Here is a 50,551-nt window from a genome sequence, read left to right on the forward strand (position 1 = left end):
GAGTAGTGTTCAATCTTTAGAATAGCAATTTGAGACCGTTCTGAATAAGATAAGTGTTTTCCCTTACGTGCTGATGTGTTATCGTTAGAGTGCGTCATGTGAATTCATCCTGTCTATTGAGAGTTAGCGGTAACTTCAATATAACATGAAATTCACATGGCGTTTTTTATATGTTAGCCTAAGCGGCTAACTTCATTATAAAATCCAGCGTTTTGATTAAATAGTGGAAAGGTATCTCTAAAATATAATTGAACTGAATTAAATGAGTTTTAAGGAACAGACGTTAGCAGGAATAAGGAGATTAATCTTTCGGTTGATGGTATTCGGTAGATTAAATGATTTGATTTTTATTGACTGATGCGTCATAAATAGATTCAATTGCTTTTTTTAATGCGCTATTAAATTCTTTTTCTGACTGGCCAACCCGTAAATCTTGAGATAATGCTCTTGAAAAACTGGCAATCATACCTTCATTATTTTTCAGTTTTTCGTTGGCTTCCTCACGAGAATATCCACCTGATAATGCAACAACACGAACCACTCGAGGGTGTTCTATTGCTTCTTTATAAAGATTTGCAACATCAGGAAGGGTAAGTTTTAATATAACATTATAATCGTCAGATAACTTGTTTAAATGATTCATGATTTCTTCTTTCAGTAGGGTTTCTGCTTCTTCTTTTTCTTTGCTATGGATATCAATTTCTGGTTCAATAATAGGAACTAAGCCGGCATCCATGATTTTTTTAGCAATCTCAAACTGTTGGTCAAGGATCTCTCTGATTCCTTCTGGATTAGCTTTATGAATGACAGAACGCATTTTAGTACCAAAAATATTGCGCTGATTCGCACGTTCCAGCATGTTTTCCAGATTAGAAATCGGATTCATCATCTGGACACCCTTAGCGATATCTGCTAAACCTTTATCCACTTTCAAGAAAGGTATGATTCCTTTTTCTTTTACTAGATAGTCTGCAGTATATTTGCCTTCAATTTTACTATCCATCGTTTGCTCGAATAAAATGGCTCCCAGTATAAAGTTGGAATCAAATGCTGGGGCTGTAATGACGCGTGTACGCATTTCATGAATAAGATCAAACATATCATCTTCAGTTTCAAAGGCATTATCTGTCACTCCGTAGGCAGCTAGGGCTTTAGGTGTGCTGCCACCGCTTTGATCTAGGGCAGCTATGAAACCTTTACCTTTTGACATTTTCTCAAAATGATTTGCTTTCATTTATGTTCTCTCCTTTATATTTTTTAAAGTCAAATGCTGAAAAGAAAAATCTCCTAATGTTATTTTATCACTAGTAAGCAAAATCATGTAGCAATGCACATTCTAGTGAATAGGATAAGAAAGACGTTGTTGGTTGAAATAAGTCCGACAAATTTAAAATGAGAGGTTGAAATTTGTGCTTAAACTGTGCAACTTTTCATGAGAGAAAGGATATAGATACAAGTATCTATATCAAAACAGACACTTGTATGTAACACAGTACATAATTGTAACTTTTTTTTAATGTTAACCTTTATGTTTTAGGAAAATATGTTATACTAACAAGTGTTTTATTAAATAAATTGAGGAGAGGTATGAATGAATAGCGATAATATAAATTATGCTGAAATTACAATTAGTGCAGTTTCTCCTTCTCAATATCCAGAAGATGGCTTACCAGAAATCGTAATAGCAGGACGTTCTAATGTAGGGAAATCGTCATTTATAAATACAATGGTTAATCGAAAAAACTTGGCACGCACATCCGGTAAACCCGGAAAAACACGGACCTTGAATTTTTTTGATATTGAAAAAGAACTCTTTTTCGTTGATGTTCCCGGTTATGGTTATGCAAAAGCTTCTAATGCAGAACAGGAAAAATGGGGACACATGATGGAGGATTACTTCGCGACAAGAGAAGAACTTGTTTTGGGTATATTGCTCATCGATTTTAGGCACCAACCATCAGAACATGATATGTTGATGTATGATTTTTATAAACACTACAATGTACCGGTGTTTATCGTGGCTACAAAATCAGATAAGATTAAAAAGTCAAAACATAATAAATACGAAAGTATTATTAGGACAACTCTCAATATAGACCCTGCTGATAAGTTTTTCACCTTTTCTTCATTTACGAAGGAAGGACGTCAAGAAGTTTGGGATGCTATATTAGCTCACTTACCAAAGGATGATAGTGCATGAAACTAATTATGTATGGTGTGAATCGAAATACTGTGTCTTGTGATGACGTTCATAAGTATAGTCTAAACAAAGCGATGCGTCTTAGTCATTTAAATGATATAAGCACATTTGACGGAGTAGTTGAGCTGTTATTGGTTGCGACCAATAACAGAAATGAATATTATCTATATGTTGATGAAAAAACCTTTAAACATGGTGATTTATTAAGATATTTATCTCGGCATACTGGAAAACCGTTAGAAGAGATTATTTTGGAGACGTATAGCATGTTTAACGATGATGTCACCAAGCACTTATTTGATTTGACGAGTATTTTAGATGAAACACCAGAATCCATTAATTTTTTGGAACAAGCACTTTACGAGAGTATGGCATATGGAACCATTGGAAATGTTTTGTTCGAATTGTTTAATGCGGCCATAGATTTTTCATTATCACTTTATGATAAAGAGTCTTTATATCCTTTGATAAACGGAGAAGCGCCGAAAGCTATTCAAAAGCTAAGAAGTCACTATCCTGAAAAAAAAGATATCAATTATCTTATCATTGGTAATAATGAAATAATCACTCAATTGATGAAGTATCTAATTAGAGAATCTGGATCTTATTTAACCTTTCTTGAGAGAAATGAAAAATCCAGAGAGCTGATTAAAAATATTGACAACTGGTTAGCCTTAACGAATAATTTTGCATGGAAAAACCATATCCAATCTGTCGATTTAGGTCAACTTGTTTATCGACTGTCGAAAGCAGATGTTGTGATTATTGGTTCAAGCATAAAAAACGCCTGGTTATCAAATGAATTATTAGAAGACATGTATGAAATGAGACCAACTGCAAAAAGACAACTTATATTAGATTTAAGTGGCGCTCAGGATGAAACAGTTTTTTCTAACTATCCAACGCTGAGCTATACTCAAATTAATGATACTGTTGGGAGCGGTTATTCAAATGAAAAAATGGAAGTCGCTAAATCTTTTTATGATGAGTATTTAACAAATCAGACGAATGATTTCATGATAAAATTCTATGAAATCGCCGAAGAGAAAATTACTCATATGCATGTAAATAAAGATGCCAATCATAATATAAGTTACGAAAAAAAAATAAGTTATAAGGTTTGATAAGCATCATAAACCTTATGACTTATTTTTATAATGAGTGTCAGAGAGAGAACCCTCAGTTTTAACTGAGAGATGAATCTTGTTTAAGACACCTGATTTGGGTATGATATTTATAGTAGCTAAAGACGCTACCCAAGTCTGGACCGACTAAAACAAGCTGAATATTGGCTCTGGATGAGCCTTGGAAAACTAGTCTAAACTGCTGTCTACAAGTTGAAATGCTACGCGGACAAGTCATGGCTGTTCCCAGAAGCTCGGTACTTCGGTGCCGATGCAGTTCACAGTAAATCCAATTAGATATCAACTGTCATTTAGTGTAAAATGAATAGATGACAGTTGAGTGTTTTATAGAAAGAAGGAATATAAGTGTCAATGTTTTTAGATCAAGTTAAAGTAAGTGTAAAGGCCGGCAGTGGTGGAGATGGCATGGTGACTTTCAGACGAGAAAAATATATTCCTGACGGTGGACCGGCAGGCGGAGATGGTGGAGCAGGCGGAGACGTCATTTTCATCGTAGATGAAGGATTAAGAACGCTGATGGACTTCCGTTATAATCGTCATTTTAAAGCGAAACATGGCGAAAACGGCATGTCGAAAGGTATGCATGGTAGAGGAGCAAAAGATTTATACGTGAAAGTTCCCCCAGGCACAATTGTTAAAGATGCTGTCACAGGGACTATGTATGCAGACTTAACAGATAACGGGCAAAAAGCAGTAATCGTTAAAGGTGGACGCGGAGGTAGAGGCAACATCCGGTTTGCATCACCTAGTAATCCTGCACCTGAAATAGCAGAAAACGGTGAACCCGGAGAAGACAGAGAAATTGAACTGGAATTAAAAGTGTTGGCAGACGTAGGCTTAATAGGCTTTCCTTCTGTTGGGAAATCAACGTTATTATCTGTTGTTTCTGCAGCACGTCCTAAGATCGGAGCATATCATTTCACAACGCTTGTACCGAATCTAGGAATGGTTAATACAGAAGATGGTAGAAGTTTCGTTTTGGCAGATATGCCTGGGTTAATTGAGGGTGCATCGCAAGGTGTCGGTTTAGGGATCGAATTCTTAAGACATATTGAAAGAACGCGCGTATTGTTACATGTGATAGATATGAGTGGGGTTGAAGGCAGAAGTCCTATTGACGATTACTTTACAATTAATGAAGAATTGGAACAGTATGACTTGAAATTACGTGAACGTCCTCAGTTAGTCATCGCCAACAAAATGGATATGCCTAAATCTGAAGAAAATCTTGCGAAATTTAAAAAAGAACTAGAAAAAGCAAACGAAGATGTAGAAGTTTTTGAAGTATCTGCACTTACTCAAAAAGGCTTGAATACTGTCATGTCTCGCACCGTAGATTTACTGGAAACAACACCAGAATTTCCAATGTATGAAGACGAAACAGACAAAGAAGAAAGAGTTTTATATAAATTCATACCAGAAAATAAAAATTATTCAATCACGAGAGAACCTGATGGTACATGGGTTATAGCTGGAGAGAAAATTGAAAAATTATATAAAATGACTAACTTCCAATTTGATGAATCTGTTATGCGCTTTGCACGCCAACTTAGAGGGATGGGTATTGATCAAGCTCTTAGAGACCGTGGTGCAGAAAATGGCGATATAGTAAGAATAGATGATTATGAGTTCAATTTTGTAGAATAAAAGAAGTAAAGGATTGGCATATGGAATTATTATTTTTAGGAACAGGATCAGGGGTCCCCGCTAAGCATCGAAATGTCTCAAGCATGATGTTGAAGTTATTGGATGAAAGAAATGCTACGTGGTTATTCGATTGTGGAGAAGCAACCCAGCAGCAAATATTGAATACGACTATAAAGCCAAGAAAAATCGAAAAAATATTTATTACACATATGCATGGTGATCATATTTTTGGTCTTCCGGGTCTTTTAAGTAGTCGGGCATTTCAAGGTGGAGAGTCACCCATAACAATTTATGGTCCTAAAGGAATTAAACAGTATGTAACCATGTCTTTAAAACTTTCACAATCTCATATTAGATATGGCATTCGGTTTGTTGAAATTGAAAATGAAGGGATAATCTTTGAGGACAGTCAGTTTGTGGTTACAACTAAACGATTGCAACATGGTATTCCTTCATTTGGATATAGAATTGTTGAGAAAGATCGAGAAGGAGAACTCATGGCTGATAAACTTCAAGCCATTGGGGTTCCTTTTGGACCTATGTTCGGTAAATTAAAAAAAGGTGAAACGATCGTATTAGAAGATGGCCAAGAAATCAACGGTGAAAACTTCGTTGGTCCTAAACAAAAAGGTCGGATCGTTACAATTCTTGGCGATACTAAATTCAGCTTGAAGAGTGTCGAGCTAGCAGAAAATGCTGATGTACTGGTTCATGAAAGTACTTTTATTCATTCCGATATGGAATTAGCGCATAGTTACAATCATTCTACAAACCTTGAAGCTGTTGCAGTTGCACAAAAAGCCAAGGCTTCAAAACTTTTATTGACACATATTAGTGCAAGATACCTCTATGCTGATAGTAAATTAATGCAGAAAGAAGCACAAAACCTCTTTCCAAATGCATTCGTGATGAGTGATTTTACTGAAGTTTCTATTCCATTAAAAGAGACGAGGAATTAGATGAAATCATTAAAAGATAAAGTTGTCTGGGTCACTGGTGCTTCATCGGGCATAGGTGAAGCGCTTGCCTATGGTCTAGCCCGTAAAGGAGCTACCCTGATACTCAGTGCAAGACGAAAAGATCAGTTAGAGCGGGTCAAAAAAGAATGTGTAGATCGATATGGTGTAAATGTCATCGTCTGTCCCTTAGATGTTTCTAATTTGAGTGAAATAGATCGCGTCGTTGATGTCCTTTATTCAAAACTTAATAAAATAGATGTATTGATAAATAATGCGGGTTATGGTCTTTCAGAGAAATTCATTGATTGTGATTTTTCTGAAGTTGAAAACATGTTCAAAGTTAATGTTTTAGGCTTGATGTACTTATCCCAATGTGTGGCTAGAAATATGGCAAAGCATGAATCCGGTCATATTATCAATGTTGCTTCAATTGCCGGTAAAGTTGCGACACCAAAGTCAGCAGTTTATTCATCAACTAAGTTTGCAGTATTAGGATTTAGTAACGCGCTAAGATTAGAACTCAAGGAGCACAATATTCAGGTTACAACTATAAATCCTGGCCCCGTTGATACCGCATTTTTTGATAAATTCGATCCAGAAGGCAGCTATCTCGAAAAAGTAGAATCTTTAGTTTTAACGCCTGAAGTAGTAGCTGAAAAAACAATTAAAGTAATTGGCACCAATAAAAGGGAAGTCAACTTGCCAGTAATGTTGGAATTCTCATCAAGATTTTATTCATTGTTTCCTTCAATTGGCGATTTTTTTATTGAGCATTTATTTGATAAGAAATGATATATATTAATGTAATAAATACGAACTATATGTTATTCTTAATTATAACAAATGATGTATAGGAGGAATATTCAATGAAAAAACAATGGAGTATGGTTGGGGCAATTGTATTATTCTTAGGTGTCGCTATTTTATCTGTATTAAATGTTGATCCTGTTCCAGTCAATTTTGGATTTGCTGTAGTTGAGTGGCCATTAATCGTTATTATTTTTGTGTCAGTCTTACTTGGGGCGTTAATTGCGACGCTTCTATCAACGTATAAGATGTTTGCAGATCAACGTAAGAGTAACCATCAAAAATCCGATAGTTCTTCAAGGACATCTGAAACACCGTCTAAAAGAAAAACACGTTCAGGTAAAAAAGAACTTGATAAAGTTCAGAATGACAAAGTTGATACAGAGTCGCAATCAAAAAACGATGATATATTGTAATATAATAGCCTGTCAATTTAAGTAGGGGGTAAAAGTATGAATGATAATAAAATTGCTATTCTAACTGATTCGGGTTCGGATGTACCTCAAGAGATAAAAGAAAAATACAATGTAAAAGTAATCCCATTAAAAATAATTTTTAACGATGGTGAATATATTGATAAGGTAACCATTACGGCTGAAGAAGTTTATCAGCGTATGGATAAAGAAATTCCAAAAACTTCTTTGCCTGACGGTGAAACGATCAAAGAGATGTTTGATGGAATCAAAGCTGAAGGTTACGAAAAAGTTTTAGCTATTACTATATCAAGTGGTCTAAGTGGGACCAATAATATGGTTCGTGTGGTTGCTGAGCAATATGACGGATTAGATATATTCGTTCTAGATACAAAAAATATTGGTATTGCTTCTGGATTTACAGTTGCCGAAGCAGCATTGCAAGTGGACCGTGGTGTAGATTGGGAAACCTTGAAAGTGAATTTGACAGAAGGTATCGAAAAAGCGAAAGTCTTTTTCTATGTGCCTACATTGGAATATTTGCAAAAAGGTGGAAGAATCGGTTTAGTTCAATCTGTTGTTGGAAGCATGATGAATTTGAAACCAATTATTACCTGTAACGAGGAAGGTATTTATCATACTGTTGCTAAAGTTAGAGGTAAAACTAAATCAATCAAAAAAACAATTGATTTAGTTGAAGATTTTGCCAAAGGTTCCGAGAAATATAATCTAGCTATTGCCTATGGTGGTGAAACAGCCCGTGAAGAGGCTGAAGATATTCGTGAAGAAATGAAAATTAAATTACCAAATTACGAACATTTCTTTTATGATCAAATAAGTCCTGCCTTAGGTGTTCATACCGGACCCGGATTAATCGGTATTGGCGTTCAAATACTTGATTAATATTGGCTAACTTAAAATTTAAACAAGATACAATAAAGTCTTCCTTTATTGTATCTTGTTTTTTGTTATAATTAAGCTCTGTGAGTAATACGAGGAGTGACAGGATGCAAAATAGTAAAACGTTATGGAAATATGATGAACAAACAGACGAATCATTAATTGAAAAATTAGCACTCGAACTAGATAAATCGAAAACATTTATACGTTTATGCGCTAAAAGAGGTTTATATACTAAAGAGGCTATTCTAGATTTCGTTGAGCCTAACATAGACTGGCTCGATGATCCTTTCTTATTTTTTGACATGGAAAAAGCTGTGGATCGAATAAAAAGAGCTGTGTCCAACGATGAAAAAATAACTATCTATGGTGATTACGACGCTGACGGTGTAACAAGTACGGCTATTTTATACGAGGCGGTTGAACTGCTAGGAGGTCAAGTCGATTATTTTATTCCAAACCGATTTAAAGAGGGGTATGGTCCAAATGTGGACGCATTTGATCAGCTCATAAACAATGGAACGCAGTTAATTGTAACTGTTGATAACGGCATTTCGGGACACGAGGCTATTTTGCATGCTCAAGCTAGAGATGTAGATGTTATTGTGACTGACCACCATGAATGTCCACAAGAGCTACCAAATGCATATGCCATCGTTCACCCGAGGCATCCGAAGCAGCACTATTCTACACCGGACTTATCGGGTGCTGGAGTAAGCATGAAAGTCGCGCATGCACTACTTGGTGAATGTCCAGCTGATTTTTTAGAGTTAGCAGCTATCGGCACAATCGCTGACCTTGTTTCGTTAAAAAAAGAAAACAGAGCGATAGCCTATTTTGGATTAAAAGCTTTGAAACAGACACAGCGTTTAGGCTTACTTGCATTAATGCAAGTTTCTGACATAAAACCTGAAACGATTGATGAGGAAACGATCGGCTTTAAACTTGCGCCACCGATCAATGCTGTCGGTCGTTTAGGAGATGCTTCTTTAGTCGTCGATTTATTGACAACTTTTGATGAAGAAAAAGCATTCAAGTTGAGTAAAGAAATATTATTGAAGAATGAAGAGAGAAAAGAAATCGTTGGAAAAATCACCGAAGAAGCACTAGAAATGGCAAAAACAAAACAGTCACAATCTTTCTTAGTTTTAGCCAAAAAGAATTGGCATGAGGGTGTATTAGGAATTGTTGCTAGTAAAATTACAGAACAATTCCATAAACCTGTACTGGTCTTAACTATAAACGAGTCGGAAGATAAGATAAAAGGATCCGGGCGAAGTATTGATGGGTTCAATCTTTATGAGTGTGTCAATGAATTCAGAGACAACCTTCAAAGCTTTGGTGGTCACGAAAAGGCTTGTGGCGTGAGCTTAGATTTTGGTTATTTAGGGGAATTTACTGATGAGGTCAATAGGAAAGCAGAGAAAAGCTTGAACAAACTGCCTAGTGAAAAAGTATTTAGAGTCGATGCTAAAATAGAGTGGGATGAAATTGACACACAACTGGTGGAAGAAATTGATTTGCTGAGACCGTTTGGTCAAGAGAATACAAAACCGTTATTTGAAATCGAGTCTGTTTTGCCGGAGAATTCTAAAAAAATCGGTGCCAATCAAACACACTTTAAGGCGACCTTAACTAGGGATAATAAGCAAATGGACATGATTGCATTTAATAGTGCAGATTGGTCTGACATACTCAAATCATCTCCTGAAATAGATATCATCGGTTATATCTCGATCAATGAGTGGAATGGTTTCAGAAAAGTGCAACTGCAAGCCCTAGATTACAACTCGAATGAACCATTGATTATTGATCAGCGGAAAAGTACGATTCAAGAAGAAATGTTTAGGACATCAAATGTTCATTTTGTATTTTTCCAATCGATTGTTGCCAAACGTTGGATACCGAGAGTGGATAAGCAATCTACTTATCAAATTTTCGAAGCGAAAGCTGAGTTACTGGATATTCCTTCGGGTATGCCCGTCATAGTAGTAGATACCCCTGAGGATATTAGAGATTTCAAACAAATTTATCAGACGTATCAATCACAACCGATGTATTTATATTTTCATTCACCCAATGACTACTATATGAAGGGGATGCCTAAAAAGCATCAATTTCAAAAGTTGTACAAATGGTTGATAACAAAACAGGAAATAGTATTGGCGCAAGACACTAAACAAATGGTCAAGAGTATGCATTTAGATAAAGATACGATAAAATTTATGTTGATGGTGTTTTTAGAGAACGAATTTGTTATAATAGAAGATGGGAAGTTGAGCATCGTGTCTCATCCAGCTAAGAAAAATTTGGAAGATACGATAACTTATAAGAAAAGATTAGAGCAAATAGAGGCTGAAGAAATTCTCGTCTATAGTTCTTTCAAAGAGTTGCTTGCTTACCTGAAAAATAAATGATGAACGATTCAAATGATGGAGGAAGACAAATGGATTTTAAGAAGTATATCGCTGACGTTCCTGATTTTCCAGAAGAAGGCATTATATTTAGAGATATTTCACCTTTAATGGCTGACGGAAAAGTATACAAAGCTGCTACTGATAGAATTGTTGAATATGCTAAAGGTAAAGGTGTTGACATGATTGTTGGTCCTGAAGCCAGAGGCTTTATCGTTGGATGCCCTGTCGCTTATGAATTAGAAATAGGTTTTTCTCCCTGCAGAAAAAAAGGGAAATTACCAAGAGACACCATTGAAGTAGGTTATGGACTAGAATACGGTAATGACGTTTTACAACTGCACAAAGATTCCATTGAACCTGGACAAAGAGTTTTAATAACTGACGACTTACTTGCTACAGGTGGAACGATAGCTGCGACGATCAAACTCGTGGAAAAACTTGGTGGAATAGTTGTCGGTGCTGCATTCTTTATTGAATTGGAAGATTTAAAAGGTCGAGATAAAATTAAAGGCTATGACATTTTCACATTAATGACATATTGATACTAAAAAAGCCGTCTTCCATATGGAGGTCGGCTTTTTCGGATTGTCATTCAAATAAAATGATTTAAAAAATGTGACTTCTATAAAGCGAAATGACTTTACCTAAAATTTTGACATGATTAAGTAAGATTGGATCCATTGTTTCGTTTTCCGGTTGTAACCGGATATGATTATCTTCCTTGAAGAACCGTTTGCAGGTAGCTTCATCTTCATCGGTCATAGCGATGACAATGTCCCCATTATTTGCAGATGCTTGTTTGCGGATAATAACCTGATCACCATCTAAAATACCGGCATCCATCATACTGTCACCACGTATGGTCAACATGAAGAGGTTACCTTTCTCTATTTCCAAATCGGTAGGAATAGGAAAGTAATCTGTGGCTTCTTCGATAGCTAAAATCGGTTCGCCGGCCGTCACGATTCCCAGAAGTGGAATCTTATCCTCGTCCAAATTAATACCCAGTTTATCTAAACCCTCAGCAGTGAATTCAATTGCTCGAGGTTTTGAAGGGTCCCGTATGATATATCCGTTCTTTTCTAATCGTGCTAAGTGACCGTGAACTGTAGAGGTAGACGACAGTGCCGTGGCTTCTCCGATTTCTCGAACAGTAGGCGGGTAACCCTTCTTTTTTACTTGTTTATGGATGAAATTCAAAATTTCTAGTTGTTTCTCACCTTTACGCCCTCGTGTACTCATACTAAAACCCTCTCTATAATATGTTCAGTAAATGGAACAGCTGTTCTGTATTTTATTAAAGTATAGCACAGTGTAGGCATCAAATCAAACGAATGTTCGAAGAACAAAATGAAGAGAAACGAATGAGAATTTTATCTAAAACTACCACTTTTTAATGACTAATGGTATGATGAGTAATGTGAGACATAACTTACCTGAAATGAAATAAGGGGGATAATATGTTAGAAAAACAAAAGCTTGACCGTATTAATGAATTAGTAAGAAAAGAAAGAAATGACGGATTATCAGCAGAAGAGAAACAAGAACAAAAAGGCTTGAGAGAAGAATATATTAAAGCTTTTCGTTCTGGGATGCGAAACCATATAGAAGGCTTGAAAATAGTCGATCCAGATGGCACTGATGTGACACCTGATAAAGTTAAAGAGATTCAAAAAGAAAAAGGGATTCATAACCGCGACTAAGTACTCGTGGATTCTTAAAATGATAGAGTTTACATTGTAATGAAAGGTCAATAATAGTACAATAGTATAGAAAGTTTAAAATTTAAACAAACGAAAGGATTGAAGTTCATTGTTCAATAAAACTGATCAAATGGCAGTAGATACAATTCGTACATTGAGTATGGATGGCGTACAGAAAGCAAATTCAGGTCACCCAGGATTACCTATGGGGGCGGCACCTATGGCGTATACACTATGGACACGTCACTTAAATGTTAATCCAAAAAACCCTAAATGGTTTGATCGTGACCGTTTCGTCTTAAGTGCAGGTCATGGTTCTATGTTACTTTACAGTTTATTGCATTTATCTGGTTACGATGTAAGCATTGATGATCTTAAAAATTTCCGTCAGTTAGATGGAAATACACCGGGACATCCAGAAGTACATGTTACAGATGGAGTAGAAGCAACAACGGGACCTTTAGGCCAAGGCTTTGCAAATGCTGTTGGAATGGCAATGGCTGAAGCGCATTTGTCTGCAACGTACAACAAAGATAACTACAATCTTGTAGATCATTATACTTATGGTTTGTGTGGCGATGGCGACTTGATGGAAGGTGTTTCTCAAGAAGCAGCTTCATTAGCAGGACATCTTAAACTTGGTAAATTGGTCATGTTATATGATTCCAACGATATCTCTTTAGACGGACCTACATCCAAAGCGTTCACTGAAAATGTTGGGCAGCGTTTTGAAGCATATGGCTGGGAACATATCTTGGTTCAAGATGGCAATGACTTAGAAGCTATCGACAATGCAATCAAACAAGCAAAAGAAACAACGGACAGACCAACTTTGATCGAAGTTAAAACAATTATAGGTTTTGGTGCTCCTAACGAAGGAACACATAATGTTCACGGCGCACCGCTTGGTCCAGAAGGTGTCGAAGCAGCTAAAAAGGCTTACGGATGGGAAGGTGAAGACTTCTACGTTCCAAAAGAAGTAAGTGATCATTTCAACGAATACATGGTTGAAAAAGGACAAAACCTTGAAAAAGCATGGAATACTTTAGTTGAAAACTATAAAAATGATTATTCTGATTTAGGTAAGAAGTTTGAATTGGCATTATCTGGAGATTTACCAGAAAATTGGGATGACTCATTACTTTCTTATTCTGAAGAAGATGGTGCATCTGCAACGCGTGCGTCAAGTGGTCAAATGATCAATGCAATAGCTAAAGCTGTACCTAATTTATGGGGTGGAGCTGCCGACTTATCAAGTTCAAACAAAACAATGATCGACGGCGAAAAAGATTTCCAACCTGGACAATATGAAGGCCGTAACATTTGGTATGGTGTCAGAGAATTCGCAATGGCAGCTGCTATGAACGGAATTATACTACACGGCGGAACAAAAACTTATGCGGCAACATTCTTCGTGTTTACTGACTATCTCAGACCAGCCGTCCGTTTAGCTGCACTTTCAAAAATCCCAGCTATATATGTGATGACACATGATTCTGTAGCTGTTGGTGAAGATGGTCCTACTCATGAACCTGTTGAACAACTTTCAAGTTTCCGTGGCATGCACAACTTAACTGTTTTACGTCCTGCAGACGGTAACGAAGTGGCAGCTGCGTGGGAAATTGCTTTAACATCTAAAGATAGACCGACAATGCTAGTATTTTCTCGTCAAAATCTTCCAGTGTTAGCTGGATCTAAAGAATTGGCTAGAGAAAATGTCAAAAAAGGTGCGTATGTCCTTTCACCTGCAGATAAAGAAACGCCGGATGGCATCTTGATCGCTACTGGATCTGAAGTGTCCTTGGCAGTCAAAGCTCAAAAAGAATTGAAAGCTCAGGGACATGATGTTTCTGTCGTTTCAATGCCAAGCTTCGACTTGTTCGAAAATCAATCAGAAGAATATAAAGAATCAGTTCTTCCAAGTACTGTTTCAAATCGTATAGCCATTGAAATGGGCTCATCATTCGGATGGCATAGATATGTTAAAAATGATGGCAAAGTTATGGCAATTGATAAATTCGGAGCAAGTGGTAACGGGGATGCAGTTGTGGAAGCATATGGCTTTACAACAAAAAATGTTGTGAACACATATTTATCACTAAACAACTAAACAACTAAATGAATTGAACGATTAATTATTAAACATGAAACTTCCTTTCAATTATTATGTTGAAAGGAAGTTTTTTAAGATAGACGTATTGATTTGTAAGAATAAATTGACTAAATTGTATTTATAGGTTTATTTTTACTCGTTGATTGTGTAAAATAGTTCAGTGAGCAGTTTTATTCGTATATATAAAACGAGCGACAAGGTTTTTACTAGTAACGGTTGAGAGGAGTGAATATATATGAATACAGGATTAGCTATATTATTAATCGTTTTAGCTTTAATTGGTGGACTTGTTGGAGGCTTTTTCGTTGCAAGAAAATATATGATGGATTATTTCGAAAAAAATCCTCCTATTGATGAAAACATGCTACGCATGATGATGATGCAAATGGGACAGAAGCCTTCTGAAAGAAAAATCAATCAGATGCTAAGTCAAATGAAGACACAACAAACGAATGCTAAAAAGAAAAAGAAAAAGAAATAGCACTTGAAAATAGATAAACAGCGGACAGTAATCCTGTCCGCTAATTCTTAACACAACATGACATATTGTCACATTGTGTTAAAGGTTGTCAAAAAGAGAATGTAAATTGTGGGAGATTAGAATAATGGACATATTTAAACGATTAGGATGGTTTTTTAAAAAAGAAAAGAAATCTTATTTAATAGGTGTTGCAGGGTTATTAATTGTAGCGATTTTGCAACTTATACCACCACGTATTATTGGTATTGTTGTCGATGAGATAGAAACAGAAACGCTGACGCAACAATCTTTGCTTCAGTGGTTAATCATTTTAACTTCAACAGCAATCATACAATACCTTTTGAGATACATGTGGCGCGTTAGGATTTGGGGAAATGCAGCCAAGTTAGAACAGATCGTCAGAAGGCAACTTTATAATCATTTCACAAATATGGATAATGTTTTTTTTCAAAAATATAGAGCAGGAGATCTGATGGCTCATGCAACGAATGACTTGAGAGGTCTGCGTATGGTTGCGGGCGGCGGAATTCTCACTATGGCTGATGCAATAAGTGTCGGATTAACGACACTTATTGCAATGATGTTCATAGTCGATTTAAGATTAACTTTAATCGCCGTCATTCCTTTACCGTTTTTAGCACTCACATCTCGCTTATTGGGTAGACGACTGCATCTGCGTTTTAAAGATGCTCAAGCTGCTTTTTCTCAGTTAAATGATAAAGTACAGGAAAGTATTCAGGGAATCAAAGTAATCAAGACTTTTGGTCAAGAAAAAGAAGATGTCGATGAGTTTATCCATCAAACAGATAATGTTGTTCAAAAAAATAAATCAGTGTACAAAATCGACTCTCTTTTTGATCCAGCTATTACCTTTATAATGGGAATTTCTTATTTCTTGACAATTCTTGTAGGTGGGTTGCTTATCACGGATAATGAAATCTCGATCGGAGATTTTATAACATTCATAAGCTATATTGGTATGCTGGTATGGCCAATGTTTGCAATCGGCAGACTATTTAATATTATTGAACGTGGTTCAGCGAGTTATGACCGAATTGAAAATTTATTAAGAGAAGATACCGCGATCAACGAACGACAAGGTGCGTTCGAAGAACCTGTTTCTGGAACTTTGAGATTTGATATCGAATCGTTTAGCTATCCAGATGACGAAATGGTCGCATTACATCATGTTAAATTTAATATTGATCAAGGACAAACATTAGGTATCGTAGGTAAGACGGGTGCGGGTAAGACAACTATCATGAAATTGTTGCTTCGCGAGTATGATACCTATAAAGGTTCAATTCATTACGGTGGTTATGATATCAAAGATTATACCTTAGATGCACTGCTCAAGCGAGTTGGTTACGTACCGCAGGACAATTATCTTTTCTCTAATACGATTCGTGAGAACATTCGTTTTGCAGATCCAACTGTTCCTCAAGAAGTAGTAGAAGCAGCAGCAAAATTGGCAGATATTCATCAAGATATTCTGGACCTCCCTGAAGGCTACGATACTAAAGTTGGCGAACGTGGTGTTTCACTATCGGGAGGCCAAAAACAACGGATTTCCATTGCACGCGCAATACTTATTAATCCTGAATTGATGATTCTGGATGACTCGCTGTCAGCTGTTGATGCTAAAACGGAAGAGATCATTTTGTCAGGCTTAAAAGCAATTCGTCAGAATCAGACAACAATTATTGCCGCCCACCGAATCAGTTCTGTTATGCATGCTGAAGAGATCGTTGTCATTAAAGAAGGTACGATTGTCGAACGAGGAAGGCATCATGATTTACTGGAACAGGGTGGCTGGTATAAAGAGATGTATGAACAGCAGCAACTTGAACGTAAATTGGAAGGAGAGGATTACTAATTATGGAACAGAAAGAATTATCAGTTAGACGATCCATACCTTTCAAAGAACAGATGGTTGTCTTGAAACGAATTATGAAATTTGGAAAACCTTATAGAAAACAATTTGCCTTAGCTATACTTTTTAGTTTGGCATTGGCGATTTCAACTGCCGCTTTACCCCGTATCATTCAATTATTCATTGATAATCATTTAACAACCGGAGATGTAACTCTTCAAATCATTCTGATGTTTGCAGGACTACACTTCGGTGTCACGCTGATTCGTTTAACGGTCTGGTATTTCGAGCTATACATTTTCAATATGGCCTCAGAAAGAACGGTCCGGAATATACGTAATCAATTATTCGAGAAATTGCACAAACTAGGGATGCGCTTTTTCGATCAGACATCAACAGGGTGGATAATTACCCGTGTAACCAACGACACAGAAGCTATGAAAGATTTCTGGCATGTGTTTTTGGCCATCATGCAAGGAGTCTTTGGTGTTGTTATTTCATTAGGGGCTATGTTTTTACTTGATGTGACGGTAACACTATGGATTTTGATGTTTGCACCTTTATTGCTGGTTATTGTTCGTATCTATCAAGTTTATAGCTCAAAAACGTATAATGATATGAAATCAAAAATGAGCCTGTTGAATACCAAGTTAGCGGAAACCATTAATGGTATTTCAATCATTCAACAATTTCGTCAAGAAAAGCGTCTACAAAAAGAGTTCGAAGAGACCAATCAGTCTTACTTTGATTCGCGTTTTTCAATGATAAAAATTAATGCATTGTTGTTAAGTCCAGTAATCAATCTACTTTATACTTTATCAATTGTTGTCATCTTGGCTATCTTTGGTACAGAGTCGTTAGCCGGACCTGTGGAAATCGGGATTATTTATGCCTTTACATCATATGCAAATAACTTTTTCAAGCCGTTAACACAATTGATGGATAGTATGAGCTTATTCCAAGAGGGTATTGTCTCAAGTAGCCGTATTTTAATAGTTATGGACAATGAAGAATATGCACCCGCTCAGCTAGATAATAAAGATGCACACATAGTGGACGGGAAAATCGAATTCAAAAATGTATCATTCTCCTATGACGGTAAAAATAATGTCTTGAAAAACATTTCTTTCACTGTTAATCCTGGAGAAACAATTGCTCTGGTGGGACACACTGGTAGTGGGAAATCTTCTGTCATTAATGTTTTAATGCGCTTTTATGATTTCCAAGAAGGAGAAGTCTTTATTGATGGGAAATCTATCAAAGAGTTCCCGATGAGAGAATTGCGTAGACGCACGGGATTAGTTCTCCAAGATTCGTTCCTCTTCTACGGGACAATAAAAGATAATATCCGATTACTCAATGATTCAATCACTGATAGAGAAATCATCGAGGCTGCGCGTTTTGTTCAAGCAGATAAGTTTATTGAAGAGCTTCCAGGTCAGTATGATGCAAGAGTAGTTGAACGTGGAGCTAGCTTCTCAAGTGGCCAAAAACAATTGATTTCATTCGCAAGTACAATTGTAAGAGATCCAAAAATTCTTATTTTAGATGAAGCAACGGCTAATATCGATACTGAAACCGAAGCGCTTATCCAAGAAGGTTTGGAACGCATGAGGAAAGGCCGTACAACGGTGGCTATTGCGCATAGATTGTCAACGATTAGAGATGCTGATCAGATTTTAGTGTTAGATGATGGACACATCGTCGAAAGAGGCTCACATGATGAACTCATTGAACGTGGTGGCCAATATAAAGATATGTACGAATTACAAAATCTAGGCATACAGTCTAAATAACAGATAACAATAGATACGAAAAATAGTGGAAAAATCATCCGTTGATGATTTTTCCACTATTTTTATGCTGTCAACAATTCATGCTCACATCGTTTTTATCCTTGCTTGGTCGTTAAGAACCATTAAAATAGCAGTACAGGCTGGAACTTTTGTTCCAGCCTGTACTGCTATAATCAGCTAAATGATTAAAAAAATTTTTTCCATCGATTATTCGTCTAACTGTTCAAAAGCTGTTTGAATCTTTTCAGAGTAATAAGCATTTGTATCTTTCACGCCTTCGACTTTTCGTTCCACGTAGAAAGCTTCACCGATGCGAACGGTTGCTTTTTTTCGTTTGATTAAGTCTTTAAAGGTTAGCGGACCACTGTAGACGGCAGGAACGATCGGTTTTTTACTCATTTTTGCTATTGTTACTGCTCCGCCTTTTAATTCGTTGGAATGCCTTGTTCCCGTGGGGAATATAACTAAACCCAACTCACTTTCTTTAAGAGACTTTACAGGTGTTTTTATTGCACTGGGACCAGGATTGTTTCTATCTACTGGAAAAGCGTTCAAATTAGTGAGAAACCAACCGATTATCGGATTTTTGAATAATTCTTTTTTTGCCATAACGCTGAATTGTTTAGGTGATGCGGCCAGCACGAGATAAAGTGGATCTATCCACGAGCGGTGAGGGGCTATTAAAATATAATTTTCATCTTGAGGTAAATTTTCTTTACCAATAAAATTAGGTTTACCATTTAAAATCCAAACTACCAAAAGCACCAGGCTACGTACTACTGAAAAAAACATATTAGTCACTTCCTTTTTTTCACTTCTTTTATTAGTATGCGGTAGGAGTTGAAAATTAGCAAGATATTATTATCTGATTATTGCATTTAATTATATTTTATAGTACAATTAATAACGGTGCATAAAGCACTAATTTTACACCTTAGTTGATGCTCTGAATGGTGCTCCAAATACCATGGAGTGTTCAGGCAGATGAAACTAAGGGAGGAAAATACAAACCAAATGGAGGAATGACAAAATGGCAGTAGTATCAATGAAACAATTATTAGAATCAGGGGTGCATTTTGGACACCAAACAAGACGTTGGAATCCAAAAATGAAACCTTTTATCTTCACAGAAAGAAACGGCATTTACATTATTGACTTACAAAAAACGGTTAAGTTAATCGATAAAGCTTACAACTATGTACGTGAAGTTGCTGAAGATGGCGGAGTTGTTCTTTTTGTAGGTACAAAAAAACAAGCTCAAGATGCAATTAAAGAAGAAGCTGTTAGAGCTGGCGCTTACTATATCAACCATCGTTGGTTGGGTGGAACGTTAACTAACTGGGACACAATCCAAAAACGTATTAAACGCTTGAAACAATTAGAAAAAATGGAAGAAGACGGAACATTCGAAGTCTTACCTAAAAAAGAAGTTGGATTATTAATCAAAGAACGTGATCGCTTAGATAAATTCTTAGGCGGAATCAAAGATATGCCTAGAAAACCAGACGTATTGTTCATTGTAGACCCACGTAAAGAACACATTGCAGTTAAAGAAGCACAAAAATTAAACATTCCTATCGTAGCAATGGTAGATACTAACTGTGATCCAGATGAGATCGATGTAATTATCCCTTCAAACGACGATGCTATTCGTGCAGTTAAATTATTAACTAAAACAATCGCTGATGCTGTTATCGAAGGTAACCAGGGAGAAGAAGGCTTTGAAGAAGAAGCTAAATCTGATTCTTTAGATGAAATTGTTGAAGTTGTAGAAGGCGACAACGAATAATTTAAACTTACAGGTTAGAACCATAATCTACTGAGGAGGAAAAAGTATAGTGGCAAATATTAAAGCAGCTCAAGTTAAAGCATTACGTGATAAAACAGGCGTAGGTATGATGGATGCGAAGAAAGCGTTAGTGGAAACTGATGGCGATATGGACGCAGCTATTGATTTTCTAAGAGAAAAAGGCGTTTCTAAAGCAGCTAAAAAAGCTGACCGCATTGCGGCTGAAGGCTTATCAAACGTTTATGTTGAAGGGAATATAGCAGCTATTGCTGAAATCAACTCTGAAACAGACTTCGTGTCTAAAAACGATAAATTCCAAAATATAGTTAAAGGCATAACTAAAACGGTCGCTAGCAACAAGCCGGCTTCTGTTGAAGATGCTTTACAATTAGACATGAACGGCGAAATGATTCAAGATATAATCACTGAAGCTATGACCACGATTGGTGAAAAAATCACTTTCCGTCGTTTTGCAGTATTAGAAAAAACAGATAACGATGTATTTGGCGATTACGAACATATGGGCGGACGCATCGGTGTCTTAGCTATTGTTGAAGGAACTGACAACGTCGAAGTTGCACGTAACGTAGCTATGCACGTTGCAGCAATCAATCCTAAATATATTACACGTGAAGACGTTGCTCAAGAAGACAGAGATCACGAATTAAACGTATTGACTGAACAAGCATTAAATGAAGGCAAACCAGCAAACATCGTTGAGAAAATGGTTCAAGGACGTTTGAATAAATGGTTAGCAGAAGTTAGCCTAGTTGACCAACCTTACGTTAAAAATCCTGACGTAACAGTTGGACAATACTTGAAAGAACATAGCGCTTCAATTAAAGCCTTTATCCGTTACGAAGTAGGAGAAGGAATTGAAAAACGTTCTGAAGACTTCGCTGCTGAAGTACAAAGTCAATTAGGTAAATAATTAAACGTTGAAAAAGCAGGGATAGTTCACTATTCCTGCTTTTTTTTATAGTAATATAGGAACAAAGGGTATGATTTTTTTAATGACGCTACACTTTAAATGTGGTAAAATTACTATTGTATGAATGATGGAGGGAAAGATTTTATGGATGAACCGAAGTATAAACGTATTATATTAAAAATAAGCGGAGAAGCGCTTGCTGGTGATGTTGGATTTGGTATACAACCACCAACCATTCACAAAATTTGTCAAGAGATCAAAGAAGTTCATGAATTAGGTGTCGAAATAGCTATTGTTGTTGGCGGTGGCAATATCTGGCGCGGTCAAGTTGGCGCAGAGATGGGTATGGAACGTTCTCAGGCAGATTATATGGGCATGATCGCTACCATCATGAATGGGTTAGCTTTGCAGGATTCATTAGAAAACATAGGGGTTCCGACTCGTGTACAAACTTCGATCGAAATGCGTCAAGTTGCTGAACCTTATATTAGAAGAAGAGCAATTAGACATTTAGAAAAAGGTAGAGTTGTCATCTTTGCAGGTGGGACAGGTAGTCCGTATTTCTCTACAGACACAACGGCTGCACTGAGAGCTGCAGAAATGCAGGCGGATGTCATCATGATGGCAAAAAACAATGTTGACGGTGTTTATTCTGCCGATCCAAACATTGATGCAAATGCTGTGAAATATGATGAATTGACTTATTTAGATATTATCAATAATTCATTGCAAGTCATGGATATAACCGCTTCATCATTAAGTATGGATAACGATATCCCTCTAGTAGTATTTAAGTTGAATGAAACAGGAAACATTAAGCGTGTTGTTCTTGGCGAACCAATAGGAACAACTGTCAGGAGGAGCAAGTAATGACGAAAGTAATCTTAAAAGAAACACAAGAAAGAATGAAAAAAGCGGAGCAATCTTATGTAAGAGAGTTGGGCAGTATCAGAGCGGGCCGTGCCAATCCAAGTTTGTTGAATCGTGTAAACATTGATTATTATGGCGCACCAACACCTATTAATCAGGTAGCACAGATTTCAGTTCCGGAAGCACGCGTATTGCTCATCACACCCTTCGATAAAAGTATTTTGGGTGATTTAGAAAAAGCTATTAACCAGTCAGATATTGGTATTCCGCCTTCAAATGATGGTAATGTTATTCGCTTAATCGTTCCTGCATTAACAGAAGAACGACGTAAGGAAATTGCAAAACAGGTCGGCAAAGAAGCTGAGAATGCTAAAGTCGCAATCAGAAATATTCGTCGTGACGAAATGGATTCACTTAAAAAAGCTGAAAAAGCCGGAGATTTAACAGAAGATGATTTACGTGAGTATGAAGAAGAAGTTCAAAAATTGACAAACGCTAGTGTTAAAGCTGTCGATAAATTGTCTGAAGAAAAAGAGAAAGAAATTTTAGAAGGTTAAAAAAGTAAGGAGAGTAGCACAGGGAAACTTAACGGAATGCCTCTTTGAGGTATCATTCTCTAAGTTTATGAGCTTACTCTCCTTTTTCTTGATAAAATATTATAGTTTATCTATGATGTATTTATTAACAAGTTTGGTGACAATCGTTGTCACAACAATACTTATGATATACTTTCGCAAACGTCTCACGTGGGCGTTCCTCCCTCAAGAATCTTTGATTAATTATATTAATTCTACATATAGTATAGCAAATAACCAGTAAGTGATAAACTATATTGATTCGACTATTTTTTATAATATGGAATTGTTATGGCAATTCATGTATATTTTTACTACAATAGAAGAGATGTCACAGACTTTAGGAGGGTAAGGTGTAGCTTAAACACCGCCAAATATGAATGAACAAGAGAATAATAGTCCAAATCATGTAGCGATCATCATGGATGGGAATGGACGATGGGCTCAAAAACAAGGGAAACCAAGAAAATTTGGACACGAAGAAGGCATGGAAGCTATTCGTAGAGTAACGATGCGAGCGAGTGAGAGAGGTGTAAAAGTCCTTACCTTGTATGCTTTTTCTACAGAAAACTGGAAACGACCTCCTCAAGAAGTCCACTTCTTAATGCAATTACCCATTCTTTTTTTTGATCGGTTTGTACCTGAACTTCAAGAAGAGAATGTTAAAGTAAATATGATAGGATTTGAAGACAAAGTCCCCAAGTCTACAAAAAAAGCAATCAGCAAAGCAATGGATCAAACAAAAGAAAATACAGGAATGGTGCTGAATTTCGCTTTTAATTACGGCGGACGTGCTGAAATCACTAAAGCAACGCAAGCTCTTTGCAGAAAAGTTTTAAACAATGAAATTTCCTGTGATGATATAACAGAAGCACTCATAGAAGAACATTTATTTACACGTTCGATAGCACCTTATCAAGAGGTTGATTTACTCATAAGAAGTAGTGGAGAACAACGATTAAGTAACTTTTTACTTTGGCAAAATGCCTACAGTGAATTTTATTTTACGGATTTATTATGGCCCGATTTTAATGAAGAAGTCTTTGATCATATTATTGCAGAATATCAGAAAAGACAAAGACGTTATGGTGCCATCTAATTTACAGAAAGTTGAGGACAGGATATGTTGACTAGAATACTGACAGCCATTATAGCGCTAGTACTATTTATACCAATAATTTTGATTGGTTCTTGGCCATTGGTCATTGTGACGACGTTTATAGCTGTTATTGGTCTTGCAGAATTTCATAAAATGAAAAAAATAAACTTAACATCAGTACCAGCAGTCGTGTCATTAATAGGCGTAGCTTTGATGGTTCTATCCGTTTATTTCCCGGTTCTTTTTGCAGTTGAAGTCTTTACACGAACGATTAGTTTAGTTATGGTCCTGCTCTTTTTATATTCTATAGCTTTTACACAACTGACAACACAAGATATAGGAGAGATCATTCTGATTATGACCTATATCGGTATTGGGTTCTATTCATTCGTTACATTAAGATTCAACAATCTATCCTTGCTTATTTTAGTTTTATTGGTCATTTGGGCAACGGATACAGGTGCGTACCTGATTGGACGAAAAATAGGGAAAACAAAACTAGCACCGAATATTTCTCCAAATAAAACAATTGAAGGATCTATAGGGGGCACGATTTTAGCGTCAATCTTAGCGTTTGTCTATTTACTATATTTCCCTCAATCGGACTCCCTGTTTGCTGCTTTTGTATTAATGGTTATTATTTCCATAATGGGACAAATTGGGGATTTACTTGAATCGAAGATAAAAAGAGAGTATGATACTAAAGATTCAGGGAAATTATTGCCTGGACATGGCGGCATTCTGGATCGTTTTGATAGTTTGCTGCTTGTTTTAAATGTGTTGTTTATATTAGGCATCGTATGATTTATAAAGGAGTTTTGATATGATTCAAAATATTTTAGCATTCATTTTAGTTTTCGGCATTATCGTTGTCGTTCACGAGTTCGGACATTTCTACTTTGCTAAACGTGCGGGTATACTGGTCCGAGAATTTTCTATAGGGTTTGGCCCTAAACTGTTTTACCACCGCAAGGGAGAAACGACTTATACTATTCGTCTATTACCCGTAGGTGGGTACGTCAGAATGGCTGGCTATGAGGAAGAAGCCGATCTAAGACCGGGCATGGCTGTTCAACTAACACTCGATGAAAACGAGGATGTTGAAAAGATAGATATACAAGCGTCAGATGCAACCGTTGATTCAATTCCTATAGAAGTTTCATCATTTGATTTTGATGAAGAAATGTATTTAACTGGCCGAGTCGGTATGGACACAGAAGAAACAACGTTCAGTGTCAAACGTAATGCCTTGCTGGTTGAAAAAGACGGAACAGTTTTACAAATAGCGCCCAAAGATCGACAGTTCCAAAGCGCATCGTTACCAAACCGGATGCTTACTAATTTTGCCGGCCCGTTAAATAATTTCATACTGGCCATCCTTGCTTTTACGCTTCTAGCGTTTGTTCAAGGAGGCGTCCGTTCTCAAGAAGCTAGAATCGGTGACGTAGCGGAGGATACACCTGCGGCAATGGCTGATATTGAAACGGGAGACAGAGTGCTGGCAATCGATGAACAAGAAGTCGATTCCTGGATTGAAATGGTCATGATCATCCAAGAAAGTCCTAACGAAGAACTTAATTTTAGACTAGAGTCTCAAGATGGCGAAGTCTATGAAGAAACCATTGAACCATATGCTGAGGAAGTCGAGGGAACCTCTGTTGGCAGAATCGGAATACAAGCCTATATCGATGAAAGCCTGGGAGCAAAATTGACCTTTGGTTTCACCGAAACATTTTTCATCATAACCCAAATCTTTACACTGCTTGCTTCTTTCTTTACAGGAGGATTTAGTGTCGATCAGTTAGGTGGCCCTGTTGCTATCTACGCGACGACAGAAGCGGTCGTTCAAGCTGGGACCATCGGGTTGATCAGCTGGTTAGGATTTCTAAGTGTCAACCTTGGAATCATGAATTTGCTGCCTATTCCGGCTTTAGATGGGGGCAAACTATTATTGAATATCATCGAGGGCGTACGTAAGAAACCACTAAGTCAAGAAAAGGAAGGCTATATCACTTTAATTGGCGTTTTGTTCCTGCTTATTCTCATGTTATTGGTCACCTGGAACGATATACAAACATTCTTTTTAAATTAATCATTAAAGGAGAAATCAGTTAATAATGAAACAATCAAAATTATTTGCACCCACATTAAGAGACGTACCAAGTGACGCAGAAGTCATCAGTCATCAATTACTACTCCGAGCAGGCTATATTCGCCAATTATCAGCTGGCATATATACCTATCTACCCTTGGCAAATCGCGTGCTGGAGAAAGTCAAGACGATCATTCGAGAAGAACTTGATGCAATCGATGGATCTGAGATGTTACTTCCATCTTTGATTCCTGCAGATTTATGGAAAGAATCAGGACGTTATGAGACGTATGGTGAAGACCTCATAAAACTTCAAGACCGACATGAACGGGATTTTATTTTAGGCCCAACACATGAAGAGACATTTGCTAAGTTGATCAGTGAAGATATAAAATCATATAAAAAATTACCACTACTCTTGTATCAGTTCCAAACCAAGTACCGTGATGAGAAAAGACCACGTTTTGGTTTGATGAGAGGTAGAGAATTTATCATGAAAGATGCGTATACCTTTCATGATAGCTATGAAAGTTTAGACGAATCGTATGATGCCATCGCACTAGCTTATACTAACGCTTTCAATAGAATGGGCTTAGATTTTAGAGCGATCATCGGGGATGCAGGCGCTATGGGTGGAAAAGATTCCATTGAATTTATGGCCTTAGCCGATGCCGGAGAAGACACGGTTGTTTATTCTGATGCAACGGATTATGCAGCTAATTTAGAAATGGCGACAAGCTACTACAAGACATCACCAAAAACAGATGTGCAACTGGAACTTAAAGAAGTCGATACTCCAGACAAAAAAACCATTGATGAGGTTTCAACGTTTCTCGGAATGGACAAGAAAAAACTACTCAAAAGTGTCTTGTATATGGCCGATAAAGAAACACCTGTATTGGCTATCATTCGTGGAGATCAAGAAGTCAATGATATTAAACTTAGAATGGCACTAAATGCAGAAGAAATCGAACCAGCAACAGAAGAAGAGATTAAAGAAAAATTCAGCACGCATCCTGGATATGTTGGACCAGTCGGTTTAACTGGTGAAGTCAAAGTAATTGCTGATTTACATGTACAAGACATCGTTAACGGTGTCACAGGTGCAAATAAAGAAGATAAACATTATATGAATGTTAATTCTGATAGAGATTTCACCGTCGATACGTATGCGGATATCCGTATCGTTAAAGAAGGAGATTCGACTCCAGATAACCAGGGTAATCTTTGTTTCACAAAAGGTATAGAAATAGGACACATCTTTAAACTAGGCACTCGCTACAGTGACGCAATGCACGCGACTGTTCTAGATAATAATGGCAGACAAACCGCCGTTATTATGGGGAGTTACGGCATTGGAGTGAGTCGTCTGCTTTCGGCTATTGCAGAGCAGTATGCAGATGAAAAAGGGTTAGTATGGCCTTCCTCAGTGGCACCATTTGACGTTCATATCATCCCTGTTCAAGTGAAAAATGAAGAACAGCTTGGACTGGCTAATCAATTATATAAACAGTTCCAGGAACGTGGTTTCACCGTGTTGATCGATGATAGAAAAGAACGACCAGGTGTTAAATTCACTGATGCTGAATTGATAGGTATTCCCGTACAAATTACCGTGGGCAAAAAAGCTGCCGAAGGTACGGTAGAAGTGACGATAAGAAAAACTGGAGAAATGGTTGAAAGCAAAGTGGATGATATTTTCCACACAATAGAAATATTGACGACAAACCATACTCAAGCATAATAAAGACTAAAACTGAGGCATTCTATGTCTCAGTTTTCTATGCTATTATATTGAAGTAAGCCAAGAAATTAGAAAGAAGGATTGAATGTGAGTTTAAGCAAATCAGAATTATTTCAAACTCTCTTGAAACAAATAGGTTTTTCTCCATCACTCGAGGAAGCGGAATGGCTGGAAGATGGAGAAGTGGAATCAGTTACTGTATATAAGAAAAAAAAGAAATGGCACATCACATTGAAATTGACCAACGTACTTCCGTTCTCTTTGTTTCTTTCTTTGAAAAATGCTTTGAAATCATCATTTGATGTTTTGTCAGAGATAGAATTGTCTGTTCTGACGGAAAATCCCGTAGTCACAGAAGAAAAAGTAAAAAACTATTGGAGTTATGCTTGTCACCTTAGTGGTGTAGATTCGCCTATCTGCAATAGAACGCTAGCCGAAAGCTACCCAACTAAAGAAGGCGATCAATGGGTATTTAAAATTGATCAGGAGCTAGCCATAGAAAAATACGAAAACGATTTTCTTCCAAAAATATCTCAAAGCTATCATCAATTAGGCTTTCCAGCGCAATTTAAAATCATGCCTTTGCTTGATGCTCACGCACACGAGAGAAGCCTGGAAGAATTCAAACTTCAAAAAGAAGAAGACGATGAGATTCTTGCCCAAGAGTATACGAGGATAGCAGAAATAGCTGAGAAGAAAAAAGAAGATAAGAAAGATATGAAAACAGATGGCCCAGTCAAGTTAGGCAGACCCATTCCGGCCAATGAAGAAAGCAAACAAATGATTTTGATTGAAGAAGAAGAGCGACGCGTCACACTCGAAGGTTATGTTTTTGATTCAGAAGTTAGAGAATTACGTTCGGGAAGAAAATTATTGATTTTCAAGATAACTGACTATTCGTCGTCTTTCTCATGTAAACGATTTTCCAATAACGAACAAGATGAAGCCATGTTTGAACGGGTAAAAACTGGAACCTGGCTGAAAGTTAGAGGGAGTATTCAAGAAGACACGTTCATGCGTGACCTTGTCGTGAATGTTCAGGACATCACCCAAACGTATCATGCGGAACGAGAGGACACATACTCTGACGGTAATAAACGAGTGGAACTTCATGCACATACGAACATGAGTCAAATGGATGCCACTCCAAATGCTACAGATTTAGTTGAACAAGCGGCTAAATGGGGACATAAAGCCATCGCAATTACCGACCATGGCGTGGCTCAATCCTATCCGGAAGCACACGCTGCCGGTGGGAAAAACAACGTTAAAATCATTTATGGTGTAGAAGCCAATCTGGTGGATGATGGGGTACCTATTGCTTACAATGAATCTGAAGAAAGCTTGGATAATGCAACTTATGTGGTCTTTGACGTAGAAACCACAGGACTTTCAGCCATCTATGATAACATCATTGAATTGGCCGCAGTAAAAATGCATAAAGGTAATGTCGTGGAAGAGTTTCAGGAGTTTATTGATCCGGGACATCGCTTGTCAGATACAACGATAAACTTAACAGGAATCACTGACGAAATGGTTCGTGGATCGAAATCAGAAAAAGAAGTGCTGGAACAGTTCAAGTCGTTTTCAGGTGACAGTATTTTGGTTGCTCACAACGCAACCTTTGATATGGGTTTTTTAAACACATCCTATAAGAAGTATGAGATGCCGATGTCTGATAACTCAGTTATTGACACCCTCGAATTTTCACGCTTTATTAATCCGACGTTTAAGAGTCATCGATTGAATACCCTGTCTAAACGCTTCAAAGTGAATTTGGAACAACACCATAGAGCTATTTATGATGCGCAAACGACGGGTCAGTTGCTTTGGATATTTGTTAAAAAAGCAAAAAAAGAATATAATATTGAGCGTCATAATGAGCTTAATCAGTATATGGGCGGCGGAGACGCGTATAAAAAGTCTAGACCAAGTCACGTTACGATATGGGCAAAAGATCAAGCAGGATTAAAGAATTTATTCAAGCTTATTTCTGGGTCATTAGTCGACTACTTTTACCGTGTTCCACGCGTTCCTCGATCATTTCTTGATAAGTATCGCGAAGGATTGATTATCGCATCCGGGTGTGCTCAAGGAGAAGTCTTTGAGGCCATGATGCAAAGAGGGTATGAAGAGGCTAAGAAAAAAGCGTCTTACTATGATTATCTGGAAATTATGCCTAAAGAAGCTTATCAGGATTTAATAAATCGAGAATTAGTAAGAAATAAAGACGATTTAGAAGACATCATAGAAAATATAGTGAAACTCGGTAAAGAACTGAATAAGAAGGTAATAGCAACTGGTAACGTTCATTTTATTCATCCCGAAGACGGAGTTTATCGCGATATACTGCTGGAAACACAGAACAAATCTCATGTCAGTCAGCACAAAAATCCTCCAGTCTATTTCCGTACCACGAATGAAATGTTGGACAGTTTAGCATTTTTAGGTAAAGAGACGGCGGAAGAAGTCGTTATTAAAAATCCGAATGAACTAGTCGACAGTATTGCCGATGATATTACACCGGTCAAACAAGACTTGTATACGCCTAAAATGGAAGGCGCGGAAGAAGAAATCCGTAAAATGAGCTATGATAAAGCCTATGAATTATACGGAAATCCTTTACCGGAAATAATCGAAGCACGCATCGAAAAAGAACTGTACAGTATTATAGGAAATGGATTCTCAGTGATTTATCTCATTTCACAAAAGCTGGTGCATAAGAGTCTGGAAGACGGCTATTTAGTCGGTTCAAGGGGGTCGGTCGGGTCCAGCTTTGTAGCGACAATGACAGGAATCACTGAAGTCAACCCTATGCCGCCGCATTACCGCTGTATAGAATGTCAGCACTCAGAATTCTTCACTAACGGAGAAATTGGCTCTGGATTTGATTTGCCAGAAAAAAAATGTCCGAAGTGTTCGGCATCATTATATAGAGACGGTCAGGATATCCCGTTCGAAACATTTTTAGGATTTAACGGCGATAAAGTACCGGATATCGATTTAAACTTTTCGGGTGAGTATCAGGCAAGAGCCCATTTATATACTAAAGAATTATTTGGAGAAGATTATGTCTTCCGAGCAGGAACGATAGGAACGATCGCAGATCGAACAGCTTTTGGATATGTCAAAGGTTATGAACGGGATCACCAATTGAGTTATCGTTCTGCTGAGGTCGATCGTCTATCCAAAGGGCTGACGGGTGTCAAACGCACAACAGGACAGCATCCGGGCGGTATCATTGTTATTCCTGATTATATGGATGTTTATGATTTTTCGCCGATTCAATATCCGGCTGATGACCGGGAATCTGAATGGAAGACCACTCATTTCGATTTTCATTCGATTCATGATAATGTGTTGAAATTAGATATTCTTGGACACGATGATCCGAGTATGATCCGGATGCTACAGGATTTATCCGGGATTGACCCGCTGGATATTCCTGTTAACGATCCGGATGTAATGAAACTGTTCAGTGGAACCGAAGTTTTAGGCGTTACACCGGAACAGATTTTTTCCAAAACAGGAACACTTGGTGTCCCTGAGTTTGGTACACGATTCGTTAGACAGATGCTGGAACAAACGAACCCAACAACGTTTGCCGAGCTGCTCCAGATTTCAGGTTTATCCCACGGGACAGACGTTTGGCTAGGCAATGCGGAAGAGTTGATCAGACAACATAATATTCCCCTTGCAGAAGTGATCGGTTGTCGTGATGATATTATGATCTATCTACAACATCAAGGGCTGGAAGATGGTTTAGCCTTTCAAATTATGGAATACGTCAGAAAAGGACGAGGCATACCTGATGACTGGCAGAAAGAAATGCGAAGCAATGATGTCCCAGAGTGGTATATTGCTTCCTGCTTGAAAATAAAGTATATGTTCCCTAAAGCTCATGCGGCAGCCTATATTTTAATGGCTCTGCGCGTTGCCTACTTCAAAGTGCATTATCCTCTCTACTATTACGCCGCGTATTTTTCTATTCGAGCAAGTGATTTTGATTTAGAAGCGATGTGTAAGGGTAAAGAAGGCATTAAAAGTCGAATGAAGGAAGTTACAGATAAAGGTATGGATGCCTCCACCAAAGAGAAGAATTTACTGACCGTATTAGAATTAGCAAATGAAATGGTTGAACGTGGCTACGAGTTTAAAATGGTCGATATTGATGAATCGGAGGCCAAAGATTTCCTGATTCAAGATAAAGCCTTATTGTCTCCACTCAGAGCTATTCCATCACTAGGTGGAAGTGTGGCTAATGCCATTGTGGAAGCGAGAAAAGATGGGCCATTCTTATCAAAAGAAGATGTATCTAGACGAGGAAAAGTGTCAAAAACGATTATGGAATATTTAGAAACAAATAGAGCGCTAAAAGGCTTGCCTGATGAAAATCAACTGTCGTTATTTGATCTATAAATCAAAGGGGTCAATGTTGCGGTAGGTACTCATCTATGGTACACTATTAACGAATCGAGCGAGATAGACTGAGTAAAGAGTGAGCGAATCCGCTCACTCTTTTTCACAGCCTTTATTTAAAATGGAAATTATGAGGCTTAATGTCTGAGAGGAGTGAAGGTGTAATTGAAAACAGTTGAAAAAGTTAAAGAATTATCACAGCCTGTTGCAGCGGACTTAGGTTATGAGTTGGTTGATGTCGAATACGTAAAAGAAGGAAAAAACTGGTTTTTACGTTTATATATCGATAAAAAAGATGGGGTTGGTCTTGATGACTGTGCCTTGTTTAGTGAAAAAATAGGCGAAAAATTAGATTCTATTGAACCTGATCCGATACCTTATGCTTACTATCTTGAAGTTTCTTCACCAGGAGCTGAAAGACCACTTCATACAGATAATGATATAAAAAATGCGGTGGATCAATATATCAACATAGTGCTACATGGCGAAATGCAAGGTGAGAAAATCTTTGAAGGTAAACTAAAAGAATGGCATGAGGATTACATTGTTTTAACTGTCAAAGATAAAACAAGACGCAAAGATATTCAGATTGAAAAAAAACATATAGCTAAGGCTCGATTAGCTATAGAATTTTAAAAAGTGAAACGCGCCAAGAATGAGTAAAAGGAGTTAAAATATGAGTAAAGAATTAGCAGCTGCTCTTGAAACTTTAGAAAAAGAAAAAGGTATTTCTAAAGAAATCGTCATTGAAGCTTTAGAAGCTGCCCTTATTTCAGCGTATAAACGTAATTACGGTACTTCTCAAAATGTTGAAGTTGTTTTCAACGAAAAAAAAGGTACGGTAACTGTTTATCAGGTCAAAGAAGTTGTGGAAGATGTATATGATTCACAATTAGAGGTCAGTATTGAAGATGCACGTGAACGGAAGAAAGCTTACGAACTTGGAGATAAAATCAAATTCGTAGTGACTCCGAAAAACTTCGGACGTATTGCCGCTCAAACAGCCAAGCAGGTTATCATGCAGCGACTGAGAGAAGCAGAACGTACAATCATCTATAATGAATATATTGAGTATGAAGATGATTTGATGACCGGTACAGTTGAAAGACAAGACAACAAATTTATTTATATCAATTTAGGTAAAGTCGAAGCGGTTTTGTCAAAACGAGACCAAATCGAAAATGAAACATATCAAACACACGACCGCATCAAAGTGTATGTGAGTAAAGTGGAAAATTCGACTAAAGGACCGCAAGTTTTTGTTAGTCGTACACATCCTAACTTGATCAAGCGACTTTTCGAACAGGAAGTTCCTGAGATTTATGACGGCATTGTGGAAATTGTTTCCATCGCGCGTGAAGCTGGCGATCGATCCAAAATCGCAGTATTTTCTCGTGATGAAAATGTTGACCCGGTCGGTACTTGTGTCGGACCGAGAGGCTCACGTGTTCAAGCCATCGTTAATGAATTGAATGGCGAAAATATGGATATTGTGGAGTGGGATAAAGACCCTTCTTTATACATTAAAAATGCACTAAATCCAGCTCAAGTTGTTGATGTTCAGTTTGATGACAATCAACATTCATGTGTCATCGTCGTTCCAGATTATCAACTTTCGTTAGCCATTGGTAAGCGTGGACAAAATGTCCGTTTAGCAGCAAAATTAACTGGTTTCAAAATTGATATCAAGTCAGAATCTGACATGGCATCTCTTAAACCGGAGACAGTTGAGTTGAAAGATGAGTCGTTTTTTGAAGCTTTAGAAGAAAATGATGCAGATGCGACGAATGATCTTGAGTCGATTTCTGAGGGACCTTCATTGTTTGAAGGTGATGATTCAACTGAAGTCAGTGAGTATGAAGATGAAGATGTATCGGACGATGCTGCAATGGAGATAGACTTCCAAGTAGGAGAACTCGATTCCAATGATGCAGAAGATTTAGTTGAACTTGCAGAAAAAAGAGATGACCTGGGCGAAGAAGAAATCTCAGAAACCTCTGTGGAAGAAATAGAAGAGAAGACTTTTCCAGATGATGAAAACAAGTTATAATAAAGTGAATAAGGTGATAAATTATGCAAAAGCGTAAGATACCTATGAGGAAATGTATCGTTTCTAGGGAAATGAAACCAAAGAAAGAAATGGTTCGTATCGTCAAAAACAAAGATGGTGATGTTTCAGTCGATCCAACAGGCAAGAAAAATGGACGAGGCGCCTATATTTCTTTAGATACATCATTAGTCAAACAGGCAAAAGATAAAAAGTTATTTAACCAAACGCTTGATGCACAAGTTGATGATTCCTTCTATGACGAGCTGATAGAATACATTGATTATAAAAAAGCGAGAATGGAAATTGAGAATGAACAATAAAGAACGTGCTTTAAACTTATTAGGATTAACTCAACGTGCTGGCAAGTTGATTTCTGGTGAAAGTTTAGTTCTTCAATCGATAAGGTCCAACAACGCAAAGTTAGTCTGTTTAGCTTCTGACGCTAGCGACAATGCAACAAAACAATTTTTGAATAAGTGTGAGTATTATGATGTTCCTTTAGTAACAGCATTTACACGAGAAGAAATTTCTCACGCTTTAGGGAAGGACCGGACAGTATGTGCCCTCATGGATGATGGTTTTATGCATTCCCTTCAAAAATTGCTTTAATTAAGAATGGGAAGGTGATTATATGAGCAAAAAAAGAGTCTACGAATTCGCAAAAGAAAATAACATGGCAAGCAAAGATGTTTTAGAAAAAGCTAGAGATATGGGGTTCAATTTCAGTAGTCATATGACCTCTATGGAAGATAAAGAGGTTGCTCAACTGAAAACGGTAATCAGCCAGAACACCGCACCAAAAGCAAAATCGGAATCTAAATCACAAGCTAGTCAGAATAAACCGGCTTCTGCTAAGCCAGCAAAAGAAGTCAAAAAAGCTATTAATCAAAATGATAACAAAACCAATACGAACCAGCATCAGAATAAACAAATAAAATCTACAGATAAACCTAATCGACCTGAACCAGCAACAAATCAGAATAAAAAAACTGAGAGCCAATCTCAGCACAGCAAAGGACAAAATAATATAAATAATAAAAAACCAGCAACACATGCCGCTAAAAAACCAGCAACACAAGAAAACAAAAGTGGAACGCCTGAAATACCTAAACGTACAACGGATGAGCAGCAAAAACAATCCTTTGAAAACAAAAAGAGACGCAATTCTAGACAACATAGAGGTATACATGGTGGACCAGCAGGTGCAAGAAGACGTAAGGGCAAAAGGAATCAAAAACCTCAAGTATCTGCTACACCGCGTAAGTATAGAGATTTGCCGGAAGTTTTAGAGTATACTGATGGCATAACTATTGTTGAATTAGCGAAAAAATTACATCGTGAACCAGCTGAAATCGTCAAAAAATTATTTATGATGGGTGTTATGGCAACTCAAAATCAATCATTGGATAAAGAGACGGTCGAATTATTAGGTACTGAATATGGAATTGAAACGGAAGAAAAAGTACAAGTTGATTTAACAGACTTTGATACTTTCTTTTCACAAACACCTGTAGAAGAAAACATGGTGAATCGTCCTCCAACCGTTACCATTATGGGTCACGTTGACCACGGTAAAACAACCTTGCTAGACAGTTTACGTGAAACTAAAGTGACTGAAGGCGAAGCTGGCGGGATCACTCAACATATTGGTGCATATCAAGTGAACGTAAAGGGTAAAATAATTACGTTCTTGGACACACCTGGTCACGCGGCGTTCACTACCATGCGTGCACGCGGTGCTGACATCACTGATATAGCTATCATTGTAGTCGCTGCTGATGACGGTGTTATGCCTCAAACAGTCGAAGCGATCAACCATGCAAAAGCTGCTGGCGTACCGATCATCGTTGCTGTGAATAAAATAGACAAACCGGGAGTTAATCCTGATCGTGTTATGCAGGAATTAACAGAACATGGTTTGGTTCCAGAAGATTGGGGCGGCGATACGATTTTCGTTCAAATATCCGCTCTCATGAATAAAAACCTGGATGAATTACTTGAAATGATTTTACTTGTTGCTGAAGTTGAAGAACTAAAAGCAGATCCTAAACGCTTAGCTATCGGTTCAGTCATCGAAGCTCGTTTAGATAAATCACAAGGTCCAATCGCTACACTTCTTGTTCAAGAAGGAACACTTCGTCAAGGTAGTCCCATTGTTGTGGGAAATACCTATGGTCGTGTGAGAACGATGACTAACGACAAAGGCCGTCGTGTAAAAGAAGCATTACCATCTACACCAATAGAAATTACTGGTTTAAATAATACGCCTCAAGCCGGAGATCGTTTTGTGGTCTTTGAAGATGAAAAAACTGCCAGACAAGTAGGCGAATCAAGAGCAGCGGTTGCGACTGATGCTCAACGTTCAATTACCAATAAAGTAACATTGGAAAACTTGTTTGATAGTTTAGAAGAAGGCGAATTGAAATCAGTTAACGTTATTATCAAAGGTGATGTCCAAGGTTCTGTTGAAGCATTAGCAGCTAGTTTGGAAAAAATCGAAGTGGAAGGTGTTAAAATCAACATCATTCATACCGGAGTCGGTGCAATCAACGAAAGTGATGTTACATTAGCCTCTGCGAGCTCGGCGATCATCATCGGATTTAACGTAAGACCAACTGTTCAGGCAAATGAAAGTGCTAGCCGTGAAGAGGTTGATATTCGTACACACCGTGTCATCTATAACGCTATCGATGAAATCGAAGCAGCGATGACAGGTATGCTTGATCCTGAATTTGAAGAAAAAGTTACTGGTCAAGCAATGGTTCGTGAGACATATGATGTTTCAAAAGTCGGAACAATTGCCGGATGTCTTGTTACTGATGGTGTAATTAAACGCAGCAGTTCAATTCGTTTGATCCGTAGTGGCGTTGTGAAATTCGACGGCGAACTTTCAAGTCTAAAACGCTTCAAAGATGATGCAAAAGAAGTTAAAAAAGGCTTTGAATGTGGCTTAACGATTGAAGGCTATAATGAAATTGAACTTGATGACATTATTGAAGCATATGAAATGGTTGAAATTAAAAAATAAAAACTAGATCATAAGGACAGGTGACAAATATGCCTAACTATAGAGTAGGTAGAGTATCTCAGGAAATTCAAAAAGAAGTGACCGATATCTTACGTAAACGTGTCCGTGACCCCCGTGTAGACGGTGTAAATGTTACGGGAGTGGAAGTCACCGGTGATTTACAGCAAGCAACGATTTATTACAGTACACTTTCTGAAGATGAAGCAAGTGTAAGTGAAACGCAAACAGGTTTAGATAAAGCGACTGGCTTGGTTAGAAAAGAATTAGGTAATCGCCTTTCGCTCTATAAAACACCAGAATTAACGTTTTCACGTGACGAATCTGTTGCCTACGGTAGTAAAATCGATCAATTATTAAACAAAATAAAAAAAGAGCAAGACGAATAAGTCTATAAGTAGGATTTGAAGTCGTTTTTCTTGTTATAAGAAAAGAAGAGAATCTTTGTTTATTGAACATAGATTCTCTTTTCTTTTGTGGAAAAATATAAATAAAGCACTATCTAGGAGGATACAATGGAAGGGTTATTACCTATATGGAAAGAAAGAGGAATGACAAGTCACGATTGTGTTTTCAAATTAAGAAAAATACTTAACATAAAAAAAATCGGACATTCAGGAACGTTAGACCCCGATGTCGATGGCGTATTACCAGTTGCGATTGGAAAAGCAACTAAAGTCATCGAGTATATGGTAGATTCGAAGAAGATCTATACAGGCGAAATCACGTTAGGATTTTCGACAACTACAGAAGACAGTTCTGGTGAGATTGTCGAAAAAAAGCCCGTAGATATGAACATTGACGAAGATGATATCGATAAGACATTGTCTGAATTCATAGGAGTAATAACACAAACACCTCCAATGTATTCTGCTGTAAAGGTGAATGGTAAAAGACTGTATGAATATGCGAGAAAAGGTTTAGTTATTGACAGACCTTCAAGAGAAGTTACCATTTATTCATTTGACCGAACATCCGAAGTAGTGAAAAATACAGATCAAGAGACGCTTTCTTTTGCTTTTAAAGTTGTTTGCGGGAAAGGGACGTATGTTAGAACGTTAGCTTTTGATGTAGGAGAAAAATTAGAGAGTCCTTCTCATATGTCCGAATTGACAAGAGAAGCAAGCAGCGGTTTTAATCGAGAAGAAGCCTTAACTTTATCCGAAGTTCAAGCTCTAGTTGATGAAGAACGCATAGAAGAGGCTATTTTTCCTCTTGAAAAAGCATTGAGTCATATGCCAAGCTATGAGTTGAATCCTGAAGAATACGTTAAGGTGAAAGACGGGAGCGTTTTAGAGCGTCAAGCCTACTTAGCAAATGATGAGGAGGAAATAGTTTTTTATTACCAGGAAAAAGCTGTGGCGGTCTATAAGATCCATCCAACAAAATCTCGGTACATTAAACCTGCAAAAATTTTACGTAATAAATTGGTGGTGTGAGTATGGATATAATAAGAATTCACCACCCATACGATCAAGAAAAAATTATCAATGAAGATATTGTATTGGTTTTAGGGTTTTTCGATGGTGTGCATAGAGGACATCAAGCTGTTATTGATAGAGGTGTTGAAATAGCAAAAAATAGAGGATTGAAATGTGCCGTTATGACATTTAATCGCCATCCCGCTTTTGTTTATCGGAGTTTTGATCCTGATAAGCACACGTATTTGACCCCTATCGATCGCAAGGAAGATATCATTAGAAATCTTGGGGTAGATATTTTATATGAAGTCGATTTTACTGCCAGTTTTGGCAGATTGTCCCCTCAGGAATTTGTCGATCAGTATATCGTTGATTGGCACGCTAAGATAGTTGTTGCAGGCTTTGATTATACTTATGGGACAGCGGCACAAGCGAACATGAACACGCTGCATAAGTATGCAAAAAACAGATTCGAAATTGTTACAGTGGATAAGAAAGTGGATGAAAAAGATAAAATCAGTTCCACGCGTATCCGCAGATACATCAGCGAAGGAAAGATCGATCAGGCAAACGACTTATTAGGTTATATTTACGAAATAAGTGGTTTTGTTATTCATGGAGATGCACGGGGGAGAGATTTAGGTTATCCTACAGCTAATATCTACCCCCATCCTTATGTCATGGTGCCTAAAAGAGGTGTCTACGCCGTTAAGCTGTGGGTCAATAACGTATGGCTGGAAGGGATGGCCTCTATTGGATACAACCCGACATTTGGCTATAGACCAAGTTATTCGATCGAGGTCCATATCTTTAATTTTAGCGAAGATATTTATGGAGAAGATGTAAAAGTGAAATGGGTCGATTATCTGCGAGATGAAATAAAATTTAATTCTGTTGAGGAATTAATTGAAAGATTAGATCAAGATGAACTGGATGCTAAAGAAAGTTTAGCAAAGGTCAAAATAAATCAGATTTAATTGTTGACAGTAATCATTAGATTTGTTAAATTATAGATGTATTAGCACTCGGCAACTCCGAGTGCTAATTTAATGAAAGCTTACAGAAATAAGGTGTGACAATACTTGTTGCACTTTAATCTAGTCTCTAATGATGCAGGACGCATCAAGGAGTGATTTAACATGTTAACAAAGAGACAATTAATAATTCTAGATGCTCTCATTCGACTTTACACCTCTACGAATCAACCGATTGGTTCCAAGACGATTATGATCGAAACGGCCATTGAAGCAAGCTCCGCCACAATAAGAAATGAATTAAGCCAACTTGAAAAACTGGGTTTTATTCAAAAGACACATTCTTCTTCCGGTAGGATGCCTTCGCTGAAAGGTTATCGTTTCTATATCGATCATTTAATGCAACCTCAAGAAGTTGCTCAGGATAAGTTGAAAACGATAAGTGATGTTTTCGGGAATCATTTAAAGCAGATGGATGATATTATGTATCAATCAGCTCAATTATTATCTGATTTAACGCACTATACAGCTATTGTATTGGGACCGAAAGCTGAAACGAGTCGACTAACTGGTTTCAGATTGCTGGCATTAAATGATAATTATGTGATGGCCATTATCCAAACCGATAAAGGTACAATCGAAAATAAAGTCTTTCGTATGCCTAGAACCATTCAAGAATCGGATTTGGTTAAAGTCACGAATATCTTTAATCACCATTTAGTGGGTCATACTTTAACGGAAGTTGCACAAAAATTAAAGCTAGATATTCCGTTACTCATCAGTAAATATGTGTCTAATGCAACAGAGATGTTTTTATCTATAGAATCTGCCTTCAAAGAATCAACTGAATCAAGGCATCACATCTCTGGTAAATTAAACATCCTAGATTTTTCTGAGAATATGGACACGCAAAAATTGAAATCATTATACACCATGCTTGATGACAGCGGTGATTTGCACGCGCTGATCGATCACATCAATGATGATTTCGTCGTTAAAATCGGTGACGAAATTGATCATGAGCTACTAAAAGAGTTCAGTCTGGTTACAAGAACCTATAATGTAAGCAATTATGGAAAAGGAGTCATTGCGATACTGGGACCGACGAGTATGGCCTATGACGAAACCTTTGGTGTACTGGATGTATTCAGAAAACACTTGACGCATACGTTACTGGAGCATTATTTAGATTAATAAAGAAATGAGGAAGTATTGTGGAAGAAAAAGAAGAGCAGCGGATGCAGGAAGATGCATCTGAAACGTCTCAAGAAGATAGTAACTCCGATGAAGAAACCGTTAAAAGTGACTCATCTGAAGAAACAGAACAAGACGATCTAGCTAAAGTTCATCAAGAACTGGATGAGATGACTGATCGCTATTTGAGATTACAAGCAGAAGTAGCAAATATCCGCAGGCGCACTCAGCGCGAACGTCAGGATTTATTGCGTTACAGCTCTCAATCATTAGCTCAGGAACTTATACCTGCTCTAGATAACTTAGAACGTGCCTTAAAAATTGAAGCTGACACTGAAGCCGGTAAAAATTTGAAAAAAGGTATTGAAATGGTTTATAATAGTTCCTTGCAAGCTTTTGAAAAAGAGGGTATTGAAATAATCGATCCGTTAGGTGAACCGTTCGATCCTAATTATCATGAAGCTTACACGCAAGTGCCTGCTAATGAAGGTCAGGAAAGTAACGAAGTCGCACAAGTTTTTGAAAAAGGATATAAACTGCACGATCGCGTATTGCGCGCTGCAAAAGTATCAGTAACACTATAAATACTAAAAAGTAAAGGTGAGATAAATTATGGGAAAAATTATTGGTATTGACTTAGGAACAACAAATTCAGCGGTTGCCGTTTTAGAAGGCGGAGAAGCAAAAATCATTCCTAACAAAGAAGGAAATCGTACAACACCATCGGTTGTGTCATTTAAAAATGGTGAAGTTCAAGTTGGTGAAGTAGCTAAACGTCAGGCAATTACTAATCCAAACACAGTTAGCTCAATCAAACGTCACATGGGCGAAAAATATGAAGTTGAGGTAGAAGGCAAAAAATATTCTCCTCAAGAAATCTCTGCATTTATTTTACAACACATCAAAGATTATGCTGAAGATTATTTAGGTGAAAAAGTAACAAATGCTGTTATTACTGTTCCTGCTTACTTCAATGACTCACAACGTCAAGCAACAAAAGATGCAGGTAAAATAGCTGGTCTTGAAGTTGACCGAATCGTTAACGAACCTACAGCAGCATCTTTAGCTTACGGTCTTAACACAGTTGAAAAAGACGAAAAAATCCTAGTCTTTGACTTAGGCGGCGGTACATTTGACGTATCGATTCTTGAATTAGGCGACGGTGTATTTGAAGTTCTGGCAACTGCTGGAGACAATCATCTTGGTGGAGACGACTTTGATGAAAAAATCATCGATTATTTGGTTGCTGAATTTAAAAAAGAAAATGGCGTCGATTTATCTAAAGACAAAATGGCGGTACAGCGTCTGAAAGATGCTGCTGAAAAAGCGAAAAAAGACTTATCAGGTGTTTCTCAAACTCAAATCAGCTTACCGTTCATCAGTGCGGGAGAATCAGGTCCATTACACTTGGAAATCACATTAACACGTGCCAAATTTGATGAAATCACAGATAGTTTAGTTGAACGTACAAAACAACCTGTCCGTCAGGCATTAAAAGATGCTGGCTTAAAACAAGCGGATATCGACGAAGTTATTCTAGTTGGCGGAACTACACGTATACCAGCTGTTGTTGATACTGTTAAAAAAGAAACCGGCAAAGAGCCTAACCGTTCTGTAAACCCAGATGAAGTTGTCGCAATGGGTGCTGCTATTCAAGGTGGTGTCATTTCAGGTGACGTTAAAGATATCGTCTTACTGGATGTAACTCCATTATCATTAGGTATTGAAACAATGGGTAGTGTATTTACTAAATTGATCGAGAGAAATACAACGATCCCGACAAGTAAATCACAAGTCTTTTCAACAGCTGCAGATAATCAACCAGCTGTAGATGTACATGTCTTACAGGGAGAACGTCCAATGGCTAGTGACAATAAAACATTGGGTCGTTTCCAATTAACGGATATTCCACCAGCTCCTCGTGGCGTTCCTCAAATCGAAGTTACTTTTGATATCGATAAAAACGGTATTGTAAATGTATCTGCGAAAGACCTAGGTACGAAAAAAGAACAAAAAATCACAATCAAATCAACGTCTAGTTTATCTGATGAAGATATCGAACGCATGGTAAAAGAAGCTGAAGAAAATGCTGAAGCAGATAAAATACGTAAAGAAGAAGTTGAATTACGTAATGAAGCAGATCAGTTAGTCTTCCAAATCGATAAAACCTTAAAAGACTTAGAAGGTAAAGTTGACGAAGCTGACATTAAAAAATCTGAAGAAGCGCGTGATGAACTAAAAGCAGCTTTAGAAAAAGATGACACTGAAGACATCAAAACGAAACGTGATGCATTAAACGAAATCGTTCAGGAAATGTCAGTGAAATTATATGAACAAGCAGCTGCAGAACAAAGTCAAAGCGAAGAAGCTGGCGAATCAACAGATGCTGATTCTTCAGAAGATGTCGTAGACGCAGACTATGAAGAAGTAGACGACGAAAAATAATAGAAGTTAGATATCCAAAAGGAGAAAGCACTTATTCTTAGTTTTCAACAAGTGCTTTCTTTCTTTTTGGTATCCAACTGTCTGTTACTGCTATAGTTGAACAGATGTTATAGCCTAATTGATTACAATGATGGAGGAATAAAATGGCTGGAAAAGAAGATTTTTATGACCTGCTTGGCGTTTCTAGAGATGCTTCTCAAGATGAAATAAAAAAAGCGTACCGAAAACTATCAAAAAAATATCATCCGGATATAAACAAAGAAGCAAATGCGGATGATAAATTCAAAGGAATTTCTGAAGCTTACGAAGTGTTAGGCGATGAACAAAAGCGAGCTGCTTACGACCAGTACGGTCATGCCGCGACTGATCCTAACTTTGGTGCCGGTGGTGGATTTGGAGGATCAGCTGGTGGATTTGGCGGCGGTGGCTTCGAAGACATCTTTGATCAGTTTTTTGGTGGTGGCGGAAGACGAGGCAGTCCTAACGCACCCCGTCAAGGGGAAGATTTACAGTATGTGATGGATCTAGAGTTTGAAGAAGCTATATTTGGAAAAGAAACTACTATTCGGTTCAATCGTGAAGAAGCATGCGATAATTGTGATGGAAGTGGAGCCAAACCTGGAACAAGTCCACAAACATGTTCAAGATGTCATGGTGCAGGAGCGGTTAACGTGGAAAGAAATACACCATTTGGCCGCGTCATGACGCAACAAGTTTGTCCGACATGTAATGGTACAGGTAAAGAAATAAAAGAAGAATGTCCCGTCTGCCATGGCGAAGGGCATACAAAACAGCAGCATTCAGTTAAAGTCACTGTCCCTGCCGGCGTTGAAGATGGCAATCAAATGCGTCTACAAAATCAAGGCGATGTAGGCCAAAATGGTGGACCATACGGAGATCTGTATGTCATATTTAGAGTGAAAACTTCCAATATGTTTGACCGTCGAGGGTCAGAAATTTACTATGAATTACCTATCAATATGGTTCAAGCCACACTCGGTGACGAGTTGGAAGTACCTACAGTTCATGGTAAAGTTAAATTTAAAATTCCTGCTGGAACTCAACCTGGAACAACTTTCCGTTTGAGAGGTAAGGGTGCACCGAGACTTAGGGGTACCGGCAACGGAGATCAACATATCAAAGTCAAAGTCGTTGTACCGGATACGTTAACGGAAGATCAAGCCGATCATTTAAGAAAATTTGCGGAAGCCAGCGACTACGATGACGTAGTGGAGCAAGGTGACAGTTCGTTTTTTTCGAAAGTGAAAGACGCCTTTAAAGACAAAAGATAATAAGATAAGCGAAGAAATTTCGCTTATCCTGAAGACTTTTGCTGTAACGGCTTCTTGGAACGGTATGTGTTGATTGAAGTGTTAAACCACATTAATACTTTGTAGTCACTAAATAATTTTAAAAAGAAGGGACATATTCTCATCAAACAAGATGAGAGGTCCCTTCTTTTTGTCTTTTTAAAAGTAATTGTACTCTGGTCTAATCGTTGGTATAATAGTAAAGAATGTTTTTAGAGGAATGAGGAAACAGAAGAATGGATAAAAAAATAGCACGAGCACGACAGAAGCAAATAAGAAACTTTTCTATTATTGCACATATCGATCACGGTAAATCGACGCTTGCCGATCGTATTCTGCAATTGACTCATACTGTGGCCGATCGGGAAATGCAGGAACAATTACTTGATTCCATGGATTTAGAGAGAGAACGCGGGATCACTATTAAATTAAATACTGTAGAAGTTATCTATAAAGCTAAAAATGGTGAAACATATATCCTTCACCTGATCGATACTCCAGGACACGTGGATTTCACGTATGAAGTGTCTAGAAGTTTAGCCGCTTGTGAAGGAGCTATATTGGTTGTGGATGCGGCACAAGGTGTGGAAGCGCAGACCTTGGCCAACGTGTATCTAGCATTAGAAAACGACCTTGAAATTTTACCGGTCATCAATAAAATCGACTTACCCGCAGCTGATCCCGAGCGTGTTCGTAAAGAGATAGAAGACGTGGTTGGACTCGATGCGTCCGAAGCTATATTATCAAGTGCAAAAACGGGTGTAGGCATTGAAGAAATCCTGGAACAGATCGTACAGAAAGTACCTGCTCCTGAAGGAGATATCGACAATCCGCTAAAAGCCCTTATTTTTGATTCGGCCTATGATGCCTATCGAGGTGTTGTCTTAAGTATTCGCGTTATGGATGGGGTAATCAAAAAAGGTGATACCATCAAAACGATGAGCAATGATAATACCTTTGAAGTAACTGAAGTCGGTATCTTTTCACCTAAGCCGATCGAACGTGATTATTTGATGGTTGGGGATGTAGGGTATGTCACAGCCAATATTAAAACGGTTCGTGATACACGAGTCGGGGATACGTTAACATTAGCCAATAATCCGACTGATAAAGCTCTGCCTGGATATCGTCATTTGAACCCTATGGTTTTTTGTGGGATGTATCCGACTGACTCTGCTAAATACGGAGATTTAGGTGAGGCGCTTGAACGTTTGCAGCTGAATGATGCTGCACTCCAATACGAAGCGGAAACGTCACAGGCGCTAGGATTTGGCTTCCGTTGCGGCTTTTTAGGGATGCTTCACATGGATGTCATTCAAGAGCGACTTGAACGCGAATTCAATTTAGAGTTGATTACAACAGCACCTTCAGTTATTTATAGAATAAACAAAACGGATGGCGAATCCATCATGGTATCCAATCCGTCAGAAATGCCTGAACCTCAGCAAATCGAATCAGTCGAAGAACCATATGTAAAAGCAACCATCACCGTCCCGAATGAATACGTGGGTGCTGTCATGGAAATTTCTCAACGTAAACGTGGCGAATTTCTCACGATGGACTACCTTGATGATATTAGAGTGAATGTCGTCTATAATATCCCACTTTCAGAAATCGTTTATGATTTCTTTGATCGATTGAAATCCAGCACGAAAGGCTATGCTTCTCTGGATTATAAAGAATCTGGATACCGTTTAAGTAACCTGGTGAAATTGGATATCCTCATTCATGGCGAGCCAGTGGATGCACTGAGTTTCATCGTGCATAAAGACTTTTCACAGTCTCGTGGACGTTCAGTTGTTGAGCAGTTGAAAAAGACCATTCCAAGACAGCAGTTTGAGGTTCCGATCCAGGCAACGATCGGTCAGAATATTGTTGCTCGTTCAACAGTAAAAGCTTACCGTAAAGACGTGACAGCTAAACTGTACGGCGGAGACGTCACACGTCGACAAAAACTCCTGAAGAAACAAAAAGCAGGTAAAAAACGCATGAAGAATGTGGGTAGTGTGGAAATTCCACAAGAAGCCTTCATGGCAGTATTGAACCTGGATGAAGATTAAACCCTTTTACATCAACGTTTCTGTTTAAAATAATCTATAAATCAAACTAATTGCCTACCATTTGCCAACATTGAAGTTGGGTGGTAGGCAATTTTTGCTATTTCTGGAAGCTTTTCTCGAAAATGTCGACAGTTTCTTTCTTTGTCTTTTTGGTGAGATGAGAGTAGGTATCCATGGTGGTTCCGATGCGTGCATGACCCAATCGCTCCTGGATGGCTTTATCGATAGCGCCGTTTTCTAGAAGCAGCGTGGCATGGGTGTGTCTGAATGAATGGAAGGAGAATTCAATACCTGATTGTTTCTTAGCTTTTTCTCCATAATGCTTAATGCTGTGAGGTGTCGTTAACTTACCATTCTCTTTCGTGCAGATAAAATTGTTGTCTGTATAGTGCTGGCCATAGAAAAGTTTATTTTCTAATTGGCGCTTACGGTGCTTTTTAAGAAGATCAACCAATTGACCACCGATGTCAATGGTCCGGTAGGAGGCTTGTGTCTTAGGTGTGCCGATTTCCCATTCTTTCCCTTTCATGACGATGATCTTTTCAACGGTCAAAGTTTGCTCCTCAAAGCTGATGTTGTCCCAGGTCAGCCCTAACGCTTCGCCTCGTCTTAATCCGGTGTAAAAAGCAATCATCATCGGGATGTAAAAAGGGCTGGACTGAGGGACGTATTCTTGTAGCGTTTGAAATTGTTCGACAGTGATGATCTTTAAATCGTCTTTCGTACTTTTATGACGTTGATCATATTTAGGCATTTGGATGTAGCGTGTTGGATCGCTTCGTATCATCTGATAAGGATAGACAGCCCGCTTAAAAGCTCCGGAGATGACGGTTTTAATGATAGACAAGGTCTGTTTAGCTAGACCTTTCTCAAAATCGTTGTCGATAACCTTTTGAATGACTGCAGGCTGGACGGCTTGCAGTTTATATTTACCTATATACGGCAAGATGTGCGAATCGATCACGTTGCGATAATTTATTTGTGTATTGTACTTTAAATTCCTTACGACATAATCTTCATACCAATAGTCAAAGTAATCCTGCACGGACATATCGGTCAAATCCTCAATAATGCCTGAGCGCTCATACTCATTGAGCGCTTTTCTTAATGATTCTAAGGCTTTTGCTTTGGTGTTTCCTCCGACACGCTCATACCTCATTCGCTTGCCGTTTATTTTTGCGCCTTCAAAGGAGTAATACCATTTACTTCCTCTTTTTCTGACTGATCCTTCCATCGTTAATCACTCCTTCTATACATAGTATGTCCGTTTTTCACATGCAACTGATTGTCCTCTAAATCTAAATAGACATCTTTTGTATCGTTTAAGTTGATGTCAGGGTACAGAAGACCAACAGATTTAATTTTTTCCCAGTCATTTAAAGTTGTTTCCTCATCTTTATATCTTCTAATTTTTAAATGAATATATTCATCATAATAATATGCAAACAAAGACATTTCGTGATTAATGTCAAAAGTCCTCACATCATAAGCGCCAGTACTTTTCTTTACAAAGTCCGTTTCATAGGTAGTCATTTCAACAATAAACATGGTATTCACTCCATTTCTCGTACTTCCAACCGTTAAATGCGAATGTATGTTCTTTTTTATGTAAAAAGAAAAGCCCGGAGGCTAATCTTTTACTATAGTAGTTCGGCCTTTTTTTTATCAAATTCTTCTTGATTGATTATGCCCATGTCTAACAATTCTTTATATTCCTTTAATTCATCTGCAACGCTTCTTTCAACAGGCTCTTTATCTATATTAAGCTTTTTTTCTTCGTATGCTGCTATCATATCCAGATAACTCAAAGTTTCCTGTGCATTCTCAGCTAGCTTTTTGTAATCTTTTGAGTCCTTTTTTAATTTTTTCTTTACTAATGGAACGATAATAGAAGGATTATCAGGATTATTTACAGAAATTACAATTTTCATGTCGGTAACGAAATTTTTGCTTTTTTTCTTTCCAGTAAGTCCACCAATTATCATTCCGACGCCACTGAAAAGCACTCCTCCAACAACAGCACGGCCCAAACTTACGCCGCCTTTAGTAACAGCTTCACCATCCTCTATTAATTCATAAGAAAGTAACTCGGAATATTTAAATGTTTTGCTCATTGTTTTAAACGTAGTCCATTGTTTGGAGTTGTCATCAATAAGTAAGTGTTTTGTACGTTTAGTAGGTCTGAATTTGTTTTGTTCTTCGATAACAAACTCTTCAAGAGATTGCTTATTATATTCTTCGAAGAATATCTTTTCTTCGGAGATCAAAACCTCTTCATTTTTTATTTTCTTTTTTATATTATTATTTTTTTCGGATTCATCTAATGCAACTTTGGCTTTATCTTTTAAATCGCTAGCTTTCCCCTTTAAATCATCTAAAAAACTCATCAACATTCTTCCTTTCTTTTATAAGAAAATCTCAAGCATTTCTATAGGAATACCGTATGCATTAACTAAGTCGATTTTACTCAAATGATTATATCCATTTTCCTTAATATACAAATTTAAGCACAAGCCAACAGCAAATTTATTTGCTTCTTGCTCCATCTTAGAACGAGAGAAGGCATTTAATGTGTAGTAACTGGCGATCTCTTCATGTTCCAGCGCATGGTGTAATTCATGAGAAGCAACGAAATATTTTTGCGGTGAATTTTCAATTGATTTTGCTTTCTTATCATCATTATTACTTTTCATTTTGTCAAAAAGGCCCCTCGCTATTCCTCCTCAGATTCTACGTATGTAAATACGTACTCATGTACTGAATAATCTCCATCATCACTATTGTCAGCATCAGACCATTCTCCATTAGGGACGTACTCAACCATGCCTGCCTGGTAACCAACGGGATTGTCTGGGTTATCAATGTAGAAGAGGGCAATTGCTGAAAAATCAAAGTCATCTTTTAATTTTTCAATGAACTGCATGGATGTTGCTTCCAATTCTTCCTCAGTCATTTCTCCATTCTCAGGATAAATCCAGTAGCTATATCTGGTTGTGTTTGCGAAACTGACATCTTCTTCATTGATTATTTCATAGTTGACAACGTGATCCTCATTATATAATGCTTCTTCTTCTTCGGTTGTTTCTTCTTCATCCTCTTCGACGACTTCTTCCTCAACTACTTCTTCATCTTCTGATATATCTTCTTCAGCTGTCTCAGCAGTATCTGTTTCTTCTACATCCTCAGCTGGTGTTTCTGCGTCATCTGTTCCACAAGCAGCTAATAAAAACGTACTTGCTAGTCCGGTAAGTAATAATTTCTTTAATTCCATAGTTATTTTCCTTCTTCCTATTTTTTATATTTTTAAAATAATTGTGAATATTCTGAGGGGACACCGTACTCGAATTTAAGTGTTTGTGGTGTTTCCGGAGCCAACTGGTTTTCATCTAAGCAGAAATGAAATAAAAGAGTAATAGCAAATGTATTCGCTCTGGTTTCAAGCTTAGCTAAAGATTTGTGATCGAATACATAGTATCCGGATAAATCTTCATCTTCTAAAGCGTGTTGCGATTCATGAGTAAGTATAAAAAACTTTTTAGAGAACTCTCTTATTTGTCGTTTAATAAAATGGCAGGAGCATTAAGTAGCTATACGTACTGTCCTATCGGGTTATTTCTAAAAGCGAAATTATTAAATTCATTTCCAGTATGTTCAACTACAGTGAATGAATCTAAAGTTTCGAACTAATTTTTATAGTTCTTCAACCATCACGTTTCCCATATCGTTTATTCTTTTAAAGCTTATATAAGAAGAGGATAGTCATGGTTTCTATCATACGTTGCTTTTCAGCTTCAGTTAATAATTCTGCGACATAGGCTATATTTATATTGCTTTATATTTTAGAATTTGTAACTCTATGACGTCAATATTTAGAAGCCTACTCAGGAAAGTTAATTCCAAGAATATAATCTGCAGAAACATTTAAATTTTTAGACAGTTTAATGATTATTTCAGTAACTAGTTCCATTCTAATGTTTTCAGATTAGAGTAAGCACTTCTACTATACCAATTACTTTAGATAGATTTTATTGTATGTCACTAAATGATTTTCGTAGATACTCTAATCTTTCTCACAAAAAATCCACATTCATATATGTAT

44 protein-coding genes are annotated in these 50,551 nt (G+C 37.6%); 36 read left to right on the forward strand and 8 right to left on the reverse strand.

The window, feature by feature from the left end; all coding sequences use genetic code 11:
- Positions 1–331: 331 nt before the first annotated feature.
- Positions 332–1,234, reverse strand: a complete 903-nt coding sequence (locus AX762_RS03360) for a fructose bisphosphate aldolase (RefSeq protein ID WP_071847753.1) — start codon at positions 1,232–1,234, stop codon at positions 332–334.
- A gap of 357 nt (positions 1,235–1,591) precedes the next feature.
- Here AX762_RS03360 and yihA point away from each other — a divergent pair, with 357 nt between their 5' ends.
- The 9 genes from yihA (at position 1,592) to AX762_RS03405 (ending at position 11,030) form a co-directional block, all read left to right on the forward strand.
- A complete protein-coding gene (gene yihA / locus AX762_RS03365; protein ID WP_071847754.1) occupies positions 1,592–2,200 on the forward strand; it encodes a ribosome biogenesis GTP-binding protein YihA/YsxC in 609 nt (202 codons plus the stop codon).
- Positions 2,197–3,324 (forward strand): hypothetical protein, encoded by a 1,128-nt coding sequence (locus tag AX762_RS03370; RefSeq protein WP_071847755.1) that lies wholly within the window; start codon positions 2,197–2,199, stop codon positions 3,322–3,324. The genes yihA and AX762_RS03370 overlap by 4 nt, the downstream gene beginning before the upstream one ends.
- A 372-nt stretch (positions 3,325–3,696) precedes the next feature.
- A complete protein-coding gene (gene obgE, locus AX762_RS03375; protein ID WP_143139277.1) occupies positions 3,697–4,992 on the forward strand; it encodes a GTPase ObgE in 1,296 nt (431 codons plus the stop codon).
- 20 nt (positions 4,993–5,012) lie between these two features.
- Positions 5,013–5,951, forward strand: a complete 939-nt coding sequence (gene rnz, locus AX762_RS03380) for a ribonuclease Z (RefSeq protein WP_071847757.1) — start codon at positions 5,013–5,015, stop codon at positions 5,949–5,951.
- Positions 5,952–6,743 (forward strand): SDR family oxidoreductase, encoded by a 792-nt coding sequence (locus tag AX762_RS03385; RefSeq protein WP_071847758.1) that lies wholly within the window; start codon positions 5,952–5,954, stop codon positions 6,741–6,743.
- Positions 6,744–6,817: 74 nt separating this feature from the next.
- Positions 6,818–7,174: a lipopolysaccharide assembly LapA domain-containing protein gene (locus AX762_RS03390; RefSeq protein ID WP_071847759.1), complete on the forward strand. Its 357-nt coding sequence runs from the start codon at positions 6,818–6,820 to the stop codon at positions 7,172–7,174.
- A gap of 36 nt (positions 7,175–7,210) precedes the next feature.
- Positions 7,211–8,074, forward strand: a complete 864-nt coding sequence (locus AX762_RS03395; protein WP_071847760.1) for a DegV family protein — start codon at positions 7,211–7,213, stop codon at positions 8,072–8,074.
- Between the two features lie 104 nt (positions 8,075–8,178).
- Positions 8,179–10,488 (forward strand): single-stranded-DNA-specific exonuclease RecJ, encoded by a 2,310-nt coding sequence (gene recJ / locus AX762_RS03400; protein ID WP_071847761.1) that lies wholly within the window; start codon positions 8,179–8,181, stop codon positions 10,486–10,488.
- A gap of 29 nt (positions 10,489–10,517) precedes the next feature.
- The gene (locus tag AX762_RS03405) at positions 10,518–11,030 is read left to right on the forward strand and encodes an adenine phosphoribosyltransferase (protein WP_071847762.1); all 513 of its coding nucleotides are present in this window, start codon (positions 10,518–10,520) and stop codon (positions 11,028–11,030) included.
- A gap of 64 nt (positions 11,031–11,094) precedes the next feature.
- Here AX762_RS03405 and lexA read toward each other — a convergent pair whose 3' ends face one another.
- Complete coding sequence (lexA, locus tag AX762_RS03410; protein ID WP_071847763.1) at positions 11,095–11,730, reverse strand: transcriptional repressor LexA; 636 nt, start codon at positions 11,728–11,730, stop codon at positions 11,095–11,097.
- A gap of 218 nt (positions 11,731–11,948) precedes the next feature.
- Between lexA and AX762_RS03415 the strand changes: the two genes are divergently transcribed.
- The 5 genes from AX762_RS03415 (at position 11,949) to AX762_RS03435 (ending at position 18,454) form a co-directional block, all read left to right on the forward strand.
- The gene (locus AX762_RS03415; protein WP_071847764.1) at positions 11,949–12,191 is read left to right on the forward strand and encodes a DUF896 family protein; all 243 of its coding nucleotides are present in this window, start codon (positions 11,949–11,951) and stop codon (positions 12,189–12,191) included.
- A gap of 109 nt (positions 12,192–12,300) precedes the next feature.
- A complete protein-coding gene (tkt, locus tag AX762_RS03420; RefSeq protein ID WP_071847765.1) occupies positions 12,301–14,301 on the forward strand; it encodes a transketolase in 2,001 nt (666 codons plus the stop codon).
- Positions 14,302–14,539: 238 nt separating this feature from the next.
- Positions 14,540–14,785 carry a YneF family protein gene (locus tag AX762_RS03425; protein WP_071847766.1) on the forward strand — a complete coding sequence of 82 codons (246 nt, stop codon included), beginning with the start codon at positions 14,540–14,542 and terminating at the stop codon, positions 14,783–14,785.
- A 124-nt stretch (positions 14,786–14,909) separates the two neighbouring features.
- Complete coding sequence (locus AX762_RS03430; RefSeq protein ID WP_071847767.1) at positions 14,910–16,661, forward strand: ABC transporter ATP-binding protein; 1,752 nt, start codon at positions 14,910–14,912, stop codon at positions 16,659–16,661.
- Between the two features lie 2 nt (positions 16,662–16,663).
- Positions 16,664–18,454, forward strand: a complete 1,791-nt coding sequence (locus AX762_RS03435) for an ABC transporter ATP-binding protein (RefSeq protein ID WP_071847768.1) — start codon at positions 16,664–16,666, stop codon at positions 18,452–18,454.
- A 207-nt stretch (positions 18,455–18,661) separates the two neighbouring features.
- Here the strand turns inward: AX762_RS03435 and AX762_RS03440 are convergent, their stop codons facing one another.
- Entirely contained in the window at positions 18,662–19,246 is a 585-nt protein-coding gene (locus tag AX762_RS03440; protein ID WP_071847769.1) for a 1-acyl-sn-glycerol-3-phosphate acyltransferase, read from the reverse strand.
- A gap of 238 nt (positions 19,247–19,484) precedes the next feature.
- Between AX762_RS03440 and rpsB the strand changes: the two genes are divergently transcribed.
- The 22 genes from rpsB (at position 19,485) to lepA (ending at position 46,452) form a co-directional block, all read left to right on the forward strand.
- Positions 19,485–20,243 carry a 30S ribosomal protein S2 gene (rpsB, locus tag AX762_RS03445; RefSeq protein WP_071847770.1) on the forward strand — a complete coding sequence of 253 codons (759 nt, stop codon included), beginning with the start codon at positions 19,485–19,487 and terminating at the stop codon, positions 20,241–20,243.
- Between the two features lie 49 nt (positions 20,244–20,292).
- Positions 20,293–21,174 carry a translation elongation factor Ts gene (gene tsf / locus AX762_RS03450; RefSeq protein ID WP_071847771.1) on the forward strand — a complete coding sequence of 294 codons (882 nt, stop codon included), beginning with the start codon at positions 20,293–20,295 and terminating at the stop codon, positions 21,172–21,174.
- A gap of 144 nt (positions 21,175–21,318) precedes the next feature.
- Positions 21,319–22,044, forward strand: a complete 726-nt coding sequence (pyrH, locus tag AX762_RS03455; RefSeq protein ID WP_071847772.1) for a UMP kinase — start codon at positions 21,319–21,321, stop codon at positions 22,042–22,044.
- The gene (frr, locus tag AX762_RS03460) at positions 22,044–22,601 is read left to right on the forward strand and encodes a ribosome recycling factor (RefSeq protein WP_071847773.1); all 558 of its coding nucleotides are present in this window, start codon (positions 22,044–22,046) and stop codon (positions 22,599–22,601) included. The genes pyrH and frr overlap by 1 nt, the downstream gene beginning before the upstream one ends.
- 394 nt (positions 22,602–22,995) lie before the next feature.
- Positions 22,996–23,718 (forward strand): isoprenyl transferase, encoded by a 723-nt coding sequence (locus tag AX762_RS03465; protein ID WP_071847774.1) that lies wholly within the window; start codon positions 22,996–22,998, stop codon positions 23,716–23,718.
- Between the two features lie 24 nt (positions 23,719–23,742).
- Positions 23,743–24,522, forward strand: a complete 780-nt coding sequence (locus AX762_RS03470) for a phosphatidate cytidylyltransferase (protein ID WP_071847775.1) — start codon at positions 23,743–23,745, stop codon at positions 24,520–24,522.
- Between the two features lie 19 nt (positions 24,523–24,541).
- The gene (gene rseP / locus AX762_RS03475; RefSeq protein WP_071847776.1) at positions 24,542–25,810 is read left to right on the forward strand and encodes an RIP metalloprotease RseP; all 1,269 of its coding nucleotides are present in this window, start codon (positions 24,542–24,544) and stop codon (positions 25,808–25,810) included.
- Between the two features lie 25 nt (positions 25,811–25,835).
- Positions 25,836–27,554 (forward strand): proline--tRNA ligase, encoded by a 1,719-nt coding sequence (locus AX762_RS03480; RefSeq protein WP_071847777.1) that lies wholly within the window; start codon positions 25,836–25,838, stop codon positions 27,552–27,554.
- An 87-nt stretch (positions 27,555–27,641) separates the two neighbouring features.
- A complete protein-coding gene (locus AX762_RS03485) occupies positions 27,642–31,973 on the forward strand; it encodes a PolC-type DNA polymerase III (RefSeq protein ID WP_071847778.1) in 4,332 nt (1,443 codons plus the stop codon).
- 165 nt (positions 31,974–32,138) lie between these two features.
- Positions 32,139–32,609, forward strand: a complete 471-nt coding sequence (gene rimP / locus AX762_RS03490; protein ID WP_071847779.1) for a ribosome maturation factor RimP — start codon at positions 32,139–32,141, stop codon at positions 32,607–32,609.
- Between the two features lie 40 nt (positions 32,610–32,649).
- Positions 32,650–34,023 (forward strand): transcription termination factor NusA, encoded by a 1,374-nt coding sequence (gene nusA, locus AX762_RS03495; RefSeq protein WP_071847780.1) that lies wholly within the window; start codon positions 32,650–32,652, stop codon positions 34,021–34,023.
- A 23-nt stretch (positions 34,024–34,046) separates the two neighbouring features.
- On the forward strand, positions 34,047–34,343 hold the full coding sequence (rnpM, locus tag AX762_RS03500) for an RNase P modulator RnpM (protein ID WP_071847781.1): 297 nt from the start codon (positions 34,047–34,049) through the stop codon (positions 34,341–34,343).
- On the forward strand, positions 34,333–34,632 hold the full coding sequence (locus AX762_RS03505) for a YlxQ-related RNA-binding protein (RefSeq protein WP_071847782.1): 300 nt from the start codon (positions 34,333–34,335) through the stop codon (positions 34,630–34,632). The genes rnpM and AX762_RS03505 overlap by 11 nt, the downstream gene beginning before the upstream one ends.
- Positions 34,633–34,654: 22 nt before the next feature.
- The gene (gene infB / locus AX762_RS03510) at positions 34,655–37,051 is read left to right on the forward strand and encodes a translation initiation factor IF-2 (protein ID WP_071847783.1); all 2,397 of its coding nucleotides are present in this window, start codon (positions 34,655–34,657) and stop codon (positions 37,049–37,051) included.
- A gap of 29 nt (positions 37,052–37,080) precedes the next feature.
- A complete protein-coding gene (gene rbfA / locus AX762_RS03515; protein ID WP_071847784.1) occupies positions 37,081–37,437 on the forward strand; it encodes a 30S ribosome-binding factor RbfA in 357 nt (118 codons plus the stop codon).
- Between the two features lie 126 nt (positions 37,438–37,563).
- Positions 37,564–38,487: a tRNA pseudouridine(55) synthase TruB gene (gene truB, locus AX762_RS03520; RefSeq protein WP_071847785.1), complete on the forward strand. Its 924-nt coding sequence runs from the start codon at positions 37,564–37,566 to the stop codon at positions 38,485–38,487.
- A gap of 2 nt (positions 38,488–38,489) precedes the next feature.
- A complete protein-coding gene (locus tag AX762_RS03525) occupies positions 38,490–39,446 on the forward strand; it encodes a bifunctional riboflavin kinase/FAD synthetase (RefSeq protein ID WP_071847786.1) in 957 nt (318 codons plus the stop codon).
- A gap of 162 nt (positions 39,447–39,608) precedes the next feature.
- Positions 39,609–40,637 carry a heat-inducible transcriptional repressor HrcA gene (gene hrcA / locus AX762_RS03530; RefSeq protein WP_071847787.1) on the forward strand — a complete coding sequence of 343 codons (1,029 nt, stop codon included), beginning with the start codon at positions 39,609–39,611 and terminating at the stop codon, positions 40,635–40,637.
- Between the two features lie 20 nt (positions 40,638–40,657).
- A complete protein-coding gene (gene grpE, locus AX762_RS03535) occupies positions 40,658–41,221 on the forward strand; it encodes a nucleotide exchange factor GrpE (RefSeq protein ID WP_071847788.1) in 564 nt (187 codons plus the stop codon).
- 28 nt (positions 41,222–41,249) lie between these two features.
- A complete protein-coding gene (dnaK, locus tag AX762_RS03540) occupies positions 41,250–43,082 on the forward strand; it encodes a molecular chaperone DnaK (RefSeq protein ID WP_071847789.1) in 1,833 nt (610 codons plus the stop codon).
- A 143-nt stretch (positions 43,083–43,225) separates the two neighbouring features.
- Entirely contained in the window at positions 43,226–44,374 is a 1,149-nt protein-coding gene (dnaJ, locus tag AX762_RS03545; protein ID WP_071847790.1) for a molecular chaperone DnaJ, read from the forward strand.
- 254 nt (positions 44,375–44,628) lie between these two features.
- Positions 44,629–46,452: a translation elongation factor 4 gene (gene lepA / locus AX762_RS03550; RefSeq protein ID WP_071847791.1), complete on the forward strand. Its 1,824-nt coding sequence runs from the start codon at positions 44,629–44,631 to the stop codon at positions 46,450–46,452.
- A 97-nt stretch (positions 46,453–46,549) separates the two neighbouring features.
- On the opposite strand, the gene AX762_RS03555 is transcribed toward lepA, so the two are convergent.
- The 5 genes from AX762_RS03555 to AX762_RS03575 all read right to left on the reverse strand — a co-directional run bounded on the left by AX762_RS03555 (position 46,550) and on the right by AX762_RS03575 (position 49,723).
- The gene (locus AX762_RS03555) at positions 46,550–47,686 is read right to left on the reverse strand and encodes a site-specific integrase (RefSeq protein WP_071847792.1); all 1,137 of its coding nucleotides are present in this window, start codon (positions 47,684–47,686) and stop codon (positions 46,550–46,552) included.
- 2 nt (positions 47,687–47,688) lie between these two features.
- Positions 47,689–48,000 carry a hypothetical protein gene (locus AX762_RS03560; protein WP_071847793.1) on the reverse strand — a complete coding sequence of 104 codons (312 nt, stop codon included), beginning with the start codon at positions 47,998–48,000 and terminating at the stop codon, positions 47,689–47,691.
- 92 nt (positions 48,001–48,092) lie between these two features.
- Entirely contained in the window at positions 48,093–48,839 is a 747-nt protein-coding gene (locus AX762_RS03565) for an SHOCT domain-containing protein (protein WP_071847794.1), read from the reverse strand.
- Positions 48,840–48,857: 18 nt separating this feature from the next.
- Positions 48,858–49,145: an ImmA/IrrE family metallo-endopeptidase gene (locus AX762_RS03570; protein ID WP_071847795.1), complete on the reverse strand. Its 288-nt coding sequence runs from the start codon at positions 49,143–49,145 to the stop codon at positions 48,858–48,860.
- Positions 49,146–49,165: 20 nt separating this feature from the next.
- On the reverse strand, positions 49,166–49,723 hold the full coding sequence (locus AX762_RS03575) for a hypothetical protein (RefSeq protein WP_071847796.1): 558 nt from the start codon (positions 49,721–49,723) through the stop codon (positions 49,166–49,168).
- Positions 49,724–50,551 lie beyond the last annotated feature (828 nt).

This window comes from Alkalibacterium sp. 20 (assembly GCF_001885615.1).
In the GTDB taxonomy this organism is placed as follows: Bacteria; Bacillota; Bacilli; order Lactobacillales; family Carnobacteriaceae_A; genus Alkalibacterium.

What these genes read in the sequence shown, in the direction of transcription:
- rpsB (WP_071847770.1), top strand. Translation starts at nt 19,485, where the DNA reads ATGGCAGTAGTATCAATGAAACAATTATTAGAATCAGGGGTGCATTTT.
- AX762_RS03390 (WP_071847759.1), top strand. Translation starts at nt 6,818, where the DNA reads ATGAAAAAACAATGGAGTATGGTTGGGGCAATTGTATTATTCTTAGGT.
- AX762_RS03435 (WP_071847768.1), top strand. Translation starts at nt 16,664, where the DNA reads ATGGAACAGAAAGAATTATCAGTTAGACGATCCATACCTTTCAAAGAA.
- AX762_RS03385 (WP_071847758.1), top strand. Translation starts at nt 5,952, where the DNA reads ATGAAATCATTAAAAGATAAAGTTGTCTGGGTCACTGGTGCTTCATCG.
- frr (WP_071847773.1), top strand. Translation starts at nt 22,044, where the DNA reads ATGACGAAAGTAATCTTAAAAGAAACACAAGAAAGAATGAAAAAAGCG.
- nusA (WP_071847780.1), top strand. Translation starts at nt 32,650, where the DNA reads ATGAGTAAAGAATTAGCAGCTGCTCTTGAAACTTTAGAAAAAGAAAAA.
- AX762_RS03425 (WP_071847766.1), top strand. Translation starts at nt 14,540, where the DNA reads ATGAATACAGGATTAGCTATATTATTAATCGTTTTAGCTTTAATTGGT.
- AX762_RS03525 (WP_071847786.1), top strand. Translation starts at nt 38,490, where the DNA reads ATGGATATAATAAGAATTCACCACCCATACGATCAAGAAAAAATTATC.
- AX762_RS03570 (WP_071847795.1), bottom strand. Translation starts at nt 49,145, where the DNA reads ATGAAAAGTAATAATGATGATAAGAAAGCAAAATCAATTGAAAATTCA.
- AX762_RS03565 (WP_071847794.1), bottom strand. Translation starts at nt 48,839, where the DNA reads ATGAGTTTTTTAGATGATTTAAAGGGGAAAGCTAGCGATTTAAAAGAT.
- AX762_RS03560 (WP_071847793.1), bottom strand. Translation starts at nt 48,000, where the DNA reads ATGTTTATTGTTGAAATGACTACCTATGAAACGGACTTTGTAAAGAAA.
- AX762_RS03415 (WP_071847764.1), top strand. Translation starts at nt 11,949, where the DNA reads ATGTTAGAAAAACAAAAGCTTGACCGTATTAATGAATTAGTAAGAAAA.
- rseP (WP_071847776.1), top strand. Translation starts at nt 24,542, where the DNA reads ATGATTCAAAATATTTTAGCATTCATTTTAGTTTTCGGCATTATCGTT.
- dnaK (WP_071847789.1), top strand. Translation starts at nt 41,250, where the DNA reads ATGGGAAAAATTATTGGTATTGACTTAGGAACAACAAATTCAGCGGTT.
- hrcA (WP_071847787.1), top strand. Translation starts at nt 39,609, where the DNA reads ATGTTAACAAAGAGACAATTAATAATTCTAGATGCTCTCATTCGACTT.
- lexA (WP_071847763.1), bottom strand. Translation starts at nt 11,730, where the DNA reads ATGAGTACACGAGGGCGTAAAGGTGAGAAACAACTAGAAATTTTGAAT.
- AX762_RS03505 (WP_071847782.1), top strand. Translation starts at nt 34,333, where the DNA reads ATGAACAATAAAGAACGTGCTTTAAACTTATTAGGATTAACTCAACGT.
- AX762_RS03470 (WP_071847775.1), top strand. Translation starts at nt 23,743, where the DNA reads ATGTTGACTAGAATACTGACAGCCATTATAGCGCTAGTACTATTTATA.
- AX762_RS03440 (WP_071847769.1), bottom strand. Translation starts at nt 19,246, where the DNA reads ATGTTTTTTTCAGTAGTACGTAGCCTGGTGCTTTTGGTAGTTTGGATT.
- AX762_RS03465 (WP_071847774.1), top strand. Translation starts at nt 22,996, where the DNA reads ATGAATGAACAAGAGAATAATAGTCCAAATCATGTAGCGATCATCATG.
- lepA (WP_071847791.1), top strand. Translation starts at nt 44,629, where the DNA reads ATGGATAAAAAAATAGCACGAGCACGACAGAAGCAAATAAGAAACTTT.
- rnpM (WP_071847781.1), top strand. Translation starts at nt 34,047, where the DNA reads ATGCAAAAGCGTAAGATACCTATGAGGAAATGTATCGTTTCTAGGGAA.
- yihA (WP_071847754.1), top strand. Translation starts at nt 1,592, where the DNA reads ATGAATAGCGATAATATAAATTATGCTGAAATTACAATTAGTGCAGTT.
- AX762_RS03405 (WP_071847762.1), top strand. Translation starts at nt 10,518, where the DNA reads ATGGATTTTAAGAAGTATATCGCTGACGTTCCTGATTTTCCAGAAGAA.
- rbfA (WP_071847784.1), top strand. Translation starts at nt 37,081, where the DNA reads ATGCCTAACTATAGAGTAGGTAGAGTATCTCAGGAAATTCAAAAAGAA.
- AX762_RS03430 (WP_071847767.1), top strand. Translation starts at nt 14,910, where the DNA reads ATGGACATATTTAAACGATTAGGATGGTTTTTTAAAAAAGAAAAGAAA.
- AX762_RS03360 (WP_071847753.1), bottom strand. Translation starts at nt 1,234, where the DNA reads ATGAAAGCAAATCATTTTGAGAAAATGTCAAAAGGTAAAGGTTTCATA.
- dnaJ (WP_071847790.1), top strand. Translation starts at nt 43,226, where the DNA reads ATGGCTGGAAAAGAAGATTTTTATGACCTGCTTGGCGTTTCTAGAGAT.
- AX762_RS03395 (WP_071847760.1), top strand. Translation starts at nt 7,211, where the DNA reads ATGAATGATAATAAAATTGCTATTCTAACTGATTCGGGTTCGGATGTA.
- obgE (WP_143139277.1), top strand. Translation starts at nt 3,697, where the DNA reads ATGTTTTTAGATCAAGTTAAAGTAAGTGTAAAGGCCGGCAGTGGTGGA.
- recJ (WP_071847761.1), top strand. Translation starts at nt 8,179, where the DNA reads ATGCAAAATAGTAAAACGTTATGGAAATATGATGAACAAACAGACGAA.
- truB (WP_071847785.1), top strand. Translation starts at nt 37,564, where the DNA reads ATGGAAGGGTTATTACCTATATGGAAAGAAAGAGGAATGACAAGTCAC.
- pyrH (WP_071847772.1), top strand. Translation starts at nt 21,319, where the DNA reads ATGGATGAACCGAAGTATAAACGTATTATATTAAAAATAAGCGGAGAA.
- AX762_RS03555 (WP_071847792.1), bottom strand. Translation starts at nt 47,686, where the DNA reads ATGGAAGGATCAGTCAGAAAAAGAGGAAGTAAATGGTATTACTCCTTT.
- AX762_RS03480 (WP_071847777.1), top strand. Translation starts at nt 25,836, where the DNA reads ATGAAACAATCAAAATTATTTGCACCCACATTAAGAGACGTACCAAGT.
- infB (WP_071847783.1), top strand. Translation starts at nt 34,655, where the DNA reads ATGAGCAAAAAAAGAGTCTACGAATTCGCAAAAGAAAATAACATGGCA.
- AX762_RS03575 (WP_071847796.1), bottom strand. Translation starts at nt 49,723, where the DNA reads ATGGAATTAAAGAAATTATTACTTACCGGACTAGCAAGTACGTTTTTA.
- rnz (WP_071847757.1), top strand. Translation starts at nt 5,013, where the DNA reads ATGGAATTATTATTTTTAGGAACAGGATCAGGGGTCCCCGCTAAGCAT.
- AX762_RS03370 (WP_071847755.1), top strand. Translation starts at nt 2,197, where the DNA reads ATGAAACTAATTATGTATGGTGTGAATCGAAATACTGTGTCTTGTGAT.